Source organism: Bartonella sp. AP58NXGY, from assembly GCF_042195785.1.
Classification (GTDB): domain Bacteria; phylum Pseudomonadota; class Alphaproteobacteria; order Rhizobiales; family Rhizobiaceae; genus Bartonella.
On record NZ_JBHIOY010000007.1, the window covers coordinates 57,672 to 115,342 of the forward strand.

The 57,671-nt window shown below is 36.0% G+C and carries 43 protein-coding genes, 1 tRNA gene, 1 other RNA gene and 2 pseudogenes (2 of these 47 cut by a window edge); 18 read left to right on the forward strand and 29 right to left on the reverse strand.

What is annotated here, in order from left to right:
- The 14 genes from ACFINC_RS06020 to ettA all read right to left on the reverse strand — a co-directional run.
- A protein-coding gene (locus ACFINC_RS06020; protein ID WP_375616531.1) for an FtsW/RodA/SpoVE family cell cycle protein crosses the window boundary here: on the reverse strand, positions 1-616 show its 5' portion. It extends 539 nt beyond the left edge of the window; only the first 616 of its 1,155 coding nucleotides appear in the window; it begins with the start codon at positions 614-616; its stop codon lies off the left edge, out of view.
- Between the two features lie 142 nt (positions 617-758).
- Positions 759-2,153, reverse strand: coding sequence for a UDP-N-acetylmuramoyl-L-alanine--D-glutamate ligase (gene murD, locus ACFINC_RS06025; protein ID WP_375616532.1), 1,395 nt, complete (start codon positions 2,151-2,153; stop codon positions 759-761).
- Between the two features lie 4 nt (positions 2,154-2,157).
- Entirely contained in the window at positions 2,158-3,228 is a 1,071-nt protein-coding gene (mraY, locus tag ACFINC_RS06030; RefSeq protein WP_375616533.1) for a phospho-N-acetylmuramoyl-pentapeptide-transferase, read from the reverse strand.
- A gap of 22 nt (positions 3,229-3,250) precedes the next feature.
- Positions 3,251-4,672: a UDP-N-acetylmuramoylalanyl-D-glutamyl-2,6-diaminopimelate--D-alanyl-D-alanine ligase gene (locus ACFINC_RS06035; protein WP_375616534.1), complete on the reverse strand. Its 1,422-nt coding sequence runs from the start codon at positions 4,670-4,672 to the stop codon at positions 3,251-3,253.
- Positions 4,669-6,120, reverse strand: coding sequence for a UDP-N-acetylmuramoyl-L-alanyl-D-glutamate--2,6-diaminopimelate ligase (locus ACFINC_RS06040; RefSeq protein WP_375616535.1), 1,452 nt, complete (start codon positions 6,118-6,120; stop codon positions 4,669-4,671). The genes ACFINC_RS06035 and ACFINC_RS06040 overlap by 4 nt, the downstream gene beginning before the upstream one ends.
- Before the next feature lie 23 nt (positions 6,121-6,143).
- On the reverse strand, positions 6,144-7,886 hold the full coding sequence (locus ACFINC_RS06045) for a peptidoglycan D,D-transpeptidase FtsI family protein (protein ID WP_375616536.1): 1,743 nt from the start codon (positions 7,884-7,886) through the stop codon (positions 6,144-6,146).
- Positions 7,886-8,290, reverse strand: coding sequence for a hypothetical protein (locus ACFINC_RS06050; RefSeq protein ID WP_375616537.1), 405 nt, complete (start codon positions 8,288-8,290; stop codon positions 7,886-7,888). The genes ACFINC_RS06045 and ACFINC_RS06050 overlap by 1 nt, the downstream gene beginning before the upstream one ends.
- Positions 8,287-9,285 (reverse strand): 16S rRNA (cytosine(1402)-N(4))-methyltransferase RsmH, encoded by a 999-nt coding sequence (gene rsmH / locus ACFINC_RS06055; RefSeq protein WP_375616538.1) that lies wholly within the window; start codon positions 9,283-9,285, stop codon positions 8,287-8,289. The genes ACFINC_RS06050 and rsmH overlap by 4 nt, the downstream gene beginning before the upstream one ends.
- Before the next feature lie 264 nt (positions 9,286-9,549).
- Positions 9,550-9,937, reverse strand: an RNA gene (rnpB, locus tag ACFINC_RS06060) — RNase P RNA component class A.
- An 83-nt stretch (positions 9,938-10,020) separates the two neighbouring features.
- Positions 10,021-10,530 carry a lytic transglycosylase domain-containing protein gene (locus tag ACFINC_RS06065; protein WP_375616539.1) on the reverse strand — a complete coding sequence of 170 codons (510 nt, stop codon included), beginning with the start codon at positions 10,528-10,530 and terminating at the stop codon, positions 10,021-10,023.
- Positions 10,531-10,879: 349 nt separating this feature from the next.
- Positions 10,880-11,071, reverse strand: coding sequence for a hypothetical protein (locus ACFINC_RS06070; protein ID WP_375616540.1), 192 nt, complete (start codon positions 11,069-11,071; stop codon positions 10,880-10,882).
- Positions 11,072-11,535: 464 nt separating this feature from the next.
- Positions 11,536-11,670, reverse strand: a complete 135-nt coding sequence (locus ACFINC_RS11985) for a hypothetical protein (RefSeq protein WP_404977404.1) — start codon at positions 11,668-11,670, stop codon at positions 11,536-11,538.
- Positions 11,671-14,604: 2,934 nt separating this feature from the next.
- A complete protein-coding gene (locus ACFINC_RS06080) occupies positions 14,605-15,543 on the reverse strand; it encodes an ArsR/SmtB family transcription factor (RefSeq protein WP_375616541.1) in 939 nt (312 codons plus the stop codon).
- Positions 15,544-16,213: 670 nt separating this feature from the next.
- On the reverse strand, positions 16,214-17,863 hold the full coding sequence (ettA, locus tag ACFINC_RS06085; RefSeq protein ID WP_375616542.1) for an energy-dependent translational throttle protein EttA: 1,650 nt from the start codon (positions 17,861-17,863) through the stop codon (positions 16,214-16,216).
- A gap of 160 nt (positions 17,864-18,023) precedes the next feature.
- Here ettA and ACFINC_RS06090 point away from each other — a divergent pair, with 160 nt between their 5' ends.
- The gene (locus ACFINC_RS06090) at positions 18,024-18,560 is read left to right on the forward strand and encodes a hypothetical protein (protein WP_375616543.1); all 537 of its coding nucleotides are present in this window, start codon (positions 18,024-18,026) and stop codon (positions 18,558-18,560) included.
- A 47-nt stretch (positions 18,561-18,607) separates the two neighbouring features.
- Positions 18,608-19,216 (forward strand): bifunctional nicotinamidase/pyrazinamidase, encoded by a 609-nt coding sequence (gene pncA, locus ACFINC_RS06095; RefSeq protein ID WP_375606953.1) that lies wholly within the window; start codon positions 18,608-18,610, stop codon positions 19,214-19,216.
- A 469-nt stretch (positions 19,217-19,685) separates the two neighbouring features.
- On the opposite strand, the gene ACFINC_RS06100 is transcribed toward pncA, so the two are convergent.
- Positions 19,686-20,738, reverse strand: a complete 1,053-nt coding sequence (locus ACFINC_RS06100; RefSeq protein ID WP_375616544.1) for a DUF475 domain-containing protein — start codon at positions 20,736-20,738, stop codon at positions 19,686-19,688.
- 339 nt (positions 20,739-21,077) lie between these two features.
- Between ACFINC_RS06100 and ACFINC_RS06105 the strand changes: the two genes are divergently transcribed.
- Both ACFINC_RS06105 and ACFINC_RS06110 read left to right on the forward strand, forming a co-directional pair.
- Positions 21,078-21,617 carry a helix-turn-helix domain-containing protein gene (locus ACFINC_RS06105; protein ID WP_375616545.1) on the forward strand — a complete coding sequence of 180 codons (540 nt, stop codon included), beginning with the start codon at positions 21,078-21,080 and terminating at the stop codon, positions 21,615-21,617.
- 386 nt (positions 21,618-22,003) lie between these two features.
- Positions 22,004-22,183 (forward strand): YegP family protein, encoded by a 180-nt coding sequence (locus ACFINC_RS06110; protein WP_375608224.1) that lies wholly within the window; start codon positions 22,004-22,006, stop codon positions 22,181-22,183.
- 779 nt (positions 22,184-22,962) lie between these two features.
- Here ACFINC_RS06110 and ACFINC_RS06115 read toward each other — a convergent pair.
- The gene (locus tag ACFINC_RS06115; RefSeq protein WP_375616546.1) at positions 22,963-23,274 is read right to left on the reverse strand and encodes a hypothetical protein; all 312 of its coding nucleotides are present in this window, start codon (positions 23,272-23,274) and stop codon (positions 22,963-22,965) included.
- A 1,328-nt stretch (positions 23,275-24,602) separates the two neighbouring features.
- Here ACFINC_RS06115 and ACFINC_RS06120 point away from each other — a divergent pair.
- Positions 24,603-24,917: a helix-turn-helix domain-containing protein gene (locus ACFINC_RS06120; protein WP_375616547.1), complete on the forward strand. Its 315-nt coding sequence runs from the start codon at positions 24,603-24,605 to the stop codon at positions 24,915-24,917.
- Here ACFINC_RS06120 and ACFINC_RS06125 read toward each other — a convergent pair.
- Both ACFINC_RS06125 and ACFINC_RS06130 read right to left on the reverse strand, forming a co-directional pair.
- Entirely contained in the window at positions 24,841-25,023 is a 183-nt protein-coding gene (locus ACFINC_RS06125) for a hypothetical protein (protein WP_375616548.1), read from the reverse strand. The two genes, ACFINC_RS06120 and ACFINC_RS06125, sit on opposite strands and share 77 nt — an antisense overlap.
- Before the next feature lie 1,697 nt (positions 25,024-26,720).
- Positions 26,721-26,797 (reverse strand) — tRNA-Ile (locus ACFINC_RS06130).
- 172 nt (positions 26,798-26,969) lie between these two features.
- On the opposite strand from ACFINC_RS06130, the gene ACFINC_RS06135 reads away from it, so the two are divergent.
- Complete coding sequence (locus ACFINC_RS06135) at positions 26,970-27,713, forward strand: SIMPL domain-containing protein (protein ID WP_375616549.1); 744 nt, start codon at positions 26,970-26,972, stop codon at positions 27,711-27,713.
- A 29-nt stretch (positions 27,714-27,742) separates the two neighbouring features.
- On the opposite strand, the gene ACFINC_RS06140 is transcribed toward ACFINC_RS06135, so the two are convergent.
- The 3 genes from ACFINC_RS06140 to dnaG all read right to left on the reverse strand — a co-directional run bounded on the left by ACFINC_RS06140 (position 27,743) and on the right by dnaG (position 33,134).
- Positions 27,743-28,204 carry a YcgN family cysteine cluster protein gene (locus tag ACFINC_RS06140; RefSeq protein ID WP_375616550.1) on the reverse strand — a complete coding sequence of 154 codons (462 nt, stop codon included), beginning with the start codon at positions 28,202-28,204 and terminating at the stop codon, positions 27,743-27,745.
- A gap of 622 nt (positions 28,205-28,826) precedes the next feature.
- Positions 28,827-30,842 carry an RNA polymerase sigma factor RpoD gene (gene rpoD / locus ACFINC_RS06145; protein ID WP_375616551.1) on the reverse strand — a complete coding sequence of 672 codons (2,016 nt, stop codon included), beginning with the start codon at positions 30,840-30,842 and terminating at the stop codon, positions 28,827-28,829.
- Positions 30,843-31,196: 354 nt separating this feature from the next.
- The gene (dnaG, locus tag ACFINC_RS06150) at positions 31,197-33,134 is read right to left on the reverse strand and encodes a DNA primase (protein ID WP_375616552.1); all 1,938 of its coding nucleotides are present in this window, start codon (positions 33,132-33,134) and stop codon (positions 31,197-31,199) included.
- Positions 33,135-33,270: 136 nt separating this feature from the next.
- Between dnaG and ACFINC_RS06155 the strand changes: the two genes are divergently transcribed.
- The 4 genes from ACFINC_RS06155 to ubiC all read left to right on the forward strand — a co-directional run bounded on the left by ACFINC_RS06155 (position 33,271) and on the right by ubiC (position 39,024).
- On the forward strand, positions 33,271-34,482 hold the full coding sequence (locus ACFINC_RS06155; protein ID WP_375616553.1) for a mechanosensitive ion channel family protein: 1,212 nt from the start codon (positions 33,271-33,273) through the stop codon (positions 34,480-34,482).
- Positions 34,483-34,552: 70 nt separating this feature from the next.
- Positions 34,553-36,244 (forward strand): Na/Pi cotransporter family protein, encoded by a 1,692-nt coding sequence (locus tag ACFINC_RS06160; protein WP_375616554.1) that lies wholly within the window; start codon positions 34,553-34,555, stop codon positions 36,242-36,244.
- A gap of 868 nt (positions 36,245-37,112) precedes the next feature.
- Positions 37,113-37,364 (forward strand): GlsB/YeaQ/YmgE family stress response membrane protein, encoded by a 252-nt coding sequence (locus tag ACFINC_RS06165; RefSeq protein ID WP_375616555.1) that lies wholly within the window; start codon positions 37,113-37,115, stop codon positions 37,362-37,364.
- 1,153 nt (positions 37,365-38,517) lie between these two features.
- Complete coding sequence (gene ubiC / locus ACFINC_RS06170; RefSeq protein ID WP_375616556.1) at positions 38,518-39,024, forward strand: chorismate lyase; 507 nt, start codon at positions 38,518-38,520, stop codon at positions 39,022-39,024.
- 658 nt (positions 39,025-39,682) lie between these two features.
- On the opposite strand, the gene ACFINC_RS06175 is transcribed toward ubiC, so the two are convergent.
- Positions 39,683-40,135: a GatB/YqeY domain-containing protein gene (locus tag ACFINC_RS06175; RefSeq protein WP_375616557.1), complete on the reverse strand. Its 453-nt coding sequence runs from the start codon at positions 40,133-40,135 to the stop codon at positions 39,683-39,685.
- A 279-nt stretch (positions 40,136-40,414) separates the two neighbouring features.
- Here ACFINC_RS06175 and carA point away from each other — a divergent pair, with 279 nt between their 5' ends.
- Together carA and ACFINC_RS06185 are read left to right on the forward strand one after the other, a co-directional pair.
- Positions 40,415-41,611 carry a glutamine-hydrolyzing carbamoyl-phosphate synthase small subunit gene (gene carA / locus ACFINC_RS06180; RefSeq protein WP_375616558.1) on the forward strand — a complete coding sequence of 399 codons (1,197 nt, stop codon included), beginning with the start codon at positions 40,415-40,417 and terminating at the stop codon, positions 41,609-41,611.
- Between the two features lie 996 nt (positions 41,612-42,607).
- Positions 42,608-42,749, forward strand: a pseudogene (locus ACFINC_RS06185) (Arm DNA-binding domain-containing protein); the annotation flags it as partial.
- 284 nt (positions 42,750-43,033) lie between these two features.
- Here the strand turns inward: ACFINC_RS06185 and ACFINC_RS06190 are convergent.
- Positions 43,034-44,254, reverse strand: a complete 1,221-nt coding sequence (locus tag ACFINC_RS06190; RefSeq protein WP_375616559.1) for an MFS transporter — start codon at positions 44,252-44,254, stop codon at positions 43,034-43,036.
- Positions 44,255-45,020: 766 nt separating this feature from the next.
- Here ACFINC_RS06190 and ACFINC_RS06195 point away from each other — a divergent pair.
- Positions 45,021-45,860 (forward strand): DUF1460 domain-containing protein, encoded by an 840-nt coding sequence (locus tag ACFINC_RS06195; protein ID WP_375616560.1) that lies wholly within the window; start codon positions 45,021-45,023, stop codon positions 45,858-45,860.
- 1,268 nt (positions 45,861-47,128) lie between these two features.
- Here the strand turns inward: ACFINC_RS06195 and ACFINC_RS06200 are convergent.
- Positions 47,129-48,037, reverse strand: a complete 909-nt coding sequence (locus ACFINC_RS06200; RefSeq protein WP_375616561.1) for a cation diffusion facilitator family transporter — start codon at positions 48,035-48,037, stop codon at positions 47,129-47,131.
- Positions 48,038-48,797: 760 nt separating this feature from the next.
- On the opposite strand from ACFINC_RS06200, the gene ACFINC_RS06205 reads away from it, so the two are divergent.
- Positions 48,798-49,607: a TrmH family RNA methyltransferase gene (locus ACFINC_RS06205; RefSeq protein ID WP_375616562.1), complete on the forward strand. Its 810-nt coding sequence runs from the start codon at positions 48,798-48,800 to the stop codon at positions 49,605-49,607.
- Between the two features lie 279 nt (positions 49,608-49,886).
- Here the strand turns inward: ACFINC_RS06205 and mnmA are convergent, their stop codons facing one another.
- A complete protein-coding gene (mnmA, locus tag ACFINC_RS06210) occupies positions 49,887-51,110 on the reverse strand; it encodes a tRNA 2-thiouridine(34) synthase MnmA (protein WP_375616563.1) in 1,224 nt (407 codons plus the stop codon).
- A 404-nt stretch (positions 51,111-51,514) separates the two neighbouring features.
- Here mnmA and ACFINC_RS06215 point away from each other — a divergent pair, with 404 nt between their 5' ends.
- Positions 51,515-51,790, forward strand: coding sequence for a DUF1153 domain-containing protein (locus ACFINC_RS06215; protein ID WP_375616564.1), 276 nt, complete (start codon positions 51,515-51,517; stop codon positions 51,788-51,790).
- A gap of 134 nt (positions 51,791-51,924) precedes the next feature.
- On the opposite strand, the gene ACFINC_RS06220 is transcribed toward ACFINC_RS06215, so the two are convergent.
- Positions 51,925-52,311 (reverse strand): flagellar export protein FliJ, encoded by a 387-nt coding sequence (locus ACFINC_RS06220; protein ID WP_375616565.1) that lies wholly within the window; start codon positions 52,309-52,311, stop codon positions 51,925-51,927.
- Positions 52,312-52,877: 566 nt separating this feature from the next.
- Between ACFINC_RS06220 and ctrA the strand changes: the two genes are divergently transcribed.
- Positions 52,878-53,579: a response regulator transcription factor CtrA gene (gene ctrA / locus ACFINC_RS06225; protein ID WP_375616566.1), complete on the forward strand. Its 702-nt coding sequence runs from the start codon at positions 52,878-52,880 to the stop codon at positions 53,577-53,579.
- A 216-nt stretch (positions 53,580-53,795) separates the two neighbouring features.
- Here the strand turns inward: ctrA and chpT are convergent, their stop codons facing one another.
- Positions 53,796-54,437: a histidine phosphotransferase ChpT gene (chpT, locus tag ACFINC_RS06230; RefSeq protein ID WP_375616567.1), complete on the reverse strand. Its 642-nt coding sequence runs from the start codon at positions 54,435-54,437 to the stop codon at positions 53,796-53,798.
- 215 nt (positions 54,438-54,652) lie between these two features.
- On the opposite strand from chpT, the gene ACFINC_RS06235 reads away from it, so the two are divergent.
- Complete coding sequence (locus ACFINC_RS06235) at positions 54,653-55,249, forward strand: DUF1134 domain-containing protein (protein WP_375616568.1); 597 nt, start codon at positions 54,653-54,655, stop codon at positions 55,247-55,249.
- Positions 55,250-55,276: 27 nt separating this feature from the next.
- Positions 55,277-55,919 (forward strand): annotated as a pseudogene (locus tag ACFINC_RS06240) (hypothetical protein).
- Between the two features lie 322 nt (positions 55,920-56,241).
- Here ACFINC_RS06240 and ACFINC_RS06245 read toward each other — a convergent pair.
- Together ACFINC_RS06245 and ACFINC_RS06250 are read right to left on the reverse strand one after the other, a co-directional pair.
- Positions 56,242-57,360: a DegT/DnrJ/EryC1/StrS family aminotransferase gene (locus ACFINC_RS06245; protein ID WP_375616569.1), complete on the reverse strand. Its 1,119-nt coding sequence runs from the start codon at positions 57,358-57,360 to the stop codon at positions 56,242-56,244.
- Between the two features lie 68 nt (positions 57,361-57,428).
- Positions 57,429-57,671, reverse strand: the 3' portion of a protein-coding gene (locus ACFINC_RS06250) for a Gfo/Idh/MocA family protein (protein WP_375616570.1). Its footprint extends 714 nt past the window's final position; only the last 243 of its 957 coding nucleotides appear in the window; its start codon lies beyond the right edge, outside the window — the gene reads right to left on this strand; it ends in the stop codon at positions 57,429-57,431.

The window sequence follows — 57,671 nt, forward strand, 5'->3', positions numbered from 1 at the left end:
CAATTCCTCCAGCGCCTAAAATGAGAAAGAGAAAAATAACGGCTAGAGGCACACCAGCAATAAAAAACAAACCACCCCATGTTGCACTTATTAAAAGTGTTTGTCCAATATCAGGCTGCAAAACCAGAAGCACACAACAAATGCCATAAAGTACAATCGCTAACGTATAACCTAGAATTCCCCTCCTGCGTATCTGTTCTGAAAAAAACCAAGCAGACATAACCACAAAAGCTGGCTTCATAAACTCTGAAGCCTGTACAGAAAAACCAAAGAGCACAATCCACCGCCGTGCTCCCTTTAATTCTGGACCCCAAAATAAGGTTGCAACCATAAGAGCAAGCGTTACAATAAGCAAAAGAGCACATAAACGACGAATATTAGGAATTGAAAAAAAAGAAATGGTCACCATCGTAAAAAATGCTGAAATGCTGAAAATGATATGCCACCGAACAAAATAAAAACTATCAGTAATTCCGATTTTTTTTGCAATCGTGGGGCTGGCAGCAAAAGACAGCATAATGCCAATCCCCATTAAAATTAAACAAGCTGCAAAGATAGAGCGATCAATCGTCCACCACCAATTAGCAATTGGGTCTCTATCTGCGCGCGTAACCATGATATCCGCCTTATCCGTTTTATAAATTGTTTCAAAGTGATATGGTTCCCCGCCTGTTTAACAAACACTTTAAAAAATAAATTACACAAAAAAAGATTCTGGAGTCTTAACGCAAAAATATTTTTTTATAACTGATGCTTTTTTATTGTAACTGCATCACAAAAGAGACAAATGCCTCGCCTCGCATTTCATAATTTTTAAATTGGTCATAACTTGCACAAGCAGGTGACAAAAGAACTGTCACCTCTTTTGCATTACAACCCATTGCGTCAACAGCTGCTTCACGCACCGCATTTTTCAAAGTTAAGCTCATAGAAAAGGGAAAAGCAGATCCAATAGTGCGAGCAAATTCTTCCGCCGCGCTCCCAATCAAATAGGCTTTACGAATTTTAGGAAAAAATTCTCTAAGAGACTCTATTCCTCCCTTTTTCGCCTGTCCCCCAACAATCCAAAAAATATCATTAAAGGTGGAAAGCGCAGGAGCTGTTGCATCTGCATTAGTCGCCTTGCTGTCATTGATAAACAAAACCGCCCCCATTTTACGCACCTGCTGCATACGATGATCCAACCCTTTATAACTTGCTAAATGCTTGTTCACAAAAGGATCGGTTATTTTTAAAGCCTGCAATGTTGCCAATGCCATAAGAGCATTTTGTGCATTATGACTCCCACGTAACACCGCCATAGGAGCAAGATCTGCAAGCATATGACGCTGTCCTTGACGAACAGAAAAAAGCTTGCTTCCATCTGCATAAAAACCATTTTCAACAAAATGATTCTTGGAAATTGCCTCAATTTTCTTCCCCTCATGAAGCAACTGTTGATATAAAACCCGACAATCTTCATCATCAACTGAAATAAAAGCCTGAAAAGCCTGAGCAATCAAATGCCTTTTGGTTTGCACATAACAGGCAAAACTTCCATGTCGATCAATATGATCAGATGTCAAATTCAATAAAAGTCCAATGGTTGGCTGAAGAGAGGGAGTAAGATCAATTTGAAATGATGAACATTCAATCACATAAATACGTTTTTTAACAAATGGCTTAAGCGTCAATATTGCCTTTCCAATATTTCCCCCCATCTGCACATCATAGCCCATTTTTTCCAATAAATGCGCAAGTAAAGATGTTGTGGTTGACTTCCCATTCGTCCCCGTAATCGCAATAAACGGAACATCTTGGTCACAAAAACCATAATGCTGTAAAAAATCATGGCGTGCACGAACAAACAATTCAATATCACCAATAATTTCTATATTTTTTTTTCGTGCCTTTTCAACAACCCAATGCGGTTGAGGATAATTTAAAGGAACTCCAGGCGCGAGAATCAATGCAACAAATTCTGACCAGTCCTCATCGTGGAGATCTCTTATTGGAATATTTTGCCGAAAAGCCATCTGCACGCTTGAAGGACTATCATCCCACGCCACCACTTCTGCACCACCACACATTAATGCTTGTGCCGTTGCTAGTCCAGACTGACCCAATCCAAACAGAGCAACTTTTTGACCTTTATAACACGTAACAGAAATCACATTCTCACCGCAATTTAAGTGTTGAAAGACCTATGAGAGCGAGAACAATCGAAATAATCCAAAAGCGTATCACCACTTGGCTTTCAGTCCAGCCTTTTTTCTCAAAATGATGATGTATCGGTGCCATAAGAAACACGCGTTTTCTTGTTAATTTGAAATAACCAACCTGAATAACGACCGAAAAAGCTTCCACAACAAAAAGTCCACCAATAAGAACCAAAACAATTTCGTGCTTCGTAGCAACCGCAACAGTCCCTAAGAGTCCTCCAAGAGCCAACGATCCAGTATCTCCCATAAAAATAGCTGCAGGTGGTGCATTAAACCATAAAAAACCAAGCCCGGCCCCAACAACAGCTCCCAATAAAACAGCCAATTCACCTGTTCCCGATACATAATGGATTTGGAGATAATCAGCAAAATTCATATTACCAGAAAGATAAGCAATCAGAGCAAAAGATAAGGCTGCAACCATCACAGGAACAATAGCAAGCCCATCGAGTCCATCCGTCAAATTAACCGCATTCCCTGTCGCGACAATGACGAAAGCAGAAAAAGGAATAAAAAACCAGCCCAAATTGATAAGATAATCTTTCAAAAAAGGCAAAGCTAATCCAGATGAGCCAATTTTCAAGATGGCAAAAGCAGCAATTGCCGCAACACAAAACTCCAAGCTTAACCGTGCTTTCCCAGAAAATCCTTTGTCTGTTTGTTTTGTGACCTTAAGATAATCATCATAAAATCCAATAGCCCCAAAAGAAAGCATAACCAATAGCGACACCCAAAAGTAAATATTCGATAAATTACCCCATAAAAATGCCGATATCACAATGCCGATTAAAATCATCAATCCACCCATTGTAGGTGTTCCAGCCTTTTTAAAATGTGTTTGAGGACCATCAGCACGAATCGGTTGCCCTTTTCCTTGCCGCAACTTAAGAGAAGCGATGATGCTAGGTCCAAACAAAAAGACGATAAGCCCCGAAGTAAGCATAGCTGCTATCGTGCGAAAAGTAATATAACGAAAAACATTTACACCCGGAAGCCAATCACTAAACGAAGAAAAAAACAGCATCATGGAACAAAAAAACCTCTTAAAACTATGAAGAAACTGCTTTATAGCGATCAAGCAATGCAGCCACAATATTTGATGAACAAAGGCTATTAGATGATTTAATCATAAGCAGGTCGCCAGGAGAAATTTCTGTCAAAAGAAGCGGTAAAATTTTCTCAATATTTTCGGCATAATGAACCTTAACATAAGCAGATAAATCACTAACTAAAGATTTCATCGCTTCACCAAATAAAAAAACGGGATTAGCACCAGAAAGATATATTGGCTTTATTAAATCAAGATGGAGCTTTTCACTATCCCCCCCTAACTCTAGCATATCCCCTAAAATAGCAATTCGCCGTCCCTCCTTCCCTACTGGTCCTGTAGCAAGAAGCTCAAGAGCAGCACACATAGAAGCAGGATTAGCATTATAGCTTTCATCAATGAGATAAAATTCACCCCCATTTGATAAAGACAATCGATACCGAACACCCCGCCCCTTTTGAGGAGAAAAATGGCTAAAAGAAAGAAAAACAGGCTCTAACTCAACCCCCACAGCATCACAAGCAGCAATAACCCCTAAACTATTTTGCACAATATGGCGCCCAGGAGCACCAATTTGAACCTTCCTATCCCGCCCCCCAATACGCACAATCACAGAAGTACTATCAGTTAGAAGACGTATATCTCGCGCTTGATAATCAGCATCTTTAGTCTCACCAAAGCTTAAGATCTTTTTTACACCGCATTGCTTTGCTTTTTGAACGAGATAAGAAAAAAAACCACTATCCGCATTTAAAATGGCGACACCTTCTTCCTCTAATCCTTCAAAAATTTCAGCTTTTGCCTCAGCTATTTCTTCAAGACTTTTGAAAAAATCCATATGTGCCGCAGAAATATGCGTAATAAGAACAACATGTGGACGAACCAAATTTACCAGAGGGCGAATTTCATTTTTATGATTCATACCAATCTCAAAAATTCCATAATCACACTCTGCTGGCATTCGTGCTAAGGTAAGCGGCACTCCCCAGTGATTATTCAAAGAAGCAAAATTAGCATGAACATTTCCAACAGTTGCAAGTACGTGTTTCAAAGCTTCTTTTGTTGTTGTTTTTCCCACCGATCCTGTTATCGCAATAATCTTAGCTCTTGAACGTTTGCGTGCAGCTTGTGCAAGTTGTTCTAAGGCTTTCAAAACATCAGGAACGACAATGAGTGGAGCCGATATTTTTTTCATATCCCTCAAACGGTGTTCCGCAACGATAAGAACGCCTGCACCTCGTTCATAAGCTTGCGCAGCAAAATCATGACCATCAAGATGATGCCCTTTAATGCAGAAAAAAACATCCCCTTCCGCAAGAGTACGGCTATCAATGGAAACCCCAGAAAAAGTTTCTGGCAGGCTTCCCATTACAACACCATTAATTGCAGCAACAAGTGCTTTCTTATCCCATAAAGCTGTCATTTCTTTCGGTCCTCTAAAGCTTCTATCGCTTTCAGACGATCTGAAAAAGGATAAGTTGTCTGCCCTATAATTTGGCCATTCTCATGACCTTTTCCAGCAATGATGAGTGTATCACCAGCTTTCAAAAGCTTCACCGCGTAAGAAATAGCTTCACCACGATCTGCTATCTCTATTGCTGTTGGCACCGCCTGTAAAATATCTTTACGTATTTTTTCTGGTATTTCTGTTCGAGGATTATCATCCGTTACAATAACAATATCCGCTCTATCCGCTGCAATTTTTCCCATCAATGGTCTTTTTCCTTGATCACGATCCCCTCCACAACCAAAAACAACAACCAAACGCCCTTGTGTAAAGGGACGAACAGAAAGTAAAACCTGCTCCAAAGCTTCTGGTTTATGCGCATAATCAATATAAACAAGCGCATTATTTTCTGTCTTTCCCACAAACTCTAACCGCCCAGGTGCTCCCTGCAAAGTTTCAAGCGCAGGAAAAACCTTACGAGGTGAAACGCCCGTTGCAATGGCTAACCCTGCTGCCATAAGCGCATTGGCTACCTGAAAATCTCCAGCTAAAGGCAAATCAAATGTATAAATATTGTTTTCCACACGACACTCAATACACTGTTTGGAGCGTTGATGTTCGACACGATTAATCGTGATAAATTGCCCCTTACGACCGATTGTCAAGACACGGCGGCGCGCTTGTGTAACAACATCAATAACCTTTTGTGAATAGACATCATCAGCAAAAATCAAAGCAGGAGCAGATACAGGCAAAAGTGTATCAAACAACCTCATTTTAGCCCGCAAATAATCCTCTACCCCCGTGTGATAATCCATGTGATCTCGCCCTAAATTGGTAAAGGCACCAACCGTTAAACGGACTCCATCAAGCCGTCCTTGATCAAGCCCATGCGAAGAAGCTTCAAGAGCTGCATGTGTCACACCTTCATGAGAAATTTCACAAAGAAGACGGTGCAAGACGACCGGATCAGGTGTCGTAAGAGAACCATAAACATTCCGTTTAGGAGAAACAACACCAACCGTTCCTATACTCGCAGCACAAAATCCAGCATAAGTCCAAATTTGCCGAAGAAAAGAGACAACAGATGTTTTACCACTTGTACCAGTCACAGCAACGACCGTTTCAGGCTGAGAACCGTAAAAACGTGCAGCTGCCAACGCTAAACTATGACGAACATTAAAAACACGTAAAATGGGAACAGATAAATCCTCAAGAACAGCATGACAGTCTGTAACGATTGCTCGTGCGCCACGCTTTATCGCATCATCTATATAGTGTCTTCCATCACTTTTTTTCCCTTGAACAGCGACAAAAACATAGCCCGGCAAAACTTGCCGAGAATCCACACTTATTCCTGTTATTTCTATTGAAGAAAGACTTTCATCTTCAACACATTCTGTAAAAACTGTTCCCAACAACATGATAACGCACCTTTATATTCATTTTACCGTTGTTTAACGAAACTTGAATAGTTCTTTTGACTTAAAAGAGGCTCATATTCTTTTTTAAAATCTGGTTTTACACCAAGAAAACTAGCCGTACGACGAACAATATTAGCAAGCATTGGTCCAGCATTCATCGCCGCTGTTGCTGACTGTTTTCCTTCTTCTGGCTTTGGTTCATCAATAATTGTTAAAACAACATAAGCAGGATCATCAATAGGAAAAGCAGCAAGAAAACTATTGAAATTTTTTGTTTTAGAATATTTTCCATTTTCAACTTTCTCAGCTGTTCCTGTCTTACCACCTACACGATAACCTTCTACTTTTGCATTACGTCCAGACCCAATCTCACTATTTAATTGATAAAGGTAACGCATATTTTGACTTGTTTTGGCCTGCAAAACCTGTTTTGCATGGTGCAAAGTTTGTTCTTTTGTCCGTTTTAAAAATGTCGGTGAAATTAACCAACCACCATTCATTAAAGCAGCAGCCCCAACAGCTGTTTGCAAGGGAGTTGTTGCCATACCATGCCCAAAAGCAATCGTCATAGATTGGATATCTTTCCAATGATGCGGCACAATAGGATGAGCAACTTCAGGCAACTCTGTTGCGAGTCGATCCAGTAGCCCAAGTTTTTGCAAAAAATCACGATGTTTATCAATCCCTATCGCCAATGCCTCTTTAGCAGAACCAATATTGGAAGAATAAACAAAAACTTCCCATAACGTTAAGGGACGATTTTTTCCGTGAAAATCATGAATAGTATAGCCACTACTTGCTTTTATGGGCTTTGAAGCATCAATAATACTGTTTAAATGAAAAATATTGGAATCAAGTGCCATGGCGGTCGTAAAACTTTTAATAATCGACCCCATTTCAAATGTTCCAGCCGTCATCCGATTTAAACGATCACTTTTTAAAGCTTCAATAGGATTTCCAGGATCAAAATCTGGTAGAGATGCCAACGCCAAAACTTCCCCCGTATGTATATTTAAAATAACAGCTCCTGCAGCCTTTGCCTTATAACGTTTCATAGCCTGAATAAGTTCATCATGAACAATTGCCTGAAGTCGCACGTCAATCGAAAGCTGAACTTGTTTTAATGATTCTTCCACGGCAAGACCAGCGGCACGCAGAGCACTCAAACCCGCATCATCAATATATTTTTCCATACCTGCAATGCCTTGATTATCAACATTCACCATACCGAGAATATGGGAAGTTACAGGTCCTTCAGGATAAAAACGACGAATTTCAGTGCGAAAACCAATTCCTGGAATACCAAGAGCCATAATTTGCGCCTTCTGCATTGGCGTTAACCCACGCTGTATCCAAGAAAAACCAGATTTTCTTTTTAAACGCTTATAAGTTTCCTGCCAATTAAGATCAGACAAAACTGTTGAGAGCAATTCAATGGTTTCATCCACATCAATAATACGTTGTGGCTCAGCAAAAAGTGAATAAGTTTTAATATCTGTTGCCAATAAACGACCATTACGATCAACAATATCAGGCCGCGCCGTCAGTTGAAGAACTCCTGGCCCTTTTGCTTCTTCAATCTGTCCACCTTCCAACCCATAAGAAATAAGGCAAGCCCCCATGATGCCATATAAAACTAAAAAGCAGAACAACGAAAAAAGCAAACGTGGACGACTAGAATATGGACGATGAACAGAAACATTATGATTATTCAACGAATTCTTAAAGTGCTTTTTCTTCTGTAAGAATAAAAAAGTCGACTTCATCACTGCACGCCTTTTTGGACAACACCATTCATCTGAGAATCCCGACGATTTGCCAAAATATCTTGATTATCTTCCAAAATATTTTGTTTAATCAATTCTTCAATTGGATCATGTACCCGTACCGGAATGTCTTTCAATTCTACGATTTGATGCGGCTGTATAACTTCTAATCCAAGTTCTTTTTGATAACGTTTCGCAAGTTTTTGCATGCGCGAAGGCTTGATCATCACAGCCCACTCAGCATGAAGCAAACTCACCGTATTTTTTGCTGCAGCAATTTCATGCTCAAGATGACGAACTTCGTTCATTCGTTTTTGAACATCATATTTTACTTTATAAGTAAGACCTGCCATACAAATCATAATCATCACTAAAATCATATCAAATGTACGAAAAACTGTCATTTCTTGCCGCCTTCAAAACTGGCAATCTCTGCTAAACCAAGTAATTTCATATCTTCTGCAAGAGCCTCTGCTTCAGTCCGTACACCAATACGCAACCGCGCAGAACGTGAACGAGGGTTTTTTTGTAACTCCTCTTTAGTTGCCGTTATCCCACCTTTAAACAAAGGAAAAAATGTTGCTGGAGCAGCCTTTATTTCAGGCAAATAGCGTGATCTCATACGCTCTCCAGAACGAGCCGAAAAAAATCTTTTGACCATACGATCTTCAAGAGAATGAAAACTGACAACCCCCAAACGGCCTCCAGCTTTTAAAACGCGTTCAGCAGCAAATAAACCACGCGCCAATTCACCAATTTCATCATTAACATAGATACGAAGAGCCTGAAATACACGTGTTGCAGGATGAATACGATCTCCCGGCTTACGCCCTACCAACGCTTCAATAGCATACGCCAAATCACCCGTACGCAAAAAAGGCTGAACAACACGACGCTTCTCAATCATCCGTGCAATTCGTCCCGCATAACGCTCTTCTCCTAATACCTTAAAAATACGCGCTAAATCCCTTGCCTTTAAATGATTGACAACATCACTGGCTGTAAAACCAGTCTGAGCCATTCGCATATCCAATGGACCATCTTTTTGAAAAGAAAAGCCTCTTTCTGCTTCATCAAGCTGCATTGAAGAGACACCAATATCCAAAATAACTGCATCCACCTTCTCTTCAACGACACGGTCGAGCTGTGAAAATGCCATATGGACCAAACGAAGGCGTGGAAAAAATTCATCAACAAGCGATTGTCCCGCGCTGATAGCATGAGGATCACGATCAAGAGCAATCACCTGTGCCCCTGCCTTTAACAAAGCGCGCGTGTAACCACCAGCACCAAAGGTGCCATCAATTATTTTTGCTCCAACCAATGGCGTAAGCCCAGCCAAAACTGGCTGCAACAACACTGGAATATGGCGTTCAGCTCTTTGATCCTGCTTTATCAAAATAATCCGTCTTGAAGTTATACTGTCTCAAATCAACAGCTCTCTCATAGCAACTGACCTTAGAATAACCTAGTCTTCAACTTTCATACTAATCACAATGAACGAAAAAACTAAAGTTATCCCAAAACAGATCCTAACGCATTATACTTAAAGAAATGTTATAATTTTTTAAAACACTCTTTGCTCAAGTGTCCATTCCAAACATACCGACTCCATGAAAGTCTATATGTAATCGATCTTATAAAATATCGCGTATTATCATGAAATATCAGTCGGCCTATAAGCCGGGTTCTGTAGAGTAAAGCTTACACTTTACATGGCAACCATTCATCTGGGACGGATGTTACCATCCGCCTCGTGCAACCTACCCGAATGACTCGCCCGGAAATCGGCTGCAAATTAATTGCACGTCATTTCTATTTGGTCTTGCTCCCGGTGGGGTTTACCTTGCCACATTCATTACTGAATGCGCGGTGGGCTCTTACTCCACCCTTTCACCCTTACCTATAAAAATAGGCGGTTTACTTTCTGTGGCACTTTCCCTAGGGTCACCCCCGCCGGGTGTTACCCGGCACCGTCTTTCCATGGAGCCCGGACTTTCCTCACCTGCCGCCTTTCAGCATTGGACAAGCGCGGCTGCCCAGCCGACTGACATACTAATTTATAAAACATTTTTTACTCAGTGAAAATAGCATCTTAAAATATTTTATGACAAACTTCGCTCAAAAGATGTTTTTATTTTAATGAAGCCAGATAAGTTTTTACTTTTGCGCAATATTTTGCTGAAATGGAATTCATTTTTTTTGCCGCATGTCCTGCATTATATTTCAGGATTGTACCACACGTACTTCCACCACTGAGTTTATAGGCCCGTGCCAAATAACGCATACCATATTCAAGATTGGTCGCAGGATCGTACAAATCCTGTACAGAACCACTAAAGCCCAACCCTCGTGCCGTAGAGGGTTTAATTTGCATCAAACCTATTTCGCCAGCCGCCCCCTTTATACCTGCCTTATAATTACTTTCAATTTTCACAACAGCATGTGCTAAATTAACCGGAATATTATACTTATTTGCAAATTTCTGAATAAGAAACTCATAAGGACGATTAGAAATCTGAGAAGCAACACTCCCTAAGCCTTCTTTTGCTTCTGCAACATTTAAAACACTATGAGCCCAACTTATATCAAATACAAAAAATACAGCACACGCTGTATTTAACAAAATTTTCAAAAATTGCATTTTCTTTCTCTCACTCAAAAATTCTCAAATTCTAACCGCAAATAATTTTCGAATGCATTGTACAAAAAAAGAAAGCAAAAGAACGGCTTGAAAAGGGAAATATTAAGACAATTTCAAGATAAAGTTCTGTATAAAAAGAAAAACTCTTTATACAAAAATTATAGACTTCTCTATATCATCAAATAAAAAAATTAAAAGCCTATAATTAAACTTATATCATATTAACTAAAGTGATATATTCTATCAAGTTCTGCTATATCTATTGTATCACTCAATTTTTATATTACAAAATAGCACTTTAAAAAGATATGATATTTTTTACATACGATGATCAAATTTTTTATTGAGATCAATTCCACAAAGCAATAGAGACGAGAACATCTTTACCAAAGATCCTCGATATCGCAAAAGTTTCACAAAAGTAAAACCCGTTATTTATGCTTCTTGCTAACCAATAAACACGCGCAGCATTCTTTATGGCCCCAATAAACCATTGACTAAAATCAACCCCTACCTCCATCGTTGTGCATAAGGAGTTCATAGAGATACAAAAACCATCATACGCTATTTACCAATTCAAAATATTGCGCAAACTCTTTGAGAATTTTCTATCTGCTCATATCAAATAAAAAAAATAACTAGTATCTAAAATGCGCTTAACGTGTTTTATTATAGCAATCTCTGCCTTTGCTTTTCTACAAATGAGTGCCCTCAGCTTATCCTCACCCTTTATGCAAAATACTGTATTGATTTAAGCTGTTTTTTATTGCTTTTGTCATTGTAACAATGAATAATGCAGTCAGCCTAACCAATGCCCTTGATGGACTTGCTATCGCTCCTGTAATAATTGCAACATTATCTTATACTCTGATTTTTTACCTTTGTAGGAAGATAAATTTTGCTGATTATCTTACAAATTTATTATCTTCCTACACACTTTTCAAAACCTCACGAAAAGCTCTCTCCCCCTTAAAATCAAATCCAAAAGCACAATTTTAAAAATAGCTAAAAATAAGCATTAGCAATAGAAGGACGAGAAATCGCTTTTGAGAGAGCCATAGCAACAGTTTCACCAAATTTGTGAGCCTCTTCACGTCTCTGACCATTTTCACAAGCAAATGAAACCGCCTCGCGACGCACTTGCTCAATAAACAGCTCTTGCTGCCCTCAATAAACAGCTCTTGCTGCCGAGGACTCATTTTAGAAAGGCGCACGATAATATCCGGAAAAGCCATTGCCCATCTCTCTAGCAACACCTCCTCTGTTACCTCAACTTGCTGAGAAGAAGAAGTGTAACCGGAAAAAAACTGATAAACAACAACACTGCGAGAAGCAAAAATGCTAACGCCAAAAATAAGAAATATAAACAAAATAAAAGCAATACGACCGGATAAAAATCCCATCATCTCTTACTTAAAGATTACAGAATACAAATACAGGCTCCTTCCATAGCATTCAATGATAACTCAATTAAAAAATCCTAATCATTGAAAATAAACGCAATAACACTAACCAATAAACAACCGCTACCCGCCTATGTACTGAGAGACACTATAGATGAAACAATAACATATCTTATGCCTTTTACCCCCTGATAACATCTTATCAAACTCTAACAACAACTACAAAAAACCTGACTGAGGAAATCCTCAGCCAGGCCAGACAATCTAGGGGATCCACGCGGGGGGGGGGAGGAGGTTCCCCGATTGTCCTCTCACATCAACCACTAAGATAGCTGATGTAATATCCTTGCTATGGAATAAAATGCTTTAAACAACAAGAAATTCTTATCATCTTCTACGCAAAAAAGCATAAAAGAATTATAAATTATTTAAAAACGACAATATTTAGGCAAAAAAAATTTAAATTGACCCAATTTGAAGCAATTTTATTCCAAAAAAACATCAATCAGAATCTACGACTACTGTAATTTTTATAATAATTTTTTTCATAACTCTGATGATCATCATTAAAAAACAAGCAATTTGTATATATTCACCCTATAAAAAGCAAAGTCCATACAAGCAGAATCACTTGTCCAACTGCGATCACCACAAAAAGAAAAACGTAGACTTTTAAAACTGATACAATAACAGCAAAAAATATCTGCTTAAAAGAAGATATGGATTGTTTAAATAAAGACAATAAATTAGCTAAACCAAATCTTATCTATCTTCATAAAAAATTCTACAAACGATCCTTAAAAATATTGTCAAACTCCTTACGCAACAACATCAATGAAAATTTAAACAGCTGCTTTTACGAAAAAATAAGAATGCTAAAGGTATTTTTTCGAATCATACCCTATGATCATTCCAAATAGCGATAAATTATTTTTCACTAGCCAACAGACTCCAACGCATTTTAACATAACAAATAAAGATCCGTGCAAACATTTTCTTTTAATTTCTATCACTTAAACTAATCCGTAAAAGAATAAACACAGCAGTTTTTATGCTCAAAAATTGTTACACTCTGTTTTTTTAACGTAAATAATCCATTGATTTACAATCATAACGCATCATTTTACAACTTACTTGAGAGATCTGAATAGCGTAAGGTCCTCTTATTTCAAATCTTCTTATATTGAATCAATAAAAAGCATTCATTTGCATATCACAAGCCAAAAGAGGCATGTGAATACCACTAAAAGGTGTAAATACCTCCGATGAGCCATTTGAAAATAAGATCTGCAGCAACATGAGAAACTGGAAAACAAAATGGTAAAGCCAGCTTACAACTTTTACTTAAACTAAAAATGGTAGTACTCTATGAATTTTATACTATATTCTCCATGAGCTGCATCTAAAATAAACGCAAAAACATAAAAAGAAAGAAGAAAACCACTTTTAGCAAGAAAAATGGACTTATTTAATACTCCTCATTGCTTCTAATGATAAAGATACGCGAAGCTATGCCATGATATCACTCTTTTCTTTACATATCCTCTGCAGAAGCTATCTCAATTTGACTTTATGAAGATAACATAAAGAATCTGCACAAGTACCGTCCGAATTCATCAAGCCAAATGTATATGATAATTATCATTTGCAAAATATTTTATAAAATCCGGAATATCACTCCAATCCATTGCTGGTCTATAAGTGTTTTCATAGCCGTGTTTGCTGAATTTTTTCTGTTACTTATCATCAATATCAACGCTTAGCGCATCAGCCACATTTGAAATAAAAATTAAGACGAACGCCCCCTGCGAACAGTTCCAGCTTTTATATACCCAATGAGAGTAAAAAATATTTATGCCTGTTTAAGGAATTGTTAAACAAGGAAAACCATCATTCATTTGGGAAAAAATATAAAAACCTAAAGACAGAACCTGTTGCTATCTTTATTCTTCCTTTCATTTTGTTTTACGACTTTCAAAAATACTCATAATGCTGTATTTCAAATAATGAAAATTGTGCATTGTCTTATGCTATTTTCGTTCTTTTTAGCATCTTTTTGCATCCCTCACAAAAAAACTCTAAGATACTTCTCGTCTAAGAACCTGCTTTAAAGAGACATTTTACCCTGTTTCACACGCTCTCTTTGTGCCATTAAAGATACAACTTAAGCCCTATTGGTCATCATCATCTTTGACTTTATGAAGATACGAATTATCACTCCATTATAATACAGTGACTCTTACATTTAAAAAAGTGCATGAGAGATGTACTTCCTTTGCCAAACGGTGTTATTTACACAAAAACCTGCTCTTGTAACATACAAATAAACGCTTTTAGATTCTAAAAACAAAAGATTTGAAATGAAAAAATATTCTTGTATTTGAACTTTTTATTGAAGTTTTAAAAGAATATATTATCGTTTAAAATCAATATATTGGCTAATAAAACGAAGATGATATCAGGACACCTTAAATAATGATCCTCATAAGCTTAACTCTATAGCAAGTGCTTTCATTATACAACCTACACCCCCTTATAAAACACCAATACTCTTACGTAAAAACATACTATAAATGCAAAAAATAATCCCTCTTCAATGATTAAAGAAAGTTTTATCTCTGCGCTATCTTTTGAGAAAAATCAGAGAATAAAGTACGTTAACAAACACGATTTATGCAAACTCGACTTGTTTATCTTTGATATCATCAACCAATAAACGCGGATCACGAGCAAGCCAAAGTGTAACCATGCCCTCCTTACTATTTTCATTTTGTATAGGAGTAAGACAAACTGTTTGCTCTAGCATAAGTCCGGCATTTTTTAGCCACTTTTCTATTTGTAAAGCCGAAAATCCAAGACGCATATGTGCTTGATCAAAATGTGAAGAATCAGCTTTATGATAACCAAAATCCACAATCAATAAACGCCCATGAGGACGCAAAACACTTGATATCTCATGAAGAAACATTTCAGGATTTTCAAGAAAATGTAAAACCCAATGAAGAATAACTAAATCAAAAGTTGTATCTCCAACAGACAAGTGAAAAACATCGCTATCAAGCACAACTTCAACCGCATGCGTATAAAGATTAGAAAACAATTTTAAGATAGAATCTCCACCTCTTCCAATATTCAGCATCGTCTGAAATGGTTTATCGCCAATAATTTCAAGTAAAGCGTTTTCTACACCATGATCTGCCATATAGGATGACCGTAATACATCCCATTGCAACGCATTTTGTAAGAAATGCTTCTTCCTCGTTTTTTGACGCTGCTTTTTAACATCCTTCAAACGTTCTAAATCATGCGTTAACAGCACATCATTCTTTGGCAAAGCCGAAAGAATACCCATCATAATGTCTTTACCCAAAAAATCATGACAAAGCTTAAAATAAAGGCTATGCCCCTTCTGATAACGCTCAATCAATCGTGCTTCGTACAATAAACGTAAATATCGTGATATACATGCTTGCGACTGATCAAGAATAAAAATAAAATCAGGGATTGTTAAATCTTCATGATGTAAGAGCCTAAGAACACGTAAATGGCTTACTTCTGCGACCGCTTTCAGCAGCTCAGTCATTGCATCTAAACTTGCACTTTTTTTCATAATTATCCCCCTAAACATTTCTATAAACATTTGTTTATAGGAAAAAAAGTCAAGCATACAACGCATATTCTCATCTATTTTGTTCTCTCTATTTTATCATACTATGAAAAAAATAGGCTAATGTAAAAAACGAACAGATCTTATCCATCTGTCTCTCCCTATAATGATAGTAAATTGATTTATAATAATAATTCATTTATTTTTAACTTGAATAAAAAAATGGAATACCGTAAATTTTTCTCATTTCAAATCTATTCATGATAAATCAATCCAAATCATTCTCTTACAGCTCATAAACGGAGGGGACATATAGATAAAAATACCTTTTATGCCCACCTCAAAACAAGAACTGCATACCATCGAGAAAAAATAAATAACATGATAGTGCCAGCTTGCATCTTTATTAAGTAAAGACGATAATGCTCAATGACCAGAGCATTTGTAGAAATAGTGCTATACTCTTCATCCCCTCCTTTTCATTGCAATTTTACAAGCAATAACCGGTTATATATCATGAGTAGAATAACCTTATTTAGGTCATGGTTTCATAAAAGAATCTCTACTCTTTTTAATGAATAAAAACTCCCACGACGTCACATACTTTGTGTATGAACGAACCAGTATAAAAAGACACTATTTTCTCAACAAAGTTTCAATAAAATAAGAGATTCTAGCGTGTAAGAGGTTTATAATTAACATGCTTAAGATTAAGAGATTCTGCACCAAGGCGACGAACTTTATCAGCCTCATATTCAGCAAAATTACCTTCAAACCATTCCACATGTCCATCACCTTCAAAGGCTAAAATATGCGTTGCCAATCGATCAAGAAACATACGATCATGCGATATGATAACGGCACAACCAGCGAAATTTTCCAATGCATCTTCCAATGCCCCCAAAGTTTCAGTATCAAGATCATTTGTCGGCTCATCCAGAAGAAGCACATTCCCCCCCTCTTTTAGAAGTTTCGCCAAATGCACGCGATTGCGCTGCCCTCCTGATAAATTTGCCACCTTCTGCTGCTGATCTGCCCCCTTGAAATTAAAAGCCCCACAATAAGCGCGGCTATTCATCTCATATTTACCTAATTTAATAATGTCATTTCCACCAGAAATTTCCTCCCAAACAGTTTTATTACCGTCCAAGGAATCGCGACTCTGATCCACATAACTCATGTGGACTGTTTCACCAATACGTATTTGACCTGAATTAGGCTGTTCCTGTCCCGTCAACATTTTAAACAAGGTAGACTTTCCCATCCCATTGGCTCCAATAACACCGACAATGCCACCCGCAGGAAGTTTAAAAGAAAGAGAATCAATCAATACACGTGCATCATAAGCTTTAGAGAGATTATCAACTTCAATAACAACCTGTCCTAACCTTTCTCCAATAGGAATAATGATTTGCGCCTCTCCAGGACGGCGCTCACGTGCCGCCTGAACCAACTCATCATAAGCTTTAATCCGAGCTTTTGACTTTGCTTGTCGTCCTTTTGGACTAGAAGCAATCCATTCTTGTTCACGGGATAACGCACGTTGACGCGCAGCCTCTTCACGACCTTCTTGAGCCAAACGCTTGGCTTTAGCCCCCAAATAAGCAGAATAGTTCCCCTCATAAGGAATACCTCTACCACGATCTAACTCTAAAATCCAACCTGTGACATTATCGAGAAAATAACGATCATGGGTTATCAAAAGCACGGCTCCAGGATATTCACGCAGATGCCTTTCAAGCCAAGCCGTCGTTTCAGCATCTAAATGGTTTGTCGGTTCATCCAAAAGTAACAAATCAGGTTTTGACAAAAGTAATTTACAAAGCGCAACACGCCGCTTCTCACCACCAGAAAGTTTTGTGACATCCCCATTGGCTGGCGGACATCCAAGAGCAGCCATAGCCATTTCCACTTGACTTTCTAAATCCCAAAGATTCTGACTATCAATAATATCCTGAAGCTGTGCACTTTCATCAGCCGTTTCTTCGCTATAATTCATCATCAATTCGTTATAACGCTCAAGAATTGCCTGTTTATCTGCAACACCTTCCATCACATTGCCGCGCACATCTTTGCTTGCATCAAGCAAAGGCTCTTGTGGTAGATAGCCACAGCGCGCTCCTTCACAAAGCCATGCTTCTCCTGTATATTCCTTATCTAGCCCAGCCATAATACGTAAAATCGTTGATTTACCAGCACCATTTGGCCCTAAAATACCGATCTTCGCATCTGGATAGAAAGACAAATGAATATTTTCTAAAATTTTTTTATTGCCGTAAGACTTGTTGAGCCCAGCCATATGATAGATAAATTGACGTGCCATAAATTTCTCTTTATATTGCGCGATATTAAAGATTAGGGTTTGAAAAAATTGCTTTCGCTTTTTGAAACTGTACAGTAAATAGTGCTTACACCGTATCAAAAGCTTTTCGCTTTATATTGGTACATTTTTTCTAATCTCACAAGCCCCAGTATGGTTCTGAATGCAAAAAAACATCGCCTCAAAAAGCAAAAAGCAAATCTTTTTAGCTGTCCCTGAAACATGTTATCAAACATTGCCCATCTTTTCCATACCAGATATAACCTTGTATTTTTATCGTATTAAACCAACTTATCAATGTGATAGGATACCAGAAAGAAAAGCAATTCTCTACGCGCCTTCTTTTTTTGCCTTATGGGCTTTATATTACGCCGTAAAAAATCCTTCCCTTTTTTCATCGATTTTTTGTTACGGGAAACAATGGACTTCACCCCTTGCCTTGATGTGGCTTAAATTACGTTTACAAAATGACTGCCGCCTTATGGGATCTGACGTCCCAAGCCCAATGATCATGAAGGCGTTGCATCAATACGTAGCAACAAATGACTACAGTGCACTTCCCATTGGTACGTGGTTACAATTCGTAAAAAACTATAAAACAAATTGTAAAAACTTATCCATTCCCCTCTTTTGGCTTGATAACTGTAAAAATAGTATCAATATTCAGCAACTCATTTCAAAACTTCAAGGCGAAATATAGCTTTTTAAAAATACGATAAAAGCGCGTCTCCTATGAGGAATATATTTATGGAAAAAAAAGCCTTAATCGTCATTGATGTTCAAAATGACTTCTTACTTGGTGGAGCACTTGCAGTACCACAAGGTGATACTATTTTACCCGCCATCAATAATCTCATAAATCATTTTGATCACGTTATCTTAACCCAAGACTGGCATCCCAAAAACCATTGCAGCTTTGCTTCCTGCTATCCTGAAAAAAAAACCTATGATACAGTCACTCTTGACTATGGTCCTCAAATACTTTGGCCTGATCATTGTATACAAGGAACACAAGGAGCAGAGTTTCATACATCTCTTAGAGTGGAAAAGGCACAACTTATCCTTAGAAAAGGCTATAATCCAAAAATGGATAGTTATTCTGCCTTTCTTGAAAATGATCAAAAAACACCAACAGGTTTACATGTTTATCTCAAAGAGCATGGTTTTACCAAGCTCATTATGTGTGGCTTAGCAACTGATTTTTGTGTCGGTTTCTCTGCTCTTCACGCCATACAATACGGTTTTAAAGTCAGTGTTTCATTAAATGCTTGTGCTGGTATTGATGTAAACGGATCACTAAACACTATGCTTAAAACTATGAACGAAGCAGGAATAGAACTGTTAATGCTCTCCTAAAATATTCTTTTCTCATCTCCCATTATAACATTCTGATTTATAATGAATAAATTTTTTTACCTATTTAAGAAAGGAACCAAAATATCGTAAAATTCTCTCATTTCAACCCTATTTCAACACCATTCTCTTAAAACATCACAAATAGGATTGATGTATGAATAAAAGTCTTGCAAAAAAACAGCCAAAATGCTTCTTATGAACCATTAAATGAAAAAGCTGTTATAATACTGAAAGCTGGTAAAAAGTATAGCGTAAACTTGCACCTTATATTGAAGTCAAAAAGCCTCTATACGTCAAAAGTTATCCAAAAGATTATACATTATTTCCCTCATGGAGGGAAATCGCGCAATAGTGTCAACTTCAAAACAAAAACATCAATAAGCAATAACATGGCATTTTTTGCATAAAAAGCCTCTCTCTATTCAAAGACATGCGATAAACAAAAGCGTGAGAAAACACGAATTTTTCATTACTTAGACACGCCCTGTTTATCCAATTGACAACGCTTAAAACGAATCGAAGAATACAATGCCATTCCAATAATACAGACTCCCACAAGTCCTGTTAATACTTCAGGAACCGATATAATCGTTTGCAGATACATAATTACGGCAAGAACTAAAATTGCATAAAAAGCACCATGCTCCAAATAACAATAATGCAACAATGTTCTTGATTCAACCAACATAATCGTCATAGAACGAACGTAAAATGCACCGATACCAAGACCAATGGCGATAATAAAAAGATTGTGTGAAAAAGCAAAAGCACCAACCACACCATCGAAAGAAAAACTAGCATCAAGAACTTCTAAATAAAGAAACGCTCCCACTCCCCCTTGTGTCACTGTCGTTAAAGTCTTTTTAGGAGTATCCAAGAGATGACCGATAGCTTCAACACCCACAAAGGTCAAAAGTCCATAAAGAGCCGCCAATAAAAAAGTTACTTTATCTTCTGCGTCAACATATCCTGAAACAAATAATATCAAAATCAAAACAATTGCAACATCAATCCCTGTAATCGCCCCCAATTTTTGAGCCGGTCTCTCTATAACATTAAGCCAATGCACTTCTTTTTCAGAATCAAAAAAATATTTTAAGCCAACCATCATAAGGAAAGTTGCTCCAAAAGCGGCAATCCCCATATGCGCATCGGTTAAGACTTCAGCATATCGATGTGGTTCCCATATCGCTAATTTGACTGCCGCAATGGGATTAATCCCAACAGCAACAACAACTACCAATAACGGAAAAACAATCCGCATCCCAAATACAGCTATCAAAATGCCCCATATAAGAAAACGGCGACGCCATAACGGATCCATTCTACCAAGAATACGCGCATTGATAATAGAATTATCAAAAGATAAAGAAATTTCCAAAATCCCTAAAACACAGCAAATAAAAAAATATTTAAGAAAACCAGTAATGCTTCCCGTTTCGAACCAACCAATAGCCCCTCCTAAAAAAATACCAATAATCGTGAAAAAAAAAGCACACCCAAAATAGCGTAATAGGGCCATGATCATTCCTCAAAGTTTATTTTCTAATTCAACTACAGCATACACAGTATAAATCCAAAGCTTGCATCTCTTTAAAATTGCATTTATTAATGCAGAGGTGTATAGAATATATATGGTAAAGTTACATGAGAATTTTCTCAAAAAAACAAGAGACAGAATGCAGTAAACACAAAATTTTGTTTTGAAATGAATATTAGTCCTCAATACAATAAATTAAAAATAAAAAAATAAAGAGAAATTAAAACTATAATATTGACATTACATCATAGAATATTAATACATAGTGTGCTTTTATTAATCAAAATTTATACCATGATGATTTACTGAGGGAGATAATTCGTGGCACGTCCTGAAACTGAATCAAAAACTATATTTGGAAAACGTTTACGTTATGTACGTCTTGCTTTAGGTGATCCATCACGTGAAACCTTAGCGAAAAGTTTTAGCATGACAAAAAATTCCATTGCTTTTTACGAGCGTGGAGAGAGAGAACCCAATCTTAGTGTTTTACAAACATATCGCACGTTGTATGGTGTCAATATTAATTGGCTTTTAACTGGACAAGGAAAAATGTTTGATGCCGAATACACAAAGGGTGATTTTGACTGGAATTATTTTATTAAAAAAATTGAAGGGCTTGAAGAAACAATTGCCAATAATGATCATAATGAAAAACTAAATCGAGAGAAAATCGATAGCTCTTATGAAAAATTGCAGCAATATTTATCAAAGCAAGGTATATCAAATGGACTACCCCCTAAAACGGCAATCTCTTTGATTGATATGAAAGCCAAAATGGCCAATTCTTATACTCTTAGTTTATTTATTGATTTACTCATTCGCAGCGTATCCCAAAAAGAGGTTATAGCAAACCAATAAACGTCTACTTTAAAAGAGAAAAAAGAAACGACTAAGCTCTACCAGTGTGGAGAACAGTTTTTTATTGTGTCCATGCTGGTGAAATTTTGTATTCTCTATAAACTTTGTTTCTGTAATGATAGTAAAAATATTTGCATTATAAATGAATGTATAGTGTTATTAAATTAAAAAAAATAATTTTATAGTATAAAATTCTCATTCATATCTTATTGACAAGAAATTTTTTCTTGTTAAAAGAATAATAGCTCTCATAGAAGATTTTTTAGGTCAGAAAATTTAAGGGGCATATATTGACGACTTCCTATAGAGACATAGATTAATGTTCATAAACGGATTAGTTGAGTATTTATCCTGAAAATTATCAGCTATTTTATGAGGTGGGAAGCATGTATTTTGAAGTGTTTCAAGGAGTTCACAATCAATGGTACTGGCGTTTAATATCGGGAGATGCACAAAAAATTGCTTTTTCAAGTAAAGGTTATCCAACAAAACAAGATATTCTTATGAATATTGAACAAATCAAAGAAATTACGCATAAGGCTCTTATCAGAGAATTACAGTCCTGACATTCTTTACCATTAAGATAAGCGTTTATTTTATATAATGGGGTTTTGAGTTATTTTGGTGATGAATGAAAAGTAACTGATTTTATCTCAATGAAAGAAAGCTTTTGTCTTATTTTTAACACGCGCAAATAACAGTTAAATTTTTGCAGGTTGTATGTTTGTTTTCAAACATAATTAGATCTTTATAGCATCTATCAAGAGCCCCCCTCAAATTTTGTATTTTTCATAAAAAGCAAATGCACATGAAGATAAGATAAATCATAAATTAGGAATATGATTGCTCTCGCAGAGATCAATATCTTTTACGTTCATCTTCCTATTCTGTATCCGATAAGCATAACTGGCTTATCCACTTCATCTTCATAAAAAGCAAATATCTCTTTCTTTCTATTATCATGCAATTTTTATACCTGTTGGTTGAAGCTATCATAATATTTTTATATCCCAACACCTAAAAAGAACATGCAAAACCGCTTTCAGTAATAATATAATATCACCACAACAATTGTTGAATCTTATATACAGATTTTTTTAATAACCTAGCATATCTATAAATCAGTGCATTATCATAAACTTTTATTTTATGATCAATGATACTCTATCTTATAAAATTAAATCTTTTCATAAGTTAGAGTAAACTTGAATATTTTGTTTCAATACAATTTCCCCACCAGCACTGTAATTGACTTCATTAAAGTTTATCTCTCTCATCACTCCAGTCTTTCTAAGACATTTCCAAAGACTTTAATGCATAAATTCGATGCAAAAGATGAATATAGTTACTCTTTATCATCTTTAGATTGAAGTTCTTTTTGATATTTCTTTTCATTTTCTTCATATTGTTTAATTTGTTTTTTCAGTTTTTCAATCGTTTGATCGCGTCTTTTAATCACCATATTTTGCTCTCTAATAGCTCTATTTCGTTCTTCAGTCATCTTCATAGAATCTCTTAAAAACTCATGCTTTATCCTTCTGGACTCCTCTTTTAAAGCTTTAACTTGACTGCGATAATATAAAGAAAACCGAAATATAACTCCGCTGAACAACAAAACAACAACCATTGCTCCCCATAAAATTTCGTTTACACTCATTTAGATCTCCTTTAATTTCCGCTCAAGTAATCATCTTGACCAATTTCTTTGTTGCATCCTCAATCAAAAAAAGAATGCAATAAACCGGCATGTTCCAAGTGCGAACAATCACTCTCGGCATTCTTATTTTCTCTATTAAAACATTGATAAATGATATAAAAAGCACTCTGAAAGTGGCTAAATCCACACGCTCACACCAATTATTTGCGACATATTTATTGGCACAAAATATATAAAATAAGGAATTTCAAACAAAACGAACGATGCAATAAAATCAACACATGCCTTCCTCAACCACTCCTATCTTCCTCTTGTACACCGTGTGAAGTTTTGCTACATGTAGGGCCTTCTTCTTACAAAAATCTGCAGGGTTAAAAAGCACAGCATTTCTGTAAAATTTGGCCCTCTTATAAATCTTTACATCACGACAAACTAAAGCGTTCTCATAAACTCTAACCTTTCTATAATTACGAGCATCACCATAAACTTCAAAACATTGAACATTCAAAACTTGATCAAAAAAGAGCGCATTAGTTTAAACATATACATCTCCATTCACATGTAAATGACTATAAAACCTCCCCTTTCATAAACACGCGAATTCTTGCCCCCCCCCTACACAACCATATATTAACGCACTGTTATAAATAACAATATCCTTGTAAAGACAGACTTCATTATAACCGCAACATCATAAAAAATACATTCATCCTCATAAAACACATTGATCGAGTATATCCATCCTACCAAACCACCACCTTTGTGAATCAGATTATCTTCATGTTCAATAAAATACCTAAGATCACCTTTTTTGATATTTCCCAAATTTCTTAACGCACACACGCGATATACTAACTGATAGTGATCTAATTTATTACAATAAAGGAAAAATCAGCATTCTTTGCTTATGAATTTATATTTTTTTCTACAGCCATTACCCTATCTCTTAAGGCTCTAAAGCTTCATTATAGTCACATACCGCCTCAATGCAGAATTTTTTTACAAATGCTGATATCGGAGTATATCTTGATTTATCATATCGCTGCGTATACTATTATGATAAAATCTCATGAGTATGTGAGAGTGTATTACCATTTTCGGTATACGCACTGATTTTGTCACATCGTCACAACCGTATAACTAAGCAACCATTTTTTATTGATTCGAATCTGAAAGTGTATGGAGACATTTTGTTATTAGTTAAAAACAACTCTATATGCCTCATAAGCGAAGAGCTCTGCATGGATATTCTCACGCTCCTTGTATCATATATTCCGGATTCGCAATGCAATATTAACGCTATAGCGTAAATATGTAAAGGTCTAAAAATGACACAGACTGAAAAAGATTGGTTCCAACGCTTAGTTGAATTGATAAAAAGTGACGGACGAACAATGATTGAAATAAGCAGAGCCGCAGGTTGTGGACAAAATTACGTCCAACAAATGATAAATGGAGGAAAGAGGCCTTCAGTAGATAAACTCATGGCTATTTTGAACACACTGGGAAATGCTAGTGCTATATATGTAATAACTGGTTTCAACATATCGGATGAAGACTTAAAACTCATAACTTTGATTTCGTCTGGAGATAAAAAGAAGATTGAAGCCTTAAATGTTCTGTTGAATGAGCGGCCTCTGTAAAATTTTCCACTCTATCTAATATCGCTTGCTTTTGAGACGTCGATAAAGACTCCCATTTCACAATAATATCAGATAGAGCCGCCTCAAATTTTTTATCATTCTTCATAGTCATACTCCGTGTAGTCAAACTATATAACGCTAAAGCGTTTAAAATATATCTCATACCTCAGAAAAAAATATTTGCAATAGGCAGTATGGAAGCAATTGTATACAAACTTATTTTATAAAATCAGACGAAGTTCTATTAGTCACGTACCATGGTGAAACAGAAAGCATCGCACGATCCAGACCTTCTTATGAAAATTGGTATGATCACTTTTATCAACAATATGAATAATGTTACGCAAATCTTATGATTCGAACCAATAATAAATTAATGTGAAAATATCTCTTAAAATACTCCTGAACTCTCATATAAGAGAACATGAAAAGCTCATTTCGGAAAGAATATATCATAATTTTGTTCTACATAGCACCATCTATGTTTTTAAAACAATATTGCAAAGCAAGAATATCATAATGTTATAGGAATAAGTTCTTATAAAGAGCTTGCACTACTTAAAACTCTGAAACACGTTTATAGAGAACCTCTCCTCTGAACACACCTTTGTAAACACTGATATAAATATCTATCATGGATAAAAATGGTAATAATTAAAAAAATAAAACGAATCATTCCCCATGATCTGTTTACGTAAATTGTATGCAAACTTGCAATAAAAAATTAATTCCCATCCATAAATGGAAAGTTATATTTTACAAAGTATGATCTTGAAGAAGAAGTGTATTTTTCCAACAAAAAGTCTTCTACCAATAATTTTTCATAAGAAAAGAAACTCATAACAAAGATCAAACTCTCTTCACAATCAATACAAGGAAAATTTTAGCAATACAAAAAAAGAGCTAAGTTTATCAAAATACGACCAATACCCGATGAGAATAAAATCAAAAAAGACCTTTGGTTCTTCAATAACAATTCGAATTACATGCTATATTTTGAGCATTAAACAGAAAATACATAAAGGCCCAAATGGTATTTTGACGAATTTTCCAACATCATAGAAAACATTCCTTACAGAATAATAAAATGCTTATTACAATAAAATTTGCATGATGCAAAGAAACACCAATAATCATTCAATGAGCTGTTCAAAGAGCAATTGATTAAATTCTTTTCCAGAGCCCACTCAACCGTCACGATGAACAATATCTCTCAAAAATCAGCAAAAACGCCTTTCTTGGAAAAAAGGAGATATCAACAAATATTATCATCGTTGCCCCCATGATACACATGAATACCGATAGACCATCATATTCTTTTATATAACCTTTCATCACGATGATGCTATTCAAACATCTAAAAGACATTAACGTCATTTAGAAAAAAGCAAATTTACATTAAATGTTTTTTGAGCCATTTGTTCTGAACAGGTCCAATCTTTAAAATTGTCTCTATTAAGATCTGTTTATTTGCAAAACAAGTATAAATAAACTTATCCAATGAAGCTTTTAGCTTTCTATTTTTGAAGTACATCACACAGAAAAAGTACAAAACAGTACACGAATTAAGAAAATAAATAGCGACACATATCAGTTAATCAAAATACTAAAATGTTGCAAATGAGAGAACTTCTTTGATGAGACTAAAAAAACGTACCCTCACTTTATATTAAAGTGAGTGAGAGAAAAAACTGCAAAAAACAACGACTAAAGGATTCTAGAATAAATAAATAAAAAATGAAAACAGTGGAATCTCAAAAATTTTATATAAGCGATCCATTTTTCTATTGGACATTTCCCTATTGGTGGGCCCGGAGGGACTCGAACCCCCAACCAAGCGGTTATGAGCCGCTGGCTCTAACCAATTGAGCTACAGGCCCCATATAGGTTGTTTCTCTCTAAACTAAAATGCCCTATGATACAAGAGCTGACCCAGATTATAACCAATCTTTTTCTCTTTTCTATTGGTTTTTTTTTCAGTACCCTAGTTTCTTTATAAGAACTCTTAAAAATGATAGAGAGTAGTCAACTGACAAATGTAAAGGAATAGATATGATAGAAAAGAAAATTCAACCACTGAAGGGGTCTCTGGTTAAAATAGCTCTATTAGCATTCACGCTCTTAGCCTCTTCATTGACTGTACGTGTTTATGCTGAAGAAAATAAAATAAAAAATGCAACGATTACAGTGACGGCAATCGGAGAAAGTCAGGCAGTACCGGATATGGCAATTATTAATCTCGCCGTTGTTACCCATGACAAAACAGCCCAAAAAGCTTTAGCTTCCAATAATCAATCTATCAATGATATTATAAAGGCTTTTAAAAACAATGGCATTCAAGCGAATGATTTGCAAACATCAGGCTTATCCATTTATCAGTCGAATCCTGATAACCACCACGAAAAAAAGAATAATGAAAAACTCTATCATGTTTCAAATTCTTTAACTGTCCGCATTCGTGATCTTACCAATGCTGGTAAAATCTTTGATCAAGCAATGACACTGGGGGTTAATTCAGTTAACGGTATTACGTTTACCAACGCAGATACGAAGCCATTTTATCAAGAAGCACGCAAAAAAGCCATTACTGAAGCCATTGAAAAAGCGCAAACGATAGCGCAAGCTGCCGATGTAAAATTAGGAAAAATTATTGAAATCAATGAAAAAGATGATTACTATCATCCAACACCGCGCCTCATGAGCAGAGCAGCAGATGCAAGCTACGCAAATACAAATTTTGCAAGCGGTGAATTAAATTATAACGTGAGTGTCACCGTAGTCTTTGCTATCGATTAAATGAGCAAGCATTGTGTAAAACAATCATATCACTGGCCTTCACACAGAAGACCAGTAATATGAGCGAGGTAAGCTTCTTCAGATAATAATTCGTCTTCATAAACCTCTATTTGTCCACGTGCAGAAGCATGTGCGTAATGCACCGTCTGAGAATCCCCCGATACCAATGGATGCCACCACGGAAGATCTTTTCGTTCATAAACTAATCTATAAGCACAACTTTCTGGAAGCCAACGCGCCGTTTTAACTGTTGTAATGTCTAATGATATACAATCTGGTACGATTGAGTGACGATGAGCATAGTTTCGACACCTACAAGTTTCTCCATCTAAAAGACGACAAGCAATACTGGTTGCATAAAGGTCACCCGTATCATCGTCCTCAACTTTGTGGAGGCAACAACGACCACAGCCATCACAAAGGCTCTCCCACTCAGAAATGGAAATTTCTTCTAATTTTTTCACTTTCCAAAAGGGAAGTTTTCCACTCATAAACTCAAGCACACCTTTTTATTTAAAACGATCTATAAAAAACGAAAGAATTAAAAGTTTAATGTCTATAATTTCATATATTTCTGTCTGTTAAAAAGATTTAACTCAATGCATACTTAAATCATTTTCTTAAAATCTCTCTGAATAACAAGAGGATATTCAGAAAATATCTCAATAAATGAACATACTCTATTGAAATATCCCTTTGTAAGCTAACAAAGAATGCAATAGAATGTGCGCCTTGAAATGATAGAATAATTTCTGCAAAGAATACACCTTTCGCATCAAAAAGTCAGTATGCTGCAATAGCAGCACTATAAGTTTATTCCTAATACATCCCCTCTTTTAAGAAACAAATCGTTACACGCAAGAGAATATTTTACCATTCATTTTTTTGAAAGACGACCACACCACTCTTTGCCCCATATCTGTTATTTTCAGAAAGAAAAATACAAAATCCCCCCCCCCAGAAAAACATTAAATATCATCAACTTTCTAGGTTATTCAAAGCCACCTCATATTTTTCTTTTTTTTTCAAAAAATCATCCAAATACAAGAGAATACCCCTCCCCCCCTCATTAAGAAGAAAGGAGGAATTCTTAAAATGTATGAATTTCTTTATTTAAGAATCGAGAAAACTGCGCAACTTTCGCGAACGACTAGGATGTTTCAATTTACGAAGTGCCTTTGCTTCAATCTGACGAATACGCTCTCTTGTAACTGAGAATTGTTGTCCCACTTCTTCCAATGTATGATCGGTATTCATCCCTATTCCAAACCGCATCCGCAAAACACGTTCTTCTCGTGGTGTTAATGAAGCAAGAACACGTGTTGTCGTATCTCGAAGATTAGCCTGAATAGCTGCATCAATCGGCAATAAAGCATTTCTATCCTCAATAAAATCACCCAAATGGGAATCATCCTCATCACCAACCGGTGTTTCAAGTGAAATAGGTTCTTTTGCAATTTTAAGAACCTTTCGCACTTTTTCTAACGGCATAGAAAGCTTGCTAGATAACTCTTCTGGTGTTGGTTCTCGTCCAATTTCATGGAGAATCTGACGCGAGGTACGAACGATTTTGTTAATTGTTTCAATCATATGAACAGGGATACGAATAGTCCGTGCCTGATCAGCAATTGAACGCGTAATAGCCTGACGAATCCACCATGTCGCATAAGTCGAAAACTTGTAGCCGCGCCGATATTCAAACTTATCCACAGCCTTCATCAAACCGATATTGCCCTCTTGAATAAGATCAAGAAACTGCAAACCACGATTAGTGTATTTTTTTGCAATTGAAATGACAAGACGTAAATTAGATTCTACCATCTCTTTTTTGGCAATTGTTGATTCGCGTTCACCTTTTTGCACCTGCATAACAATCCGACGGAATTCACCAATTGAAATAGCCGTTTCTTGTGCAAGATTTTGTATTTCACTCCGCAATTTTTGAATTTCTTTTGCTTCACGCATCGAAAATTCTTTCCAACCAGGTGTAGGTAAAGTGGCAATATAATTCATCCAATCTGCATCCAATTCACGTCCTTGGTATTCTTTTAAAAAATCCTCATGGCCAATGCCATAGCTATTGGCAATCCGTTTCAGCTTACCTTCATTCTGAATCAATCTCTTATTGATGTCATAAAGCTGTTCAACCAAAGCTTCGATACGATTTTGGTTCAAAGAAAGAGATTTTACTGCTTGAATCAACGCACCCTTTAATTGAATATATTTTTTCTTCTGAGAAGATGTAAGAGCTCCCTCTTTACGCTCTGCCAAACTGCTTTCAACATGCTGATCTTGCAATTTTCGTAATTTTACATAGGTTTGAGCAATAAAATCCAATGTTTCCATAACTTGAGGACAAAGTTCATTTTCCATTGCCGCAAGCGATAAGTTAACATCATCATCGTCTTCTTCCTCATCTTCCTCAATGTTTCTCTCTCCTATGCTCTCCCCCATATTATGTATACCAGAAGACATTTTTTCTTCTTTTGTCTTATCCACTTCACTTCTCTCAATAACAGGAGCCTGCTTTGCTTCTGGACCAGCATAAGTCGTTTCAAGATCAATAATTTCGCGAAGAAGAATACGCTGTTCTTTTAACTCGTCACGCCAAATAATAAGAGCCTGAAAAGTCAAAGGGCTCTCACAAAGTCCGGCAATCATTGTCTCACGCCCTGCTTCAATACGCTTAGCAATGGCAATTTCGCCTTCCCGTGAAAGAAGCTCAACAGCCCCCATTTCACGCAAATACATACGCACCGGATCATCGGTGCGATCTGTTACTTCGCGCTTATTCGTTGTCGTTGCAATTGCGTAACTAGAGGACTCTACTAAATCACCGCCTTCTACAGTAACTTCCTCTTCATAATTTTCAGCATCAACTTCATCCTCATCATCCACAACATTAACCCCCATCTCAGAGAACATCGCCAAGATATCTTCAATTTGTTCGGATGTAACCTCTTCAGACGGAAGAACTGCATTGAGTTCATCCATCGTTACGTAACCATTTTTTTTGGCAAGTTTAATCATTTTCTTGATGGCATCATCAGAAAAATCAAGAAGAGGGCCATCTAAACTCGCTTGGCTTTTTACTTCTGCATTATCTTTCTGTTTAACCTTTGTTGCCATACCATAACTCCACTCGATCACGCCATAGTTTCTATGTGACCAGCTTTTTTGTTCTCACTTCAATCACCCAATAGTTTCTCATATATATTTCTTAAGAGATTACTATTAGAAAGAATACATTTTGTATACACCTTGTCATTCAGACAAAAACGCGGGAAAACTCCAGAAGTTTCCCCGACACCTCTCAGCCCTTCTGAGATAATCTCTGTACCCTATCGTAAGAACCAATTTCCCGCTTTTCCTAAAATTTGCCCGCTTTTTCTAAAATTTAATCATCACCTTTATGAAAATATTACTCCACATAAAACTTCCTTATCTAAAATTTAAGTGACTGATTCGCATTAAAAAAGCGAATCATTTTATCGTATCTTGTGCATTCCCGTCTATTTTTTCATCCAACCAACTTCCAAACCCTTCAATTAACGCTTCTGTTGCCTGCATCTGCTCCAGCTCATTTTTTATCTCACGAAGCAGATCAAAAACCTCACTCTTAGGATTTTCTACAAGTTGCTCTTCAATATCCTGTAACCTTTTATGTAGGTGGTGTTCTTGAAGATGCAAGTAGACAGCTTGTTTTAATATAGCACGTGCATCTTCTATAGGGGCTCCACTAAAGATAATACGCATACCAATATTTTGCACAAGATGTTTCATACGCTCTAACAGAGCCTTTTGCCCTCTTTTTTCCAAGAACGCAACCATTGTCTCTTTATCATGAAGCTGCTGATTGCCAAGAATTTCCAACATAGCTTGATGAAAACACATCAATTGAGTATTTTTTAATTCTAACTCAGAAAGAATCTCAAAATTTTCATACCACAACTCAGGATAGTAAGCTAAAGTGAGTAAAATCACTGCTTCACGCAAAGGAATAGCTTGCGAAGAATTTCGTACTATTTCAGAATTTGCTAACAGAGAAAAGGATTGCTCTTTAAAAATCCTATTTGGCGAAGACAGATCATATCTTCCTCCTCCCTTTTTTTTCGAAAAAGAGGGACGAAAAAAATCAAAAAGGCGTTTTTTTACATCTTGCAAATAATAACGACGAACATCTTCATCCTTAATCGTAAAAATTTGTTGTTTTAGGTGTTTTTCCAGAGCTGCTCGTGTCTCTGGAGTTTCAAAATGCTTTCCATAGGTAGCACGCCACCATAAAAGCTCACTCAAAGGAATTGCTTTTTGCAAAAAAGAAGAAAAAAGCTGTGCGCCACCAGCACAAACAATTTCGTCAGGATCTTTTCCTTGCGGCAACAAAACAAAGCGTACACAAACCCCTACCCTTAAAAGAGGCAATACACGATCTGCAACACGAAAAGCAGCTTTTAAACCCGCATCATCTCCATCAAAACATAAAATAGGCTCCTTCCCCATCTGCCATAAAAGCTCAATTTGTGCTTCCGTTAATGCTGTACCTAAGGGTGCTACAACTCCTTCAAAACCAGCTTTAGTCAATGCAATGACATCCATATACCCCTCAACAACAAGAAGTGAATGAATTTTTTCATCGCCAACAAAGCGGCTATTTTTGCGCGCCGCCGCCGCATTATAAAGTATATTTCCTTTATGAAACAACACTGTTTCAGGACTATTGAGATATTTTGCTCGTGCCTCTTTCTCTAATGCACGTCCTCCGAAAGCCACCACGCGTCCACGCAAATCTTCAATAGGAAATATAATGCGATTTCTAAATCTGTCATAAGAATCTGTACTCTCCTCATGCACTGTGAGAAGTCCACATTCTTCCATTTGCTTGATTGAAATGCCACGTGCACTCAAAGCTTCTTTCAAAGCCGTACGCTTTACCGGCGCAAAACCAATTCGGAAACGTTCTACAAGCTCTGATGTAACTCCACGTGCATCCAGATAACGACGTGCTTGTGCACCTCCTTTATCGCGTAAATTATATTGGAAAAAATCTGTAGCAATTTTCATCACATCATAAAGATCAGCTTTTTCCATTTGACGTTTATAACTTTGTGGATCTTCAATAGGGATTTTTATTCCCGCAAAATCAGCCAAACGCTCTACACTTTCTGAAAAATGCAATCCATCAAGATCACAAAGGAAAGTAAAAATATCTCCGCTTACACCACAACCAAAACAATAATAGCGTCCTTTATGATCATCACAATGAAAACTAGGCGTTTTCTCACCATGAAATGGACAACAACACCAAAAATCTCCCCGTGAAGGCTTACTTTTTCGAAGGTCAAAATCCACTCGTTGGCCAATTACGGTTGAAATTGGGAGTCTGGTACGCAATTCATTAAGGAAATCGGGCGGAAAACGCATTATCTCTCACAGAGTTTGAAAATTCTTTTTTGCATATTTAACGACTTTAGAGCATAATTCCAATACTTCCTCTTAAAGCAGTTGTAAAATTTTAAATTCTCAACTGTATATAATCTTAGAAATGGAGAGTAAAAAAGTGATCGAATTTATTGTTCAATACCCGTGGTTAGAGGCTATTTCTTGGCTTACTATTCTTACTATAGCTGTCCTTTTAATCAACTTTCTAGGACAAAAAACACTCATTCACGGAGCAAAAAAACTCTCTTCTCTCCTCCCCCAAAATACAACGACCGATATTAAAAATGCTACTCAATACATAGCAAATATCATTTCAGCTTTTATTCTTTCAATCGGCGTTAATTTTATAGAAACATTACCCAATGCATTCAGCACTGTCATCGGTAATGTTGCCAATGCCTTCATTATCTTTTTTGTTGTCCTGACAATTTCTGCTTGTCTCAATGTCATTAACATCCTTTACGAACAACGTCCAACAGCACGACTAAAACCGATAAAAGGTTATATTCAAATTGCTAAAATTGCACTTTTTACTGTTGCGGTAATTTTAATGGTCGCCACATTGATTGACCGCTCCCCTCTTATTCTTCTCTCCGGTCTTGGTGCAATGGCCGCAGTTCTCATGTTAATTTTTCAAGATACGCTTCTTTCTCTCGTTGCCGGTATTCAAATTTCATCCACCGACATGGTTCGTGTTGGTGATTGGATTGAAATTCCCAATCTCGGTGCCGATGGTGATGTTATTGAAATTGCTCTTCATACTGTTAAAGTTCAAAATTTCGACAACACCATTACCTCAGTTCCTATCCGTAAACTTGTGACTGACCCTTTTAAAAATTGGCGTGGAATGCAAGAATCGGGTGGAAGGCGCATTAAACGCTCCCTTTTTATTGATCAATCAAGTATCCATTTTCTCACAGAAGAAGAACAAAAATATCTTTCCCGATTTAATTTATTAGAAAATTATTTCACGCAAAAAACAGCAGAAATCGAACAATGGAATGCTCAATTAGATAAAAATCATGATGTCTTAGCCAATACACGCCGTTTAACCAACATTGGAACTTTTCGTGCTTATGTTTTTGCATATCTGCAACAGCATCTAAACATCAACCCTAATATGACCCTCATGGCACGACAATTACCTCCTACAGAAAATGGATTACCCTTGGAAATCTATTGCTTTACGAACACCACCGTTTGGATAGACTATGAACAAATTCAAGGTGATATTTTTGATCACCTTTATTCCATTCTTCCCTTTTTTGGTCTAAAGGTTTTTCAAAATCCAAGCGGTTATGATTTTAACCAAGCATTAAAAGTGAAATAAAAACGATAAATTTCAATTTATTAATTTTGAGGCAACCATATTCATACCAACAAAGAAAGAATAAAGTATCATGAACGGTTCATTGGTACTCCTTCATCTTGCCGGCGCTATTTCTTTACTTCTCTGGGCCACACGCATGGTGCGCACAGGAATTGAACGCGCCTATGGTGACAGGCTCAAATATAAAATGTGCCACATCATTTCAAAACCATTGTTTGCTGTAAGTTTTGGGCTTTTTACAGCCATGATTTTACAAAGCTCTACAGCCATAACACTCCTCGTTGGTTCTTTCGTTGAATCTGGTTTTGTCTCTGGAATAGCGGGACTGATGGCTGTACGCGGAGGAGAATTAGGATCAGCAGTCGTTGTTAAAATCCTAACCTATGATCTCACACTTGTGGTGCCCCTTTGTCTTTTAATTGGCACTTGTATCTTCATGACAACAGAAAAACGTGAATGGCGTCAAATAGGACGTATTGTCATCGGCATTGGTCTTTTGATTTTGTCTTTACAAATGATAAGTACAGCGACAGAACCTCTACGCAATAGCAAAATTTTGCCTAGCATCATTCGTTATCTTTCAACCGATCCTGTTTCCACTTTTTTGTTGGCTGCAGCCTTAACCTACCTCTTACATTCATCCATTGCAGGAATCATTTTGCTGGTCAATTTCGCCAACTACGATCTTATCCATACGCAACTTTGCATTGTTATGGTTCTTGGTGTCAACTTTGGCTCTTCTCTTATAGCACCACTTTTAACGCGCAACGCTTCTCCTAATACCCGCCTCGTTCCCTTGGGAAATTTACTCATGCGTGGAGCTGGTTCAATCCTTGTACTTGTCTTATTTCTCTCCTTTCAACCACCCATCACATGGCTTGGCAAGAACACCCCTACTCAAGTGATTAATGCCCATATCATTTTTAATGTTTTCATTCTCCTTGCTGGAATACCGCTTTCAAAGTGGGTTTTAAAATTGACCACTCAAATTGTTCATATCAGTGCAAAAAAAACGCAAACCGATAAAACGCTCAATTTATCTGATCAAACAGCTCTTGATGATAGTGTTCTTGAACGCCCAACTCTCGCCCTCTCGAATGTCATGCGTGAAGTCATTCATATTTGCGATCTAGTAGACATCATGCTAGAAAAAATCATGGGACTTTATGAAAAGCCTGATCCCAATATTATTCGTGAACTCAACCAACTAAACACTATATTGGACAAAAAACATATCGCCATCAAACTTTATCTTGCGCGATTAGCAGGACAAAAATTATCCGATAAAGAAGCTCTTCAAATGCAAGAACTTCTGGGTGCTTGTATAAAATTAGACCAAGCAGGAGATATCGTTATTCATAATATGTTGATGCTGGTTAAAAAGAAACAACAAAAAGCTCTACAGTTCAGCAGCGAGGGCTGGAATGATCTGCTTCGTTTCCATGCCATTGTACTGGCCAACGCGCATATAGCATTTAACGTTCTCGTCTCACGTGACACGTACACTGCACATCTATTGGTACAAAAAAAAGATCAACTACGAAACTTAGAAAAAGAGATGAGTTTAAAACATTTTAAACGTTTGCGTGAAGGGGATCTCAAAAATGTAGAATCATCCAGTCTTCATCTCGACACTGTCCGTGATCTCAAACAAATTAACTCTCTTTTAACCTCAATGATCTACCCCATTTTAGAGGAACAGGGACTTCTTCAAAGTTCTCGCTTACGCAATCCTTCTGAAGAACAGACAGAAAAATCTTAAAATTTTAAAATAACTTGAATAAGAAATGCACCCCATCTATCATTCAATTTTGAACATTCAAATACCTTGATCAAAATATCAATTTAGTAAAAATATTTTATCTATTTGACGTTTTAAATGAATTTTCTTCATCGTAAAATTCTTCCATTTAAAGTCTACTCATGATGAATTGCTCAAAGTCATTTTCTTGCACATTACAAACAAAGTAGCATATAGAATAGAACTCTTGAAGAAAGACATCAAAATACCTAACCATCTCAAAGCCAAGACTGTTCGCAATATAAAGAGATGGTCAAGAGCATGACAGTTGCAATCTAAATCCGCCTTGTAAAAAGGGAATCGCTTCACAGTAGCAGCAAAAAAGAAATACTCTATAAGGAATGTAAAACCCCACAAAACTGCAACGTTTATACCAAGATTGGTAGAGGTTCAACCTATACAGCCATGCTATAACGTGTCAACAAAACAATTTTAATTTCAAACATCATTTATATCAATTGGCAAGCTCAAAACTTTTAAATATCCATTTTACTTATTGCTTTAATCACAATTGTTTTTTTAAATTTAAGAGAGAGCTTTAAAAGCTTATAAATACACTTTATGAATTCTTAAAAGATTTTCACTAATATTTTCTTCTTTTATTCATATTTCTCAATTAATTAATTTGTTTATAAATTAAAATGTATTATATATTTATACTTATTAAGTATTATTGTGCTATAAATGTGAATATTATTTTAATATAAAGGAAAGTAATAAGTAAAATAGCTAAAAGAAATATCCTTTTCACTGGGTAAAAAAGGAATAAACCTTGATTTTTACAAAGTTTACTCTAGTTATAATTTAAATTCAGGCAAAGGAGGGTATCATGGAAAATGCAAACATCGGTTGGATTGCAGCTATTATTATCGGCGGAATTGCAGGTTGGGCTGCACAGTATATTATGAAAAGCCAAACAGGAATATTGTTAAATATTATCTTAGGGGTTATTGGCGCTGCGCTAGCAAGCTTTCTTTTTAGTCTTCTAGGTATAAGTTTTGCTGGTTGGCTTGGCTATCTTATTTCAGGTTTTATAGGAGCCTGTATTCTTATATGGATAGGACAAAAAATTCGATCATAGAGTATTTATTTTTTACACCTTTTGGGATTCAATACAAAACTAGGAAACAACTAGCAGAGTTTGAAATATTTCCCTGTAACTTGTTGTTACTAATTTTGATATGGTAGTGTGATGCTTAAGCTGCGATTTTGGGCATACACCATCACCGTATTATAAAACGAAATGCAGTAAAGAACTTTATAACGCACCATTTCATGCCTATATAAACTTACACATATTAGGAGAGATATGTTGCGTTATTTTAACGAAATACGAACCCATTTTTGTACCACATGCGCAAATCCAGTTTATCTCACTGTAATAACAATTCATAAGGTTACAAAAATTGCTAATGATGATTAAAAATTCTACCGTATAATATTTAATACCTATACACTCTATCAACAATACCTTTTTTACCGAAAAACTAGAAGGGCTTTTTTGCATCTTAAAAAATAAAGAGAGAAAGTAAGCACAAATGATAAAGAAATTTTTCCTAATCTTTAAAAGAAAATAGTGTATAAAATAAATATAAAACTTAAATTATAATTATATTTATATTTTTTTAAATCTATCTCAATAATAAAAATTATATAAATAATATTAATGCAAATTTATTATAAAATTACTATACACTCTATAAGATGAAATAATTTTTCACAATTTCAACAATATATTTTAAAGTTTTCAAAAATATATTCATTACTATAAACTTCTCGATTATAAAGAATACGATCTCTTTTACATCTCAATTCAAAAGATTTGAATATCTCTTCACTTTCTAAAGTATAAAATAAAGTTTTGTTCCTCTTAAAATTTCCTCTTTATATCATCTTGCATAGATGCAATTTTTAGTTTTTCTTTATATGCGTTACAAACGAATTTTAAAGTACGAAACATTTTTTCCATTGCTCTCATGCGATAAAGAAATTTCCGTAACGCATTGTGAAAACACCTTGGATAAAACATAATACCTTATTTTGCTTTTTTAATAAAAATAATCCTATCATATATACTTCCCGCATATCTTCTTTTAAAGACCTTTGCTTTCGACATTCCCTTTGATATCTTCCTGTTAAAATCTTGCTGCTTTTATACGCCTTGTATTACAATAGAGCTATCTATTTAACCCAACATAACATATGGAATAAGACTTTAGCTGTGGAGTAAAACGATGTCTGATCTTGAGGATTCCCTCTTACCACCTTTAAAGTGGTTCTCTGATCAAAATCCTCCCATACCAGAAAGCATTCGCGATTGGCTCATGGAATTGGGCTCGATGACGCTTCGACTAAAAAAATATTGCACCTGCCTCCAAGTTCAACCACAACGCGAATGTTTCATTACGCGAGATAAATTAAAAGAAGAAGCAGAGCATCTCCCCGAAAGTACGCGTTATTGGCTACGCGAAGTCATATTGATAGGAGATAATAAACCTTGGCTTATCGGACGCACTGTAATCCCACAAGAAACCCTCCTACACAATCAAGCCTTGATGCATTTGGGAACTGTGCCCCTAGGAAACTATTTATTTAACAGTGGAAACTTAACCCGCGATTACATTCATATTGGTCAACAAGGTGCGTTATGGGCACGTCGTTCTCGTTTGCGACTAACTGGTAAGCCATTGTTGCTAACCGAACTGTTTTTAACAGATTCACCACTCTACCCCCATAAATAAAGGATGCTCATTTTATTCTGCATAATTTATAGATTTTGTATAGCTTAGAAGAGATTTAATCAGAGAAAAGAACTTCCAAAATCATCTCAAAATATCTTTTCATCTCAGCTTAAAAATGTTCCCCTTTAAAAAGCGTTTTAAAATTCTGCTTTCCTTATGACAATCATTAAAATCAGCTCTTAAATAAAGCAGATACGCCCCATATTGATAAAATCATATGCATTTAAATTTCTTGCCAAATAATCACCATTCTTGAAAAAATAATAGCAACTTTTTATAAAATAAGCACTTTGAAGTATCAAAAAATATAACAATACACGCCCACAAAAAGTTTGCAATCTGCATCAGTGAAATGCTTTTTCTAATCATTCTCTTTTGATCTCTAACGTTGAAGACAATAAATCTTTTTTAAAAAAATAAAAACTCTATAATATTTTTGTTTTTTATGATGTAATGACTTTGAAGAATAGAAAAATATAATGCAGAAAAGATACTCTATTGCTCTATGAGCTCCAAAAAAGATTCGTTTATTTCAAAAAAATATTTTTTTAATAATAGTATGTGTGTACAAAATAAATGAAATTTATCAACATCCTACTGACTTACAAAGGCGACGCACAATAAAAAATATTTTCCCATCCCCTTGAATTAACAAGATCTATTGCAATTTTTTACGAAGACTATTGCACACTTTAGAAAAATTTATTTGCCCCGCATACCGTTCCTTAAGCCATGCCATCACCTTACCGATATCGCGTAATTTTTCAGCCTTTGTTTGTGCCAAAGCTTCACAAAGAACCTGTTCTATTTCCATCTCCTTAAGTTGATAGGGAAGAAACTCACGAATAACTTCTATTTCTGCTTGTCCTCTCTCTGCCAATTCCAAGCAACCAGACTCTTTATAGACTCGTATCAATTCTTCACGCTGTTGAAGCATTTTAGTGAAAACAGACTGTATCTGCTGATCATCCACTTCTAGCTTCCCTTCATCATAATAAAGAATATCACGATCCCTAACTGCAGCATTCATTAAACGAAGTGTAGCAAGACGCGCACTATCTTGCGCTTTCAAAGCAGCCCTAAGAGCCGCATCAATCTGGTTACGCAACATTAAATTGATTCAATTTTGTTCAAACAGAAAATGCCTTTTGACCAATCTTTATCCATCTTGCAATAGAGAATAAAAAAATAATTAAGGACTCGATCTTAGAAAAGATAAAAACAAGACTTTACCTCTTCATGGAATGTACTTATACTCTCTGTTTCAAGCGAAACATTACCAAAATAATATATACAGCATCTGTTAGAAGTATGTTTTTGGTATTATTTTTGTGTAAAGTTGATCATTATATCTTTATATCTTTCAGAAAATAACTTGTGGATACACACTATGATACAAACGATTTCATCTAGCAGTCCTTGGAGTATCAGCAAACCTACAGCCCTCTTAGTATTAGCTGATGGAACCGTTATTGAAGGCAAAGGAGCAGGTGCTACAGGTATTGCTGAAGCTGAAGTGTGTTTTAACACCGCCATCACAGGCTATGAAGAAATCCTTACAGATCCATCATACACACAACAAATCATTAATTTCACATTTCCTCATATAGGAAATGTAGGAGCAAATAGTGAAGACATAGAGGCTCTCATTCCTCTCAACTGTCATGGTGCTGTTGGCGCTATTTTTAAGGCAGACATTACACATCCCTCAAATTATCGTGCTCATGAAAACCTTGACCAATGGCTTAAAGCGCGTAAAATTATTGCGCTTTGTGGTATTGATACACGTGCCCTTACAATTCTTATTCGTGAGAAGGGTGCGCAAAATGCTGTTATTGCACATGATTCTGATGGAAATTTTGATATTCCTTCATTAAAGAAACGTGCACAAAAATGGCACGGTCTCGTCAATCTTGACCTTGCGAAAGAAGTTACATCTCAATCATCAATGCAATGGGATGAAAAACCATGGATTTGGAATAAAGGATACGACACAAACAATGTGCACAATATTCATATAATTGCCATTGACTACGGTGTGAAACGCAACATTCTTCGCCTTATGGCAACACAAAAAGCACGTATTACTGTTGTACCTGCCCGCACAACTGCAAAAGAAATTCTGGCAATGAACCCTGATGGCATTTTTCTTTCTAATGGGCCAGGAGACCCCGCAGCTACGGCTCAATATGCCATTCCAACAATCAAAACATTAATTGATCATAATTTACCAATTTTTGGAATATGTCTTGGTCATCAACTTCTCGCTCTTACGGTTGGTGCAAAGACCGTGAAAATGCACCAAGGACATCATGGTGCCAACCACCCAGTTAAAGACCTTAACACTGGAAAAGTTGAGATTGTATCAATGAATCACGGTTTTGCCGTAGATTCTGCCTCTTTACCACAACATGTTCAAGAAACACATATTTCTCTCTTTGATGGTTCAAACTGTGGTATTCGAATCATTGGAAAACCTGTTTTTTCTGTTCAATACCACCCCGAAGCTTCTCCTGGACCACAAGATAGCCACTACCTCTTTCAGCATTTCTCTGATCTCATTATGAATTACAAAAAAATATCTTAAAATAAAATGTCTCACCTTCTGACTTCTCTCCAAATTATATCGTCTTCCTACGTGCAGTTATATTATTTTTATACCTACAGCTTATTGAACCATGAGTATTATTCATCATTTCACACCTTAAATGAGAGTGCTAGATAGCATCAATTTTTCTCATTCCCCTCCTCTTAAGCTCATATCAATCAAAACCATTAGCGTATCCACCCCAGCAAGATGAGTGTGTTTTAAAAAAGCATTTTTAAAGAGATAAAGGAGCTACCATATCAAGGACCAAGAGCTATCGTAATAAGAGAAACGAGAAAAGTGAATGTGAGCATCTTTTATAGAAGTGAAGATAATCGTGGATAGTGAATCTTATACCATTTACAGTGCCTTTGATCTTATATCATTCATCAGCACTATCACGAAATTGGTGTGAACACATTGAAAGCTATCTCTTCAAAATAAGTGCTGGATTTACAACCCAATACAGTTTTGAGCCTCCTATTTTGATGAGAAGCATATTCTCTATTGTAAAAAATAAAAAAACAAAAAGTGTGAGGATATGCAACAAATCTCTACTCTTTAAAAGATATTATCGTAGATAGTTTTAAAAGCTATAAAGCCGAATAAAAAAGTGATGACAAAACTGGAAACTGTTTTGCAGTTTTACAATTTTATATTCTTCCCAAATTAGATTGTCTTTCGATTTCAGAAATAATGTAAATAAATATACACAATATTTTATATCCAATTTAGCATATAAAACTCAGAATTTTTCAGATAACACTTTGATTTATAATAATATATTTTTATTCAACTTGAATAAGAAACTAAATATTGTAAGATTCTCTCATTTCAAATCTCTCTATGTTGAATCAATCAAAATCATTCGCTTGCACGTCAAAAGCGGGATGAGTGTGTGGATAAAACTGTATAAGAAAGGACTAAAAATGCTCTTATGAACCGTCTCAAGTGCCAAGAGTTGCTCACCAACACCCACGAGCTGGAAAATAATGTGATGGTTCCGGCTTGCTTCTTTATAAACTTAAAGATGGCACTGCTCAATGGTATTATCGTTATCCCATTCACGGGCGCCACCGCGAAATGGGCTTGGGTACCTGATGTCTCTTTAAAACAAACCCGTGAATGTGCAACACAATAGCATTCTGTTTTACGTACAGTACGGATACATCGAACACTGATACGTTTTACACTTTTTTTCAACACGCTACTGCATGTGCACTGGATATTGATTTGCAAGCAACAGAGAAAGCATAGCCTCTATTATACCAACAATATCACAAAACAAAAAATATTCGCAATGAATAAGAAAGCAATATTTTAACAACACTTTGCAAAACAAACATCCCAAAAACTTTCTTCCTATAAAGTTTATCTTGTGCATTCTCTAGCACAATATTCTTACCAGCCCCTCTCAACACATTAACGTACCCGCAAGGCAAAAATAACCGTTGCAATGACAAGAAGCAAAAAACCTCCTATAAAAGGAGCGCCAGAAAAATAAAACAATGCATTTTTATCTGTAAAACATTCAAAGAGAAACACATAAAAAACAGAACCAAATATTAAACTTAACGAAATAACAGATGTCATTGCTCCTTGCAGTTCTCCTTGTACATTTGTTGGTACCTGCGCTGAAGCAATAGCACGTATAGGTGCATGAACAAGATATTCAAGCATTGTGCACGCACAAACCATATAAACCATCCACCCCTGCGTCGCGAATGTATAACCCAGCATAGCAACAGAGGCAAACAAAAGCCCCACTATAACAATATGCCAATCACTCCATCGTTTAGAAAAATAAGGCAAAATGAGAGCGACTACAATAAATTGGCCTATCCCAAAAACACTATAGGAGAGTCCAATAGAAAAAGAACTCCAATCATAGCGTTCTTTTGCAATGAAAGCCCAAATGCTTAACCATACAGATTCCGCAAACCAATAAAGAAAAAAGACCAATAACACCCAAAGAACCATCGGGTATTGTTTCAGATGCCAAAAAGCACCTAAGGGATTTGCCCGCTTAATATCAAAAAAGCGCCTATTCCATAAAGAAAGGGTTTCTGGAAGCATAACCCAAGAAAAAATAAAATTAATTAGTGAAAAACCAGCAGCAAAATAAAACGGAATACGCGGACCAAACTGACCTAAAAAACCACCAATAAACGATCCTAAAATAAACCCCAATGCGGATGCAACGCCTAACAGACCAAAATTGCGTGTACGGGTTTTATCATCGGATATATCCGCAAGATAAGCTGTACAAGTTGCAAAACTAGCGCCACTTATCCCCGATAAAAGACGCCCGATAAATAACATAGAATAGCTCCATGCTATAGCACATATGAGATTATCAAGAGCAAAGCAGATAATAGAGACAAGCAAAATAGGACGACGACCATAACGATCAGAGAGATTACCAATAATAGGAGCAAACAAAAACTGCATCACTGAGTAAGCAGCAAGCAATTTTCCTCTTTCTACAAAAGACGCACTGACATCTTTTCCAGTTAACTGAGAAAAATATTCAGGCAAAACAGGACAAATAATTGCGATGCCAAGAATATCCAACAATAAAGTAATGAACACTAAAATGAGCCCACGCTGAACAAATTTCGGATTGAGCATTTGATCTTGCATAACATACACACTATTTTACACATACAATGACTCCCCCGCTATCTTTTAACTCCCTTTTCCTTTTAAAAGTATTCTATACCCTATACTTTTCACATATAAAATAATAACAAAGTAAAAATTTAAGTAAGAGTCAATATAAAACTATAAAATTACGTTTTAATTGGTATATCTTTAATTTGTATATCATTGTTAAAGCATAAAAAATATTTTTTGCATTATACAAACAAAATATTTGTGCAACAAACTCATGAACAAAATTTCATAAAACACAGAGTATTTCCAATAGTTTTAGAGATATTATGATGAATTTTATCAGACATCATTTTCCCCTCTCATACCACCGTTTTCAGGAATCTCAATTCCATTGGATACGTTAGATATCCTATAATAATTGAAACCTTTAAAAAATAAGCTCTTAAAAAATTTTTTCACCCTCAGAATATGCTATAAGGTTAAAGCAGCATCACCCGAATAGCTTAACAACGTAAAAAGCTCATCATATTTTTAAAAATATTTATTTGACAATACTTGTTTAAAGAATAAGTATATTATAGAGAAAAATCCCTTAATTCTATAATATTAGAAAAGATTCATATCACTTGCAGTTTGTGTAACCTTAAAAAACATGATTTTATCTTTATATTCATTGATACTCTTAACGATTGTATGCTACCATTAAATCTAACGATGATCATGATAAGCATTAAAAAATAGCACTTTTAGAAATAGTTCGTCATGAATTTTTAATTCAAAAATGGTGTATAAAATGCGAAAAATAATCCAATTAATCCTCATTTTAATGTTGGTTACAGGATGTGATAGTCAGGATTCTGGTCCACAAAAAAGCGTTTTAGATAATAACATAGAAACACAACAAACCACTAGCGTAAACCTAGATTCCTATACTCTAAATAAATTAAATGCTCTTCTCAAAAAACGTTTAGAAACAAATTATCAGGAAAAAGGTGCACTAATTGATTTTCTTTCTGAAGCTTTTTTAGGGACACCTTACCAAGCAAATATGTTACATGGCTCAGAAAATACACCAGAAAAACTGATCATTGATTTTAGAGGCTTAGATTGCTTCACTTATCTGGATTATGTTGAAGCATTGCGCAAATCAACATCCCAAACAGAATTCATAAATAACGTCATAAAAACGCGTTATATTAACGGTAATGTTCATTTTTTAAATCGGAAACATTTTTTTACGGACTGGGCTTATAGAGAATATAAACTCGCCACTGATATTACCGCTGAAATAAGTCCCCATGCGGTAAAAACAGAAAAATATCTCAACAAAAAAGCTGATGGTGGAAGCTATCTACCTGGGTTGCCAGTTGTGAAACGCACAATAACGTATATTCCAAGTAATTTTATTAATGAAGAGGTTATAGGTCGTTTACAGTCTGGTGATTTCATTGGTATTTATACAAAACTTGCTGGATTGGATGTAACACATGTAGGCTTCTTTATCATGACAGATAAAGGGCCAATGTTAAGAAATGCTTCTTCACGAAAAGAAAACGAAAAAGTCGTTGATTCTCCTTTTATGAATTATGTTGAAAAAACACCAGGAATCATTGTTTTAAGAGCTCTTGAATAACATCATAGCGATATGAAATATCTTCTCCATTCTTAAAATATATACTATAGTTATTCAGGTAAACATCTAACTTCGTTCAAGCTATACGGATACAATATATTTGTTTACAGTTTTAAGAGAAAAAAGTCGTTTTGATTTAACTTTGTTTATAGGTATGACCAAATCATTTTTGGAGAAATCACGGATTTGTAATCACTTTTACTGGTTGAACGATAAAGACAGAAAAAACTCTACTATAATATCACGCTTTCCTTTCATATTCTCAACCAAGAGTTATCTGTAGATTACCGCTAATCTGATCTTTACGAATATAACGCAAAAGACACAACGAACGTTTGTAAAATAAGTAAAAGTAAAGCCAGATATGTTTGGTTGTTGTTTCATAAAGAATTTTATAAAAATTCGATCTACCTCTCTAATTTAGAACATATAAATTTTTGACTTTATAGCATTGTTTTCCTCATAAAGTCTTTGCTTTTTGTTGTTATCCATAAATTAAAATAGCCCTGATATAGCAGCATATTTATGATTAGGATGCACCAGTACTGTACGAGTCCTTGTAAAATTTTGATGCCAGATTGGAATGAAAATATGAAGGCATCAATTAAAAACCAGTTTCTATCTTTAGCATCATTCCTTAGTTCAGCTTTGTGATTTTCTACAGCAACGACAATAATATCCTTCAAAGAGTAGAGATATGAGCATTATTTTTTTCATTCTTTAATGAGTTCCCATCCTTCATGCAATAAAGAGCACTCAAAACAGAACACATTGTATCGATAAAACAACACATTTATTAGCAAAAATAATGATGATTAATCTATAATCACAAACTTTAAAATTCTATTCATAACTTTTATATAAAATTTATAATTAAATCTCATTAAACTTATTACGAAGGCTTCACTTCTCTTCGCCCTAAGCAACGAAATATCTACTCCCAACTGTCTATAAACAATCCGTTCTCTTAAGTGGATTTAAGCTGCTAACCATTTCATGTGCTTCACTTAACAAAAGAACACCGGCAAGCCCTACTCTGAACACTCTAAAAACAGTTAATGGATCAAATTTTATATGCCTCCCACTCCTTAAATGACAGTGTTTTACAGCAACAGGATAAATTTTGCCTTAGATATTCTGTTTACCCTTCTATACTTGCTTGATGAAAAAATAAAATCAATAAAAGAGCTTCATTGTATTTTCGAGAGCTATGAATCACCCCATCATAAAAAAACAGTTTAACATAACAGACAGTTTGAAAAATCTTTTTATATAAAAGGTATCATTGTTGTACCAGGAGGCAACTTTGCCTCATCTTCAGGCTCAACATGAATAGAAATACGCACATTATCAAATTCTTTTTGAAGAACCCCTTCGATTTTATCACAAATTTTATGTGCTTCTCCTACCTGCATTATAGCAGGCACAACCAAATGAAACTCTATAAAAGTAGCTCTACCAGCAACACGCGTACGTAAATCATGAACCTCAAGTGCACCACATGCATTTGCAGAAATCAGCTCTCGAATCCGCATGGTTTCATTCAATTCAACGCCAACATCCATTAATCCTTGAACAGCATTCCTAATCACCTTCCAGCCTTGTAAGAGAATATTAACGGCAACGATTATTGCTAAAATCGGATCTAAAACGCCCCATCCTCCTACAAAGCCAGCAATCAGACCAATTAAAATTGCAAGCGAAGTAAAAACATCCGTTATGAAATGCACTCCATCAGCTTTAAGAGCCGGTGAACGATGGCGTTTTCCCTGCCAAATAAGAACCATTCCCCACATACAATTTATGACAGTTGCAACAAGATGAATAACAAGCCATATTCCAGGTTTCTGCAATAAATTAACGGTGGAAAGAGCTATCCATGCCTCTCTTAAAATGACAATTGCCGCAATAATAATGAGTACCCCTTCAAGAATCGCAGAAAAATACTCTGCTTTATGATGCCCAAAGGGATGATCATGATCCGCCGGCTTCATACTCACTTTAACAGCCCACCATGCTGCCAATGACGCAAGGATATTAACAATTGATTCCAATGCATCAGAATAAAGTGCAACCGAATCTGTGATGTGATATGCCCAATATTTCAAAGCAAAAACAATGCACGCAATAAAAATGGAGTATAAAGTTAAGCTTTGTATATTGATTTTTACATCCATGAACCCCATCCTTTTCTTCACGAAATAAGGATTAATATTTTCAACCATATCATTATACTTTTGGCATAAAGACGATCTCTCCTCAATATTACAGAAGCTTCATCATACAATAAACGCCTCAGCTCACCATTATTATCGCAAAAACTGCTCAGTTACACGAACAGCACCAATAAATAAAGAAAAGAGAAAATAATAGAAAGAAGAACTTTCCCAAGAGCAATCAAACACATAACCTTCATTATTAATCGTTTTCTGAATAACTTAAAGCCATCTCACTTCTCATAAACGAAAAACTTGTTTTTGCTCAAATCTATCATGATCACGCATTATTTTTCAGTCTTATGATGTACATTATAACCCATCTATAAGCCATCGTTGCACCTTAGAAAAAATATCTTAGCACTCTACGGTAACTTTACAGGTCAACAGGATTTTAAAATATGATTTACTAAAAAATTTAGATATAAAAAGAAGAGCAATGATTACCCCCAAAAAGAATCTGGGCATTGGGGACCCAGATTCTTTTCCCTTAAAAAATTAAGGGCATACAGAACTTGGGAAATAGCGGGGACCCAAGACACTGCATCCGATACGAGAAAAAATATATGATTCCGTACCAGTGTTTTTATACTATACCTATGGTTGCATATTGTCAACACAAATTCTACCATAAGTTTAAAATAATTTTTTTATCTCTTTTTTAAAATAAAACAAATTCAAACATCTGGAAATCATAAGAAAAAAGCACTAAAAATCTCTCATGCATTTGAATATCATAACAATCAATGAAACAGATGATCCACGCCTAAAAGCCTATCATAATATCCGTGAAAAAGATCTTGTTGGACGGCAACATCAATTTATTGCTGAAGGCAAAGTAACATTGTCCGCATTACTACACTCAAAAGAGTTTTCTGCCATCTCACTGCTCATCGTAGCAAACCGTCTCTTTGGACTTCTACCGCTTTTAGAAAAAACACAGCCTCTATGTCCCATTTATTGCGTTCCACAAAAAGTTATGGATAATATCACCGGCTTCCATGTTCATCGTGGTGTTCTGGGTATTGGTAAACGCAAAATACTGCCATCCTTACAAAGTTTTTTACAACATCTTCCAGAAAAAGCTTTGATTCTTGTTTTATGTGGTATCTCGAATCACGATAATATGGGATCAATTTTTCGTAATGCAGCAGCCTTTGCCAGTAATGGCATTATTGTCGACAAAACCTCATGCGATCCACTTTATCGCAAATCAATAAGAGTTTCTGCCGGTGCTGCTTTAAAAGTACCCTATACGCAAAACGCTGATATAGATGACATTATAGCTGCTCTAAACGATGAAAACTTTCATCTTTATGCACTCTCCCCTTCTGCCTCACACACTCTCAAACAAGCCAACAAAAGCAAAAGAATGGCACTTATTTTTGGAACAGAAGGCGATGGCTTACCACCCCATATACTACAACAATCAAAAACCTTACGTATTCCCATGACTAACGGTTTTGACAGCCTTAATGTTGCCACAGCCTCAGGTATTGCACTTGCCCATTTTACCAACTTTGACCACTAAAGATGATAACACTTCAAGTTATAGAACATACCCAATTAAGTTGTGTGTTATCTACCAGCCTCCAATAATATTGCCGTTCCCTAGCCTTTGAAAGCATTGATAAGAAAAATTTTTCTTATTAATGCTTTCTACATACACCCTAACCCCACTTATGATGTGCAAGAAATATGATTTTGATGGATTCAATCATAAAACAAATTTACAATGAGAAAATCTCACGGAAGTTTCTCATTCACGGTGAAGGCTGCAAATTATCATTATAAATCAATTTACGATTTTTTATGAAACCGTTGCTTTAAGTTCAGAGGAAATAGAATCATTTGTTTCGAGATTGCACAAAACGCGCTTCAACATCATTTCAGTATCGGCCGCACGTTCTGAATGTGTTACAAATCCTCCCCCAAGAATACGCGCCTCATGACCATTTCCATCATAAAGAACGCAAGCTTGCCCTGGTGCCACACCATTTTCACATTCCAACAGATCAACGGAAAAAACACCTTCTTTATAATGCAAGCGCGCAAGATGAGGAGGACGCGTTGAGCGCACCTTTACAGCCACCTCAATACCTTGAGAAGGAAAATTATCTAACGACTCATCACCAAGCCAATTCACATCACGTAAAAAAAGCTTATGTGTTTCTAGCATTTCACGCGGACCAACAATAACACGTGCATTTTCCACATCGAGATAAATCACATACAGCGCTTCACCAGTTGACACCCCAATACCACGACGTTGACCAACCGTATAATTAACAATCCCCGAATGTTTACCTAAAATTTTTCCATCGATATGGACAATAATACCAGGATTAGCTGCTTCTGGACGCAGTTTTGCGATAACATCTGAATATTTTCCTTGTGGAACAAAACAAATATCCTGACTATCATGCTTATTAGCAACCACAAAGCCCATTTCTGCTGCCATTTCACGAACGCGTGCTTTTGGAAGGTCACCAAGTGGAAAACGCAAATAATCAATCTGTTCTTGTGTTGTTGCAAAGAGAAAATAACTCTGATCACGATCATTATCGAGAGGACGAAAGAGTGCTCGATGCGCTCCATGAGAACGCGAACGAATATAATGTCCCGTAGCCAAAGCATCGGCTCCCAATTCGCGTGCTGTTGCTAATAAATCAGCAAACTTGACCGTCTGATTGCACGCAATACATGGCACTGGGGTCTCTCCATGAGCATAGCTTTCTGCAAAAGGATCAATAACAGCTTCGCGAAAGCGCTTTTCATAATCAAGAACATAATGCGGTATTCCTAATGTTTCTGCAACACGGCGTGCATCTTCAATATCTTGTCCCGCACAACACGCCCCCACCCGATGCGTTGTAGCCCCGTGATCATAAAGCTGCAACGTAATACCAATGACATTATACCCTTCCTTTTTCAAAAGACCTGCAACAACCGATGAATCAACTCCTCCCGACATTGCAACAACAATGCGAGAATCCTTAGGATGTCCTGGTAAATCAAGGCTGTTTAAAAACATGTATTCATTCTCTATTTAATGCTCTCTTTAATGGATACCCATCTGTTATTAATATTCTGATGCGCGTTCTTTGCCACTTTTATACTATTAATTGCTTTTTATATTGTTTTTTTATCCTTTCCACAACCATAGCATCACATTCTAAAAAGCTGCTGCAAACAAAAAAAGAGTGATAGAAATAAGGCACCGTTGAAATCGTTGGAAGAAAATTCTTTTAGAAAACCTTTTTGCTCTTTTTAAAAATCTAGTAAAATGTTGCAAAAAATTTTTCTATACGCTTCGCTCTAGCTTCTTTTTATATGCTCAATCACTTTATTAATTTTTTCTTTCTGCGCGTTTAGCTCTTTTTTAAATTTCATGCTCTATAAACGAATCAAATCCTTGACGAAAGGTAGAGGATACGGATGACCAATTTGATAAAAACACAAATGAAGTATGTTATTGGACCAGATGGAAGCCCACTTACAATTGCCGACTTACCGCCACAAACAACACGGCGCTGGGTGATTCGTCGCAAAGCTGAAGTTGTTGCGGCTGTCAGAGGTGGATTGTTAAGTCTTGACGAAGCGTGTCAACGTTATACTTTGACAGTAGAAGAATTTCTTTCATGGCAAAGTTTGATCGATGAACACGGTTTAGCGGGATTACGAACAACGAGGACTCAACACTACAGGCATTAAGTTGCCATTGATCATGATTCGATAACAGCTTAAAAATACTTTATAAAACAGCCAAACTTGATAAAAGTTTGGCTGTTTTATACTATCCTCAAAAAATAAATCTAAAAGAATTGATCTTTCAATAATTTCTTTTATCATCCAACCATTGAATTAGATTGCATCAAAATATCCTCATCATCGGTAGCAGTTTTCTTTTCTCGTGCTTCCAAAAGCTGTGCACGTTGCAGCTCTGTATTCGCCTCATAAAGAGCAATTTCAGCATTTGTTTTTTGAAGTTGTAAATCACGAATTGAATTGATTAGATTATCACGTCTTTGCCGCGCTGCGCGCGCAAAAGCAGAATAAGCAAAATGGTGAACATCATTGTTTCCAGATTTACGTTCTTCATTAGTAATCTGTACCTCCAGTTCTAACACCATTCGTTCAAATTCTGCGATCATCATCTCAAGCTGTGCAATTTCACGACGCTTTCCACGTACTTGAAACATTCTCAATCGCACCATATTTACCCGTGGCTTCATACTCACTACTCCTTGATTGCGATAACTCAAAACTCGCATTCACACCCAATACATATCTTTTTCATTATATATCTATTCGATAAAACAGTCTATTAACTTGAACTACAATAATTTTTCCTTTCCTTAAAGCATCTGCAAACACAACCTACTTTAAAGATCAATAACTATTTCTTTACTTTTCTTCCCCTACTATAAAATGAAGAGGTTTAAAGCTCAGTAAACAAACACTGAAATTGTAAAAAAGTAATTTATAATGTTTTTTTACAAGATTTTTTTAGGTTAAAGTTTATAAAAAAAGCCCTTCATTTTTTATTATGTTAAAAAATATGCGATTTTTCTAAAATAATTTTATAGCCTCTTTCAAAAATAAAAATATTTTGTTAACCACTATCATGGATAGTGGGGAATTTGGTAGTGATTGTTACGCGTACTACTGAAATATTCATAAATGCTTTATTATAAGTGTTTGATTTCATGAATTGTTTTTATAACAGTGATTTTATCAACTGTTATAAACATAGAAATGCTCCTTGTGATTCGTGAAGGAGCGAAGTGAGGGATCTAAAATGCGCGTATTGTTGATTGAAGATGATAGAGCAGTTACTCAAAGTATTGAGTTGATGCTAAAATCAGCCAATTTTAATGTTTATATCACTGATCTGGGTGAAGAAGGTATCGATTTAGGAAAGCTCTATGATTATGATATCATTTTGCTTGATCTGAATCTCCCTGACATGTCAGGGTACGATGTCTTGCGGACTCTAAGGTTGGCAAAAATAAAAACTCCTGTCCTTATTCTTTCCGGTATGAATGCTATTGAAGACAAAGTCCGTGGTTTTGGCTTTGGGGCAGATGACTATATGACGAAGCCTTTCCATAAGGATGAGCTCATTGCACGTATCCATGCAGTTGTTCGTCGTTCTAAAGGGCATGCACAATCAGTTATTGTCACCGGAGATCTCACCGTTAACCTTGATGCAAAAACGGTTGAAGTTGCAGGACGTCCCGTTCATTTAACTGGTAAAGAGTACCAAATGCTAGAGCTTCTCTCTTTACGCAAAGGTACAACACTTACTAAGGAAATGTTTCTCAATCATCTCTATGGTGGAATGGATGAACCAGAACTAAAAATTATCGATGTTTTTATCTGTAAATTACGGAAAAAATTGGAAGCGGTCTCTTCTAATGTAAATTACATTGATACAGTTTGGGGACGTGGTTATGTATTACGTGATCCAATTGAAGAAAATGTACGGAAAACCGCTTAAGCATTAAAAATGCACATTGTAAAAGTAAAATCTCGGGGTATAGCGGACCGAGATTTTGTCTCTGTCAAAAATAAAAAACCGCATACAAAAAATCTCATATAGAAAGCGCTTAAAGCTTAAGAAGTAACTACACCTATTTATAGATATAATCTCATCGTTCGTAAGTTCAATCGAAGCCACTTTTTCCCCAACACGGCTTAAGCGCTTCTCTCTTATTCAAAGCTTTTTTACACTTTCTAAAACAATACAACAATCTTTTTCATCAATACTTATTTTCATCTCTGTCATCTGAGCAAGCAACATTGTGTAATAAAATTGGATGACATGTGCATCAATAAGCTCTTCTTGTTGAACTTCTCCATGATATAACGCAAGAAAATGAGGAGGAATACGAAGAGTTTTACCGAAAATCTCAAATCGAAAAGAACGTTTATTTTCCTCTTGTAGAATCATCACAACAATTTCACCACCACGAGAAACTGTTGCGTTTGCAATCAATAATAAATTAAGCAAAAGTTTAATTTCATCTTTTTGTAACAAAAAAGAAGGAGCCTGCCATTTTAAAGTTGCTTTTTCTTGCCGCATATATTGTTGAGCGACCTGCTCTGCAGCCCGTGTATCTATTTGTCCTCTACTTGCACCAGCAAAACCAAAAGCCAATCGCGCAAATTGTAGACGTGCAGAAGCACTCGCAACAGATAAACGCACCAATTGTAAAGCATCTTTTTCAGCTCCTCCTTCATCATAAAGCTCCATTGCATTTTGAATAGCCCCCACAGGCGAAATCAAATCATGGCAAATACGACTACAAAGCAAAGCAGCAAGATCCATAGGCTTTAAAGAAATATCTAACGTCATAATGATTGAAAACTCCTAAATTCAAAAAACAAACTTTATTTTAAAGAAAAACTCTTAACATCTGATGCATAATAGGCCACATTAACAATCATGCTAAAAAAAAATCAGAAATAAATTCAAGAATTTAAATAACATTACATCTTATTTTTTATTTGAATAGAATAAAAATTCTAATATTATCTCTTTGTTTGTCACTAATAAAAGGAGAAAACTCTATGGCTCTCTCTCTTCTAAAATACTGGTACAAAAATATTATATCTTTAATCCTCCTTTTATTCATCACCCTAAACACTGCACATGCTCAACTAAAACCAATAGAGCCAAAAGAACCTCATTACTCACTCCAAGAAATTATTGATTCCGGTCATATTTTTTTTGGAAAAACAGCCAGTGGTCTGGCCGTTGCAATTCAAAATATTTTTTCAAAATACGGTTATCCCAATGCCTATATTTTAGGAGAAGAAGCTTCTGGTGCCTTTTTTGCTGGATTAACCTATGGCGAAGGAAGGGTTTTTACCAAAATCCATGGTCAGCATAAAGTTTTTTGGCAAGGTCCCTCAGTAGGATGGGATTTTGGCGGCCAAGGTTCACGTTTAATGATTCTAGTTTATAATCTTAATAACATAAATAATTTATGGGGACGCTATGGCGGTATTTCAGGTTCGGCCTATTTAATTGCAGGTGTTGGTTTTCATGTCCTCAAATACCATGATACCTTGTTAATCCCAATACGGACAGGAATCGGTGCACGCCTTGGGATCAATATAGGATATTTAAAATTAACACCTAGACCAACATGGAATCCATTTTAAACGATTTCTTATTTGAAAAGGGGTATTATGCTTATTCAATCGTTTCTTTTTTTTATTCTTGGAGTTGCCTCTACTTCTTGGTTACTAGTGCTTTTGTCTCCTCTTATTTGGCGTAAAGCCGTTCATTTTGCGTATAAGGATATTTGTGCGCAAATTCCATTATCCCTCACGGAAATAGAAGCAAACCATGATTTTCTTCGTGCACAACATGCTGTAGAATTAGCAAACAACCAACAAAAGTACGAATCTTTGCAAAAAAAATACGCCCAACAGAAAATACAACTGAGCCAAGTAACAGAACAATTTTATCGGCTATACCTCCCCACACAAGACACTCCCACCAAAGCAGCAAAAGCAATCAAACAAAATATTGCCACAACAAGCCCCTTCAAGGACAAGCAAAATGATACGTGAAAAAATCTCACACTATCAGCAACGTTTACAAAAAATCCAAATTCATGCGCTTGACACGACTACGAACCAGAAACTGCTGGAAGAACTACGTGAAGAAACAAAAGAACTCGCAGCAACATTAGCAGCTCACATAGCGCTACAAGAGGGGGACACATCACCCATCAATACACTCATTCAAAACTCCAAAAGCAAAAATGACCTAGCATCACGTATTCGCAAAAAAATAACGCTTCTCTCCCAAGTCCCCCTTAAATAAGTTGTCTTTAAAAACACCTTAAATGAAGAGTGAAATCAACAAAGATTCATTGTTACTCTCATAACCGGAATATTTTTTATTAAACGTGGCTTTCTCACTAAACGAAAGAACAAAGTTTCTTAACCCCATGCCCTTTTGTAAAAATCCATCTTCTTGTCTCGCTGGTTTTCCTTGCTGATCATATCACCGCCCTAAAGGACAACATTTCATGAGTCCAGACAATTATACTTAAAAACATTTGCCACACACTCTAATAAAAATATTTTCTAAAATATCCCCATCCATAAAGCTTTTACATATTTTTAAAGATAAAAACACTCTCTCAAGAGTAATAAAAGTCTTTTATTTTCTGAATAATCATATCCTGATCAGTCTGCGTTAAATAAGGATGCATGGGTAAACTTAAAACACAATCTCCTAAAGACTCTGAAACAGAAAGAGAATCTTTGACATAAGGAAAATGTTTATAAGCAGGCTGTTTATGTAAAGGAGTTTTATAATAAACCATTGTAGGAATAGAATTTTTTTGTAAAAAATCTTTTAGTTTATCACGTTCTTTTACCTTAATCGTATATTGTGCATAAGCAGAACGAATATTTTCTCCTATTTCTGGAACTGTAACAATATCTCTTAAGCCATCGGAATAACGTTGAGCAATTTCTACACGCTTTTGCATTTCATCTTCAAAGATAACAAACTTTTCTAATAAAATTGCAGCTTGAATGCTATCTAAGCGCGAATTCATACCAATACGAACATTATCATATTGCGTTTCACCTTTACCATGAAACAAAATAGAACGTAAAAGTTCTGCCAAATGATCATCATTGGTCATCATAGCGCCTCCATCACCATAACATCCTAATGGTTTTGCAGGATAAAAACTTGTGGCCGCTACATCCCCAAAAGCACCGCACATAGTATTACCGCTTCTTCCGCCCATAGATTGAGCAGCATCTTCAATCACAAAAAGATTTTCCTTTGCTGCTACTTGAGCAATTTGCACATAGTCAGCAGGCAGCCCGAACAAATCAACAGCAATAAGAGCTTTTGGCTTTAGACGTCCTTCTTTTTTTACCATTTCAATTGCGTGAGAAAGTTTTTCAACATCAATATTGAATGTATCAGGTAAAACATCAACAAAAACAGGTTCAGCCCCCACCAAAGCAACCACTTCAGCCGTTGCTGAAAATGTAAAACTAGGACAAAACACAGCATCCCCTGGACCAATATTTTTAGCCATAAGAGGCATCTTCAAAGCATCCGTTCCATTAGCACATGCAATCACATGTTTAACGCCAAGATATTCTGCCAATTTCTCTTCAAATTCTGTTACTTTTGGCCCCAAAATATACTTACCACTAGCGACCACATGCGCAATTGCAGAATTAATTTTATCTTCAATACGCGCACGCTGCGCCCCAAGGTCGATGAATTGCATATTAACTCCATTGATCATCACAAGAATGCAAAAACACTACCGCTCTCTTTTATCTATAATAATTGACTTTATCCATAATAATTGACACCAGCAGCTGTTAAAATCCGTAAAACCGCAATAGCATCATCACCATTTGTACGAGGCGACTGACGCGTTTCAATACAATGAAGAAAGTGCCGTAATTCGCAAGTAAGCGGCAAATCTTCACAAACATCGATGTAATTCAGCCCATCCATGCTAAAAGCCCACTCTTGATTTTCTTTCCAAACGGCAAAATGGTGTATTGCCAATTTACGGCTCCACGGTTCCAT

Bases quoted from the DNA above. Each gene is read 5' to 3' on its own strand.
- mraY (WP_375616533.1), bottom strand. From the start codon at position 3,228: ATGATGCTGTTTTTTTCTTCGTTTAGTGATTGGCTTCCGGGTGTAAAT.
- ACFINC_RS06035 (WP_375616534.1), bottom strand. From the start codon at position 4,672: ATGACAGCTTTATGGGATAAGAAAGCACTTGTTGCTGCAATTAATGGT.
- ACFINC_RS06040 (WP_375616535.1), bottom strand. From the start codon at position 6,120: ATGTTGTTGGGAACAGTTTTTACAGAATGTGTTGAAGATGAAAGTCTT.
- ACFINC_RS06045 (WP_375616536.1), bottom strand. From the start codon at position 7,886: ATGAAGTCGACTTTTTTATTCTTACAGAAGAAAAAGCACTTTAAGAAT.
- ACFINC_RS06050 (WP_375616537.1), bottom strand. From the start codon at position 8,290: ATGACAGTTTTTCGTACATTTGATATGATTTTAGTGATGATTATGATT.
- ACFINC_RS06065 (WP_375616539.1), bottom strand. From the start codon at position 10,530: ATGCAATTTTTGAAAATTTTGTTAAATACAGCGTGTGCTGTATTTTTT.
- ACFINC_RS06070 (WP_375616540.1), bottom strand. From the start codon at position 11,071: ATGAACTCCTTATGCACAACGATGGAGGTAGGGGTTGATTTTAGTCAA.
- ACFINC_RS06080 (WP_375616541.1), bottom strand. From the start codon at position 15,543: ATGAAAAAAAGTGCAAGTTTAGATGCAATGACTGAGCTGCTGAAAGCG.
- ettA (WP_375616542.1), bottom strand. From the start codon at position 17,863: ATGGCACGTCAATTTATCTATCATATGGCTGGGCTCAACAAGTCTTAC.
- ACFINC_RS06090 (WP_375616543.1), top strand. From the start codon at position 18,024: ATGCAAAAAAACATCGCCTCAAAAAGCAAAAAGCAAATCTTTTTAGCT.
- pncA (WP_375606953.1), top strand. From the start codon at position 18,608: ATGGAAAAAAAAGCCTTAATCGTCATTGATGTTCAAAATGACTTCTTA.
- ACFINC_RS06100 (WP_375616544.1), bottom strand. From the start codon at position 20,738: ATGGCCCTATTACGCTATTTTGGGTGTGCTTTTTTTTTCACGATTATT.
- ACFINC_RS06110 (WP_375608224.1), top strand. From the start codon at position 22,004: ATGTATTTTGAAGTGTTTCAAGGAGTTCACAATCAATGGTACTGGCGT.
- ACFINC_RS06115 (WP_375616546.1), bottom strand. From the start codon at position 23,274: ATGAGTGTAAACGAAATTTTATGGGGAGCAATGGTTGTTGTTTTGTTG.
- ACFINC_RS06120 (WP_375616547.1), top strand. From the start codon at position 24,603: ATGACACAGACTGAAAAAGATTGGTTCCAACGCTTAGTTGAATTGATA.
- ACFINC_RS06125 (WP_375616548.1), bottom strand. From the start codon at position 25,023: ATGAAGAATGATAAAAAATTTGAGGCGGCTCTATCTGATATTATTGTG.
- ACFINC_RS06135 (WP_375616549.1), top strand. From the start codon at position 26,970: ATGATAGAAAAGAAAATTCAACCACTGAAGGGGTCTCTGGTTAAAATA.
- ACFINC_RS06140 (WP_375616550.1), bottom strand. From the start codon at position 28,204: ATGAGTGGAAAACTTCCCTTTTGGAAAGTGAAAAAATTAGAAGAAATT.
- rpoD (WP_375616551.1), bottom strand. From the start codon at position 30,842: ATGGCAACAAAGGTTAAACAGAAAGATAATGCAGAAGTAAAAAGCCAA.
- dnaG (WP_375616552.1), bottom strand. From the start codon at position 33,134: ATGCGTTTTCCGCCCGATTTCCTTAATGAATTGCGTACCAGACTCCCA.
- ACFINC_RS06160 (WP_375616554.1), top strand. From the start codon at position 34,553: ATGAACGGTTCATTGGTACTCCTTCATCTTGCCGGCGCTATTTCTTTA.
- ACFINC_RS06165 (WP_375616555.1), top strand. From the start codon at position 37,113: ATGGAAAATGCAAACATCGGTTGGATTGCAGCTATTATTATCGGCGGA.
- ubiC (WP_375616556.1), top strand. From the start codon at position 38,518: ATGTCTGATCTTGAGGATTCCCTCTTACCACCTTTAAAGTGGTTCTCT.
- ACFINC_RS06175 (WP_375616557.1), bottom strand. From the start codon at position 40,135: ATGTTGCGTAACCAGATTGATGCGGCTCTTAGGGCTGCTTTGAAAGCG.
- carA (WP_375616558.1), top strand. From the start codon at position 40,415: ATGATACAAACGATTTCATCTAGCAGTCCTTGGAGTATCAGCAAACCT.
- ACFINC_RS06190 (WP_375616559.1), bottom strand. From the start codon at position 44,254: ATGCAAGATCAAATGCTCAATCCGAAATTTGTTCAGCGTGGGCTCATT.
- ACFINC_RS06195 (WP_375616560.1), top strand. From the start codon at position 45,021: ATGCGAAAAATAATCCAATTAATCCTCATTTTAATGTTGGTTACAGGA.
- ACFINC_RS06200 (WP_375616561.1), bottom strand. From the start codon at position 48,037: ATGGATGTAAAAATCAATATACAAAGCTTAACTTTATACTCCATTTTT.
- ACFINC_RS06205 (WP_375616562.1), top strand. From the start codon at position 48,798: ATGCATTTGAATATCATAACAATCAATGAAACAGATGATCCACGCCTA.
- mnmA (WP_375616563.1), bottom strand. From the start codon at position 51,110: ATGTTTTTAAACAGCCTTGATTTACCAGGACATCCTAAGGATTCTCGC.
- ACFINC_RS06215 (WP_375616564.1), top strand. From the start codon at position 51,515: ATGACCAATTTGATAAAAACACAAATGAAGTATGTTATTGGACCAGAT.
- ACFINC_RS06220 (WP_375616565.1), bottom strand. From the start codon at position 52,311: ATGAAGCCACGGGTAAATATGGTGCGATTGAGAATGTTTCAAGTACGT.
- ctrA (WP_375616566.1), top strand. From the start codon at position 52,878: ATGCGCGTATTGTTGATTGAAGATGATAGAGCAGTTACTCAAAGTATT.
- chpT (WP_375616567.1), bottom strand. From the start codon at position 54,437: ATGACGTTAGATATTTCTTTAAAGCCTATGGATCTTGCTGCTTTGCTT.
- ACFINC_RS06235 (WP_375616568.1), top strand. From the start codon at position 54,653: ATGGCTCTCTCTCTTCTAAAATACTGGTACAAAAATATTATATCTTTA.
- ACFINC_RS06245 (WP_375616569.1), bottom strand. From the start codon at position 57,360: ATGCAATTCATCGACCTTGGGGCGCAGCGTGCGCGTATTGAAGATAAA.